This window comes from Janibacter cremeus (genome assembly GCF_029395675.1).
GTDB lineage: Bacteria > Actinomycetota > Actinomycetes > Actinomycetales > Dermatophilaceae > Janibacter > Janibacter cremeus_A.
Window position 1 is genome coordinate 2,494,586 of sequence record NZ_CP115184.1, and the last position, 53,955, is coordinate 2,548,540.

Sequence of the window (53,955 nt, forward strand, 5' to 3'; positions counted from 1 at the left end):
ACTCGAGCTCGTCGGAGAGGCCACGGCCGCACGAGGAGCCCGCGCCGTGGGCCGGCATCACGCGGGTGTCATCCGGCAGGGGGAGCAGCACGCTGTGCAGCGTGCTGTACATGGCCTCGGCCAGCGACTGCGGGGTGGACCCGTCGGAGACGACCAGATCGGGACGACCGACGCCGCCGATGAAGAGCGAGTCACCGGTCAGCACCGCGTGGGGGCTGCCCTGCTCGAGCACGAGCACGCTGATCGACTCCCAGGTGTGGCCTGGGGTCTCGAGGATCTCGAGGACGACCTCGTCGCCCAGCTCGATGCGGTCGCCACCGGTCAGGGTGCGCACGTCGAACTCGGCGCGCTCGGCCGCGGTGGGGCCGTACCCGATCCAGGCACCGGTCGCCGCGGCCAGCTCCAGGTGGCCCGCGACGAAGTCCGCGTGCACGTGGGTGTTGATGACACCCACGATGTCGAGGTCGTGCTCCTTGGCGTCGGCGAGGTAGTCGCTGATGTCGCGACGCGGGTCGACGACGACGGCCTTGCGGCTGCCCTCGTCGGCGATGAGGTACGAGCCGTGCGACAGGCAGCTCAGGTAGTACTGCGTGAGGATCATCGGGTTGCTCCTTCGGTGCGTGGGGGTCAGTTGCGGCCGTCGCGCAGCTGCGCGAAGACCGTCTCGGGGTCGGGCGTGTCGCGGCGGTTGTGGGGGAGCTTGGACAGCAGCATCCCCATGGCACAGGTGTCGGTCAGGGCCGCGCCGGTGAGGCCGGCGCCGATCCCGGCGGAGATCCACTTGGCCTGCGGGACGAGAGTGCTCGCGACGATTCCGGCGAGGACGACCGAGCCGGCGACGAGGCGGACCTGTCGTTCGAGGTCCCACGTGCCCTCACCGCGGACGACGTCTCCGCCGGCGTTCTCCCACGAGGTGATGCCACCGTCGAGGACGTGCAGGTTGGGCAGGCCGACCGAGGCGAGCGCGCCCTCGGCCCGGCAGGCGCGGCCACCGGAGCGGCAGACCAGGACGACGTCGTCGTCGAGGTGCTCGGCGAGCTCACGGCGGTGCTCCTCGAGGAGGTCCAGCGGCACGTTGTAGGAGCCGGGGATGTGCACGTCGGCGAACTCGCCGGGGGTGCGCACATCGATGAGTCGGGGGGCCGTCGGTCCGGCCATCCACTCGCGCACCTGGGCGGTGTCGAGGGTGGCGGGTCGGGTGGTCGTGTCGGTGGTCAAGGGGGGTCCTTCCGGTGGATCGGGGTTGTATGCGGGGCCGGCGGTCAGCCGCGCCCGAAGAGTCGGGTGAGCGGGCCGCGGGAGGCGGCGTCGCCCTTCGCCGGGGCGGAGTGGCCGGAGCAGCGCTGGCTGCCCGGCACCCCCTTCATCACCTGGTCGACGTGCTGGCCACAGCCGGCCCAGGTGGTCTTGCCGCACTGGCGGCAGGTCGCTTGACGGCACACGGGGAGCTCCTTGGGTTGGGGGAAGAGGTGTCCGGGGAACGAGGTCAGGATCAGGCCGATGTCGCCGGCGCTGTCGATGACCTCTTGTCCATGTGGGACGAATCTAATACCCCCCGGGGTATCGTGTCAACACGACGACATGCCCCCCTGTCGCGCGGGCGCTGGCAGGGATAGCCTCTAGACACCTGGAGAGAGGGGCGATACCCATGACCGCGACCAATGACGTCGAGCACCTCTCGGTGGACGAGTGCTGGTCCCTGTTGCGTACGGCCACGGTCGGCCGCCTGGCCGTGATCGTGGGCGACCACCCGGAGATCTTCCCGATCAACTACGTGGTCGACCACGGCACCGCGGTCTTCCGCACGGGCGAAGGGAGCAAGGTCCAGGGCGCGCTGTCCGGCACCTCCGTCGCCCTGGAGTCGGACGGCTACGACCCCGAGACCGGCCGGGTCTGGAGCGTGGTGGTCAAGGGGCGGGCGCGCACCATCGCCGAGATCGATGACGTGATGGACACCGTCGACCTCCCCCTCTCCCCCTGGCAGGCCGGCGACAAGGGCCGGTTCATCCGCATCACGCCCGGGGAGGTGACGGGGCGACGCTTCCCGATCGCCGACCCGAGCACGTGGCAGACCATGCCCGAGGGCTTCCGGCGCGCGTCGACGGAGTAGCCGCTCACTTCGACTCACGGCACCGATCCCGCGGCCCCCTCACTGCGCGCGCCGGCGACCACCTTGGCGCACATGTTCAGCCCTCGGACTTCTCCCAGTACCGCATCATCTGGCGGCGGCCGTGGGTGAGCTCCCGCAGGTCCACGTCGCTGTCGAAGCTCGAGCCGAGAGCCCCGGCGACGGTCCCCATGGAGGCGCTCAACCACGCGATGTTGAGGTAGTTGCGCACCGAGCTCTGCCTGCCGATGGTCTCCGTCATGAAGCTGGCGTCGATGACGACGAGGGCCGCGGTGAAGATGCCCAGGAAGAGCGCGAGGTACAGGAGGGAGACGGAGGCCGCCAGGGTCACCAGCGTGGAGGCGTTGTACATGCGCGCCTCCCTCAGCGAGTTGGTGCTGTGGCGGCTCTCCCACAGGCCGTTGCCCACGGTCAGCCACCCCACCATCACCACGATCGTCATGACCGAGATGAGTCCCAGCCGCCAGGTGGGCAACGCGTCGGCCATCTTCCAGATGGAGGAGAAGAAGATGCCGAACGCACCCGTGGCGCTGGCCGCGGCGAAGGCTCCCGAGAGCTTGGGGGCGGTGGCGAGGGGCTCGTTGGTGCGCACCATGCCGAGCACGAGACGCGCTCGCCCGGACCACCACCAGGGCGACGCGACGTAGTAGGACTCCTCCGACCCGGAGCCTTGGGTGTGGACCACGCCGCAGTCGAGGTCTGGAAGCTCGTCCTCGGTCCCGTCGCTCCGAACGGCCACGTCCAGAGACTGGAGGATGACGCCCCTCAGGCGTTTCGTGAGGTTGAACCAGCCCAGCGCGGGCAGCGAGATGATCACCAGCGAATCGGCCGGGTGCATGGCCGTCATCTTGGGCCGGTGGCCGGCGGTACGGGGGATCTCGGTGACGATCACCGTCGCATCCACACCGTGCTCCTGCGACCAGCCTCGTACCGACTCCAGATCGAGGGTGCCGTCGTCGCGCAGCGGGATCTGTTGCCGGTCGTGCCGGAAGGAGTAGCGACCGTCCTGCGCCACCCAGTCCAGGAACCGCTCGACCAGGCGGGAGGGCAGCCCGGGGTCGGCGAAGATGTCCACCTCGATTGGCTCGCTCATGTCACGCATTTCAGCACCGACCGACGTGGGGCACCAACGCGGGAATGCTCGCCGGCCTTCCGGGGTCGTGAGCCATGGCCACTGTCGACATCGCACACGTCCTCTTCTTCCTCTCCGTGTTGTGCGGGCATGGCAGGGTGGCGTGGATGAGCGATCCGGCGTACGTGACGGTGGTGGTGGACGCGGCCAACTGCGTCGGCAGCGTCCCGGACGGCTGGTGGCGCGACCGGGCGGGAGCCACGCGGTGGCTGCGTGACTCCATCGCGCCGGACGGGCTGCGCCAGACCCTGCACCTGACCGAGGCACCGGAGGTCGTCCTCGTGGTCGAGGGACGAGCCCGAGGCGTCGAGTCGACCGAGGCGGTGCATGTGGTCGACGCGCCCGGCAGCGGGGACGATGCGATCGTGGAGGTGGTCGAGCAGCTGACCGACCGGGGTGCGAGCGTCGTGGTCGTCACGGCGGATCGCGGACTCAGGGCGCGGGTGGCCGAGCTCGGGGCACGCACCGTGGGACCGAGGACGGTGCGCCCGGGCTGAGCCAGCCGACCCGACGGACACGGCCCCGCCGCGGTCGGTCCGTCGGGTCGCACTCGGCCCGCCGTCAGACGGGTGTGGCGGAGCGGACCGTCGGCGGCCCGGCGCTCTCGTCCTCCGCGACCGCGTCGATCTCCTTGACGAGGCGGTCGAACTCGCTCTCGTCGACTGTCACCCCGGCCGCGTCCAGCCCTTCACGGAGCTTGTCGGCGACCTTCGCGCGTCCCGCGCTGTAGTCCCACGACGTCGCGGTCTCCACCGCGGCCTGGGCGGCTTCGCGAGCAGCGTTCAGCTCTTCATCGGTGTACTGGGTCATGCCTGACCTTCCTGTCGGGTGCTCGTGATCTGCCCCCGGGCTTACCCCGCGGGCGTGACTCCCATGCACGCGCGGCCACCTGCCCGGCGAAGTCCCTTGTCAGACGACCACCCAGAGTGCTCCCGCGATCAGGAACGCGGCCACGCCCAAGGTCGTCTCCATGACGGTCCACGTCTTCAGTGTCGTGGGCACGTCCATGTCGAAGAACTTGCTCACGAGCCAGAAGCCGGAGTCGTTGACGTGCGACAGCACCGTCGCACCGGCCGCGATGGCGATGACCAGCAGGGTTAGCTGGACGTCGCCCAGCCCGGCTGCCTCGACGGGAGCCGCGATCAGGCCGGCGGTCGTCGTCAGGGCGACCGTGGCCGACCCCTGGGCCACACGCAGGAGCGTGGAGACGACGAACGCCTGCAGGATCAGCGACATCCCCACGTCGGACAGGGAGCTGCTCAGCGCCGAGCCGATCCCGCTGAGCTCCAGCACGCCACCGAACATGCCGCCGGCACCGGTGATGAGGATGATCGAGCAGATCGGTCCCAGTGAGGCGTCGAGGAGCGTGCTGACCTTGCCCATGGACATGTTGGGACGACCCAGCATGGCGATCGCGACCAGGACGGTGATCAGCAGCGCGATCGGTGTCTGACCCAGCAGGCTGAGGAGGTTGACCCATGTCGCGTCCTCGCTGATGGTCCCTGCCGCGCCCAAGGTCGCGAGCACCGTGTCGAAGGAGATGAGCACCAGCGGGATCAGCAGCAGGCCGATGACGGCACCGAACGACGGCGGGGTGGCTCCGACGCGGGTGTCGTCCTCGCCGTTCTCCCTCAGGTCGAGCGGTCCGTCGCGGACCTCACCGAAGGCCACCCCGGCCGGGTCGACGTAGACGCGGCGGCCGAGCGCGCGGGAGACCAGCATGACGCCCACGTACCAGGCCAGGACCGCCACGGGGATGCCGATGAGGAGGGTGACGCCGATGTCGGCACCGATCTGCTGTGCTGCCGCCACGGGCCCGGGGTGCGGAGGCACCATGGCGTGCATGGCGGCGAATGCGCCGGCGGCCGGCAGTGCGTAGTAGAGGAGCGAGCCGCCGAAGCGTCGCGCCACGGTGAGGATGATCGGCAGGAAGACGACCAGACCGGCGTCGAAGAAGATCGGGAAGCCGAAGATCAGCGAGGCCACACCAAGGGCCAGAGGGGCACGTTTCTCGCCGAAGCGACCGATGAGCGTGTCGGCCAGCACCTGCGCGCCGCCGGTGACCTCGAGCAGGCGACCGAGCATCACGCCGAAGGCGACCAGCAGGGCGACCGAGGCGAGAGTGTCGGCGAAGCCGAACATCAGTACGTCAGGTACCTGCGCGAGGTCGAAGCCGACTGCCAGAGCCGTCAGCACACTCACGAGGACGAGCGCGACGAAGGCGTGGAGCTTGACCTTCACGATCAGGAAGAGCAGCACCGCCACGGAGGCCGCTGCGATGAGGAGGAGGACCGTTGTGCCGTATACCGGTTCGATGGGTTCCACAGGCGTTCCTCTCGTCGTGCGCCCGGGTGGATCCGAGCGCCCTCCTCACGTTGCCCGACGAGACCGTCTGTGACAAGGACCACATGATGCGGGGACCGGCATGTTGGGACGTGGCACCGCCGCTCCCCTCTGCCCCGGTGGGGCGAGACCTCGCCCCACCGGTGAGTCCTCTTGGGTGACGTTTGGGCGCCACCACACCGGGAATGTCTATGACACGAGGGTCTTCCGGCACTCGGAGGAACCAACTTAGGAGAGATGGACATGCTCAGAGGAATTGTCAGCAGGGTCACCGGCATGGCGCGTCGGTCGGCCGGCGGGGCACCCGCCGGCGGGCGTCGACGTCGCGCAGGAGTCGGTGGTGGTGTCGGTGCCAACCGCGAGATCGAGCGGGGCGCCCGGTCGGTTCTGCGTGGTCTGCGCCGCAAGCGCATGCGCTGATCCCGCTGCCCTGTGGGTCGTTGGCGCGCGACGCGCATGACGATCTGACCAGAACTGATGGAGGCCCACATGAGCCATCACGACGTGGTGGTCATCGGGGGCGGCAACGCAGGACTCTCTCTCGCCGCCAAGTTGGTGCGCGACGGCGCCCAGGATGTCGCGGTCGTCGAGTCGGAGACCGTCCACCGATACCGGCCGATGCTCAACTACGTTGGCAGCGGTGAGGCGAGGATGCGTGATCTGGAGCGGCCCGCCGCCACGGTGATGCCCGGTGGGGCCACGTGGATCCAGGACCGGGTCGTCTCCTGCGACCCCGACGGGCCGAGCGTGACGACGCAGCGCGGCCAGACGATCGGCTGCAGGACCTTGGTCATCGCCACCGGACTCGAGGAGGACTGGGCCGCCACCCCCGGGCTCCGCGAGGGGTACGGCGCGGGCTGGGCCGGGTCAAGCTTCCTCGTCGAGAGCGCCCCGAGGGTGTGGCCCGCGCTGCGGGACCTGACCAGCGGCCGCGTGGTGTTCTCGGTGCCTCCCGAGCCGGCCCCCTGTGCGGCGACCGCTCTCAAGCCGCTGTTCATGGCGTGCGACCACTGGCGACGGCAGGGTGTTCTGCAGGACCTCGACGTCCACCTCGCGCTTCCCGGGCCCACACCCGTGGGCGTGCCCACGGCGGACCCGCACCTCGAGGAAGCGCTCACGGCATACGGCGTGCACGTGGTGCGCGATGCGCGCGTGACCGCAGTGGGCGCGCGAGCCGTGACCGTGACGACTCGCCATGGCGAGGCGGTCCTCGATGACCTCGCCTACGCGCACCTCGTGCCCACCTATCGCGCCCCCGACTGGATCGCCCAAGCCGGGCTGGCCGACGGGGGCGGGGCCGGCCCGGTCGATGTCGACCACGCGACCCTGCGCCACCGCCGCCACCCGGCGATCTGGTCACTGGGTGATGTTGCCAGTCTGGGCATCAGGCCCTCGGGAGGTGCCCTGCGCAAGCAGGTGGGGGTGCTTGCGGCGAACATCCTCGCGAGCCGTGCCGAGGACTTCGAGCACTACGACGGCTACACCGTCATGCCGATCACCGTCGCCCGGCACACGCTCTCCCTCGTCGAGATCGATCGCGAAGGGAGATCCGCGCCGTCCGTCCCGGCGCTCGACCTCGTCAAGCCACGGCGGCTGACATGGGCCGTGGACCGGTACGCGCTTCCGGTGACCTACTTCAGACGGATCCTGCGAGGCAAGGTGTGATCGCCGCCGCTGCCCACCGCCAACTCCACCGCTGACTGACAGGGCAATCGGGATCAGTGGCGTTGGTTCCTCACTGTGCAGAAATCGCCTCGATGGCAGCGTTGGCCTTCGCCCGCGTGTCGTCGCTGATCGGGGCCGAACCGGCCGTCTCGGCGGAGGCCTGCTGACCCTCCTCGCTGACGACGTACGACAGCCACGCCTGCACGAGCGCGGCGGTCTCAGCGTCCTCGTACTGGGTGCAGGCCAGCTCGTAGGAGGCCAGGACGATCGGGTAGGTGCCCGCCTCTGTGGTCTCGCGCTCGATCTCGGTGGCGTAGTCGAACTGGCCACGCCCGTCGACCTGGGTCGAGGCGTCGAGGATCTTGGCGGCTGCCTCGGGGCTGGGCTCGACCCAGTCCTCGCCGACCTGGACCTTCGCGGCGTCGAGGTCGCCGATCTGGGAGACGTCCGCGTAGCCGATGGAGCCGTCGGCGGCCTCGATGGACTGGACGACACCGGTGTTGCCCTTGGCGGCGGTGCCACCGGAGACCGGCCAGTTACCGGAGACCTCGTGCGGCCAGGCGTCGTTCGCAGCCACGGAGAGGTAGTCGACGAAGTTCTCAGTGGTGCCCGACTCGTCGGAGCGGTTGACCACCGTGATCGGCGTCGAGGGCAAGTCGGCGTCCGGGTTCTCCTTGGCGATCGCCTCATGGTTCCAGGTCGTGATCTTCTGGTTGAAGATCTTGGCCATGGTCTCGGGAGAGAGTTGCAGGTCGTCTACGCCCGGGATGTTGTACGGCAGAGCGATCGGCGAGATGTAGGCGGGGATCTCGATGAGGTTGCCCTTGCCACCGCACCGCTCCTGCGCAGCCGCGAGCTCCTCGTCGGCGAGGTAGGCGTCCGAGCCCGCCCACGGCACGGCGCCGGAGGCGAACTGCTCGCGGCCACCGCCCGAGCCGATCGGATCGTAGTTGACCGTGGCGTCCGGGTTGGCCCGGAGGAAGCCCTGCTTCCACGCGTCCACGGCGGCGGCCTGCGCGGACGATCCCGCGCCGGAGAGCGAGCCGGAAACTCCGCCCCCACCGGAACTTCTCTCGTTGGGTGGGGTGCAGGAGGCGATCGAGAAGCAGACGGCCACGGCAGCGGTTGCGGTCAGCACCGTGCGACTACGGATGGAACGAATCACGTGGGTCAGAACTCTCGTGAGGGGGTGGAGGCAGCCGATGGCGAGCGGGTCGGAGGTGAAACCGCCGTTGGCCGTGCGCCCCATGCTAAGCGGCCAGGGTCCACCCCGCGTGGTAGGTCACGTCCGCTCGGCGGGAGCGCTGCTAGCTACCAAACTAAAAGCCGCCCGAGTCCTTCGCCATGTTCGAGAACCGCGCGTAGTGCCCCTGGAAGCCGAGCACGATGTCGGCCGTCGGGCCGTTGCGATGCTTGGCCACGATGATGTCGGCCTCGCCCTCACGCTCGGAGTCGGGATCGCGGTCGCGGTGCAACAAGATCACGAGGTCGGCGTCCTGCTCGATGCTTCCACTCTCACGCAGGTCGCTCATCGCCGGACGCTTGTCGGTGCGCTGCTCGGGTCCACGATTCAGCTGGCTGATCGCGATCACCGGGACCTCGAGTTCCTTGGCCAGGAGCTTGAGCGCACGGGAGAACTCCGAGACCTCCTGCTGGCGGGACTCGACCTTCTTGCCCGAGGTCATCAGCTGCAGGTAGTCGATGACGATGAGCTTGAGGTTGTGCTGCTGCTTCAGCCGTCGCGCCTTGGCCCGGATCTCCATCAGCGCGAGGTTGGGCGAGTCGTCGATGTAGAGCGGGCTGTCGCTGATCCGGCCGACGACGCGGGAGAGCTTGCGCCAGTCGGGGTCGCTCATCTTGCCGCGACGCAGGTGCTGCAGCTGGATGCTCGCCTCCGCGGCGAGCACACGCATCGTGATCTCGCTGCGGCTCATCTCCAGGGAGAAGATCGCGGTCGCCATGCCGTGGTGGATCGCCGCCGCGCGGGCGATGTCCACACCCAGCGTACTTTTTCCTACGGCCGGCCTGGCCGCGATGACGACCATCTGCCCCGGGTGCAGACCGTGGGTCAGCTCGTCGAGGTCGTGGAATCCGGTGGGCACACCGGTCATCTCGTCGGTGCGACCGGCGGCGACCTCGATCTCGGTCATCGTGTCGTTGAGGGTGTCCCACAGCGGGGCGTAGTCCTCGCCGCCACGCTTCTCCGCGACCGTGTAGACCTCGGCCTGGGCCTGGTTGACGATGTCCTCGACGTCACCGCCGCCCTGGGCGTAGCCCATCTGGACGATCTTGGTCCCCGCCTCCACGAGCCGGCGCAGCACGGCCCGCTCGGCGACGATCTGCGCGTAGTAGCCGGCGTTCGCCGCCGTCGGGACCGACTGGATGAGGTCGTGCAGGTAGGCCTGCCCACCCGCGCGCTGCAGGTCGCCGCGCTTGCTCAGCTCGTCGGCGACGGTGATCGCGTCGGCCGGCTCGCCGCGGGAGTACAGGTCGACGATCGCGTCGAAGATCAGCTCGTGGGCCGGCCGGTAGAAGTCCTTGCTGCGGACCGCCTCGTTGACGTCACCGATGGCGTCCTTGCTCAGCAGCATCCCGCCGAGCACCGACTGCTCCGCGCCGACGTCCTGCGGGGGGAGCCGGTCCGCGGGAGGCGAGGAGGAGTAGGAGGCGTCACCGTAGACGCTCGATTCCAACTCGCTCGTCGTCACTTGCCGGTCCCCTTCGTCAACGTCCCGGACCCCCGCCAAGGAGTCCCGCGCCCCACCAGGAGAGGGACGTCGAAGCAGCCTCGCACCCCCTGCCGACAACGCCAAATGGTCCTGTGGACAACCTGTGGACGGAGTGTGGACGACGCGCCATCGGCGTGTGCACAGCCCGTGGAGAACTCTGTGGATCTCTCCGCCCCGTTGTCCACGACACCCCGTCTGACCTGCGAAAACGCCATCCACCGAGTGTGGAGCGAGATTCTTTTCTCCAGAACTCATCCACAAGCACCGATGCGGCCCGAGTCACACTTCCCCCGAGAGCGCAACCCCTTCGTCGGCCAGCGGTCACCTCGCGGACACCCGGCTACCAAGCGGTCACAAACCCGGATCCGGGCGTATCATCCGGCGCGCTCGTACCGCTGCCGGGAGCGCTCCCTCGCCTTGGCCGCCTCGACCTCACGGTCCTTGGGCGCGGCACTCGTCACGAGGTGGTCGAGCAGGTGCTGGGTGGCGGCCGCGACCTCCTCCACCGCCTCGTCGAAGGCGGCCTGGTTGGCCTGGCTCGGCTTCGTCGATCCGCTGACCTTGCGCACGTACTGCAGCGCGGCGGCCCGGACCTCCTCGCTCGTCGCGGGGGGCTCGAAGTTGTGCAGCTGACGGATGTTTCGGCACATGGCCTCAAGTCTCCTCCTCGGCACGGTGCGGGGCACCCCCTTCGCCGCCATGCGTGCCGAAAGAACCTATTTGTCTGTTGCACACGTCTTGCCGGACCATGGACCCCATGTCCACGACCGCGCCGCAGGCGCAGCCCGTGACCACGCCTGCGCAGACGGCCCTCGTCCTGCGCGTGCTCACGGTCGCCACCTTCGTCGTGATCCTCAACGAGACGATCATGAACAACGCGATCCCGCGCCTGATGGACGACTTCGCGGTGCCCGCGACGTCCGCGCAGTGGCTGACGACCGCCTTCATGCTCACCATGGCCGTGGTCATCCCGATGACCGGCTGGATCATGCAGCGGCTGGCCGTCCGGCGCACCTTCGCCCTCGCGATGGGGCTGTTCTCCCTCGGCACGACGGCCGCCGCGCTCGCCCCGGCCTTCGAGGTGCTCGTGGCCGCACGGGTCGTGCAGGCGACCGGGACCGCCGTGATGATCCCGCTGCTGATGACCACGCTGATGAATCTCGTGCCCCTCGCCGACCGCGGCCGCACCATGGGCAACCTCTCCCTCGTCATCGCCGTCGCCCCCGCCATGGGCCCGGCCGTCTCCGGGCTGCTGCTGCGGGTCGGGTCGTGGCGACTGATCTTCCTCACCGTCCTGCCGATCGCCCTGGTCGCCCTGTGGGTCGGCCTGCGGCACCTCCCGGACGTCGGCGATCGCGAGGACAGCAGCCTCGACCTGCCGAGCGTCGTGCTCTCCGTCATCGGCTTCGGCGGGCTGGTCTACGGCCTCTCCAGCATCGGCGGCGGGACCCCGGGCGAAGGGGGCCCCGCCCCCGAGCCGGTCGTCGACCCGCTCGTGGCGGTCGGCCTCGCGACGCTCGCCGTGGCCGCCTTCGCCTGGCGCCAGCGGTCACTCGTGCGCTCGGGCGACCCGCTGATGGACCTGCGCACGCTGCGCTTCCGCAGCTTCACCGGTGCCTTCATCACGATGTGCATCGGCTTCGCCGCCCTGATCAGCTCGCTCATCCTGCTGCCGATCCACCTGCAGGACGGGCTGGGCATGACCACCCTCGAGGCGGGCCTGCTCCTCATCCCCGGCGGGCTGGCCATGGGCCTGCTCGGCCCGACGATCGGACGCCTCTACGACCGGCTCGGCGCGCGGCCGCTCGTCGTCCCCGGCAGCATCGGCCTCACCCTCTCGCTGGGTCTGCTGGCCCTGCTCGTCCCGAGCGCCGGCCCGTGGACGCTCCTGGTCCTGCACGTGCTGCTGTCGCTCTCGCTGGCGCTGCTCTTCACGCCGCTCTTCACCGCCGGCCTCGGGGCCCTCCCGAAGCACCTCTACGCACACGGGTCCGCGCTCCTCGGCTCCTCGCAGCAGGTCTTCGGCGCGGCCGGGACCGCGACGAGCATCGCCGTGCTGGCCCTGGTCGCCGGCTCGGACCCCACGGCCGCCGACCTGGCACGGGGAGCCCGGGGCGCCTTCGCGCTGCTCACCGGCCTCGCGGCGATCACCGTCGTCACCTGCCTCACCGTCTCCACGCCACCGGCCGAGGACGAGGTCGAGCAGACCGCCCCGTCACAGGACGTCGCCGCGGTCTGATCGCATCAGGTGGTCACCTGGTGCGGCAAGGACCGTCGCGAGACGCACGAGCTGACCACCTGATCGCGGCCCCGGTCACTCGTCGCGCCGCGGCGCCATCCGGGCGGGGATGTTGTGCCGTGTGACCACCTGCACCCCCGAGGCGAGGGACGTGGGTGCACCCGGCGCGAGGCGATGGTGCTGCAGCACCGCGCGGATCGCCGAGCGGGCGTCCTCGCGCAGGTCGTGGTGCAGGACGAGGTCGATCTCCCCGGTGCGCAGCAGCTCGAGGTTGTCCGGGTCGAGGTCGTGGCCGACGAAGACCGAGGGGGCCACCCCCTTCGCCCGCAGCGCAGCGAGGATCGCCCGGTTGGCGCCACCGACGGAGTAGACCCCGACGAGGTCGTCGCCCGACCCGAGCTCCGCGGTGACCACGTCCGCGGTGGCGGCGTCCAGCCCGTCGGCGTCGCTGACCCGGCGCACGACGAGCCCGGGCGCGTCCTCGCCGAGCTGGTCGACGAAGGCCTCCGCGCGGGTGCGCTCACCGACGAATGACGCGCGGCTGAGCGTGGCGAGGACGGTGCCGGTCTCCCGGCCGCTCCAGCGGTGGAGGACGTGGGCGGCGGTCCGCCCGGCCGACTCGTGGTCCGGGCCGGCGTAGGCGATCCGGCGCGAGCCGTGCACATCGGTGACGAGGGTGACCGCGGGGAGGCCCCGCTCGGCGAGGTCGTCGATGGCCGCCGCCACCCGGGGGTCGTCGGGGACCTTCAGCAGCACGCCGTGGCTGGTGCTCCCCCGCCGCCCGATGCCCTCGAGCGTGCCGACGACGTCCTCGACGGTGCCCGACTCCCGCAGGTGGAACCGGGCCCGCACCGCCGCCGGTCGCAACCCGGTCAGCTGCGACTCGAGCGCGTCGCGCACCTCCCCGGAGAAGCGGTTCGGCGCCTGCATCACCACGTCCAGCACGAGCGAGCGGGCGCCGAGGCGCAGGGCGCCGGCCTGGCGGTCGAGCTCGGCGATGGCCTGCTCGACGGCCCGGACCGCGCGGGGGCTGGCACCGGGCCGACCGTTGAGGACGCGGTCGACCGTTGCCGGGGACAGGCCGGCCTGCTCGGCCACGTCGGCGATCCGGTGGCTGCGCACTCAGGCCTGCCGGGCCGCCAGCGTGCGGTCCCGGTGGGAGACCGCGAGGGTGATCAGGGTCTGACCGAGCACGTAGGTGAGCATCACCCAGAAGCCGTGCAGCGGCAGCTCGAGTGCGGCGAAGGCGCCGAGCGCGATGAGGCCGTCGGAGACGAGGAAGAGCACCGCGCCGATCGTCGCGACGGCGTCGATGCCGGTGGCCAGCACCGCCATCCCGACGATGACCAGCCCGTAGAGCAGCACGGCGGGGAAGAGCGCGCCGGCGCCCTGCGCGCTCACCGCGACGACCACCCCGAGGAGGATCACGTAGGGGGCCAGCAGTGCCGGTCGGCGCCGGATGATCGACCGGGAGGCGAAGGGGAGGAAGGCGGCCACGTAGGCCAGCTGCGCGAGGAAGAACGCGCCGAGCATCAGGCCGAAGCCGAGGTCACTCCCGTCCGCGGTGAAGCGCGGCAACGTGTCCCCCAGCCAGGACAGGACGAGCGCCACACCGACGAGTCGGACGAGGAGGGACTTGGGGTTGGGGGTGCCCGCGAGCAGCACCCACAGCAGCGCCGGCATGAGCAGGATCTGGGTCAGGTCGGCCAGCACGCCGTCGGGCGCGACCACCTGTGCGCCGAGGTGGACGACGGTGACGACCACGAGGGCGAGGAGGGCGAACGGCATGGCGCGCAGCCTAGTCAGGCCGGAGACGAGACGAAGCAGTTCGCGTAGTGCCATCCGTCCTCCTCCAGGCCCACCGGGTCCAGACCCCGGGCCCGTACCGCACGCAGCGTCGCGTCCCGCTCCTGCTCGTCGGCGAACCGCCGTTGCCGCACCGGCTCTGCGAGGCCGCTCCCGGTGACGAGCCCATGACCGGCAAGGACCGCCTCGACCGGCCCGTAGTCGATGCTGCGCAGCACGAAGGAGACGACCCGGGTGTGCGCGCGGATGGTCATCGCGGAGAGGATGCGGTCGAAGGTGGCCGTCCCGACATAGCCGACCCCGCCGGTGCAGACCACGACGTCGACATCGTGCAGACCGGCCAGGAGCTGCGGGGAGGGGTCGTCGCGCTCGAGGTCGTCGCACCAGCCCGCATCGAGCAGCCCGACCCGCAGCGCGTAGTCGATTGCCGGTCGCGAGGCGTCGAGGCCGAGCAGCCGTAGTCGTCGCTGCCGGGCATGCCGGTCGAAGAATTTGCGGTCGCGGGCGATCTTGACCTCCGCGGGCACGTCCGCGACCTCGTCGGCGAGGTGGTGTGCACCGAGCTGTTCCAGTGACAGCGTGCTGCGCATCAGGGCGGCGTTGATGCCGTACGAGCAGCACACGTCCAGCACCGTCGTCGGCTCCTCGTGGGACGGCAGTGCCGCGAGCACCGACTCGACGAAGCGGGTGCCGTGCTCGGGGATCTCGTAGCCCAGCGGCATCAGCGCCTCGAAGTAGGCGCGCGGGTCCGGGCTCGTGTACATCGAGCTGAAGTCGGCCTTGTACAGCTCGTCGTCCCCGCTCACACCGCCAGCTCCGAAGGTTCGTTCCTACGAGTTCATCCACCAGCCATGCTACGGGCGCCCGCCACACGTCCACGGTGCCATCGATCCGATACGGTAGGGGGGTATAGAGTGACACCACTCCCCGATGGAAGGAACTCCCATGAGCGCCACCAGCACCTACACCGTGACCGGCATGACCTGCGGCCACTGCGTCGCCTCCGTCACCGAGGAGGTCCAGGAGATCGACGGCGTCGAGGACGTGGACGTCCAGCTCGAGTCGGGCGCGGTCACCATCACCAGCGCCGAGCCGATCGACGAGTCGGCCGTGCGCTCCGCCGTCGAGGAGGCCGGCTACCAGCTGGCCTGAGCCGGATCCGGTGGGGCCGGGTCCGGCTGACCCAGCTCCGCTCGCGCCACCGCGACGAGGTAGCGCACCCCCTCGCCGAGGATGTCGTCGTTGACGTCGTAGTCACTGCTGTGCAGCGGGGTGCCACCGCGGCCCGGCTCGACCCCGTTGCCGAGGAAGGCGAAGCACGCCGGCACGTGCTCGGCGAAGACCCCGAAGTCCTCGCTCGGCATGGCCGGCGGGCACTGGCCGTCGACCCGCTCGGCGCCGAGGGTGGCCACGGCCGCTGACACCGCACGCCGGGTCGCCTCGGGGTGGTTGACCGTGGGGGCGAACTCGTGCGTGTAGGTCACCTCGCAGCTCGCCCCGTGGGCTGCGGCGATCCCGGTCGAGATCTCCCGGATGCGCCGCTCGAGCAGTTCCTGCACCCCGGGAGCGAAGCTGCGCGTGTCCCCGGTGATCCGCACCTGCGTCGGGATGGCATTGCGCGCGCCGTCGGTCTCGAAGCCGGTGCAGGAGAGGACCGCCGGGTCGACGGGGTCGAGGCTCCGGGCGACGACAGTCTGCAGGGCCAGGACGATCTCGGCCCCGATCACGAGCGGATCGACCACCACCTGCGGCCGGGCCGCGTGACCACCCCGGCCGGTCACGACGATCTCGAAATTGTCCTCGCTGGCCATGAACCCACCGACCCGGGTGTGCAGGTGTCCCGTGGGGATGCCGGGCATGTTGTGGATGCCGTGCATCGCGTCGACGGGGAAACGCTCGAAGAGGCCGTCCGCGACCATCGCCTGCGCACCGCGACCCGGCTCCTCCGCCGGCTGGAAGACCATCCGCACGGTCCCGTCGAAGCCCTCCTCGGCGAGGACCGTGGCCGCTCCCAGCGCCATCGCCATGTGCCCGTCGTGGCCGCACGCGTGCATCCGCCCCGGGCTGGTCGAGCCGTGGGCACGCCCCTCGACCTCGGTGAGCGGCAGGCCGTCCATGTCGGCCCGCAGGCCGACCGACCGGGGGGAGACCCCCTCCGTCAGGGAGGCGACGAGTCCGGTGCCACCGACGCCGCGGACCACCTCGTAGCCGGCCTCCCGGAGCACCGAGGCGACGAAGTCCGCGGTCGCGTGCTCCGCGAAGGCCGTCTCCGGGTGGCGGTGCAGGTGGTGGCGCCAGGCGCGCAGTCGCGCGTCGAGGTCACTCATCGTCCTGCCGGCCCTCCGTGCTCAGCAGGACGACCGCCGCGTCGGCGGGCAGGTCGAGATCAGCCCGCAGCCCGGCATGGCGAAGGGCGGCGCGCACCCCCGCGTAGGTGGCGGCGCCACTCGGACCGGAGGCGACCCCGTGCGCCAGGAGGTCCGCCGATGCCTGCAGCGCCTCCTCGTCGGTGACGGTGATCGCGGCGTCGCACCCCTCCCGCAGGACGGGCCACGCGAGCGTGGAGACGGTGCCGCAGTTCAGGCCCGCCATGACGCTGGCCCCGGTCTCGACGGCGACCGGCTCCCCCTTCGTCAGGCTGGCGACGATGCAGTCGGCGGAGTCCGGCTCGACGGACAGGATGCGGGTGCCGGTGGACCGGTCACCCTGGCGGTAGTGGGCGATGACGGCCTGGGCGAGCGAGCCCACACCGGAGGGGACGACGACGAGGTCCGGCGCCGCGCCGAGCTGCTCGTCGATCTCCTGCAGGAGGGTGTCGTACCCCTCGACGACCCAGGTCGGGACCTGCTCGTAACCCTCCCAGGCGGTGTCCTGCACGAGCTCGCGCGACGGATCGGCCGCCGCGTACTCGGTGGCGGCGTGGACCGCGTCGTCGTAGTGCCCCTCCACCCGGACCAGCGTCGCCCCCTCCGCCTCGATGCGCGCGGCAGCCTTCTCCCGCAAGGCGGCTGCGATGAAGACCGTGGCGCGCGTCCCGAGGTGCGTGGCCATCCGCGCGACCGCCCGACCGTGGTTGCCGTCGGTCGCGGTGACCAGCTCGGCACCGGGATGGCGCTCGACCACCTGGTGGCAGGCCCACGACGCACCGAGCATCTTGAAGGCCGGCAGCCCGAGCCGCGCCGACTCGTCCTTCACGAGCACCCGACCGACCCCGAGCTCCTCGGCGAGAGCCGGCAGGGCGACCAGGGGCGTCGCCTCGTACCCCGGCAGGCCACGGTGGAAGTCGCGGACGCTCGGGGCCGCCGAGCCCGAGCTCCAGGTGCGCGCGGAGGGGTTGCTGTACCAGGTCGTCATCCACCCAGTCTTGGGCCGCCGGGGTGCCCCGTCCAGCACCCCACAGTGGACAGGTACCCCTAGGGGGTATAAGTTGGACGGAGATGGACGCGCCCGGGCGCCTGCTCGACGACCGGACCCCCTCCCTTCGTCACGCACAGGAGTGAGCAGATGAGTTCCGCAACCGACACACCGGCACCGGGGACACAGGCGGAGGTGGAGCTGGCCATTACCGGCATGACCTGCGCCTCCTGCGCCAACCGCATCGAGCGCAAGCTGAACAAGCTCGACGGCGTCACCGCCTCGGTCAACTACGCGACGGAGAAGGCGAAGGTCACCTACGCCGGCGACGTCGCGCCGGAGCTGCTCCTCGAGACCGTCGAGCAGGCCGGCTACGGCGCAGCGCTCCCCCGCACCGAGGAGGATGCGAAGGGGGAGAGCCCGGACGTCCCCGACGAGACCGACCGGCTGCGCCAGCGGCTGATCATCTCTGCGGTACTGACGGTCCCGGTCATCACGATGGCGATGATCCCGCCGCTGCAGTTCACGAACTGGCAGTGGCTGTCGCTCACCCTGGCCGCCCCGGTCGTGGTCTGGGGCGCGCTGCCCTTCCACCGGGCGGCCTGGACCAACCTCCGGCACGGCACGACGACCATGGACACGCTCGTGTCGATGGGCACGCTCGCCGCCCTGGCGTGGTCGCTGTACGCGCTGTTCTTCGGGACCGCGGGCATGCCCGGCATGACCCACCCCTTCACGCTGACCGTGGAGCGCGGCGACGGCTCGGGCAACATCTACCTCGAGGCCGCCGCGGGCGTGACGACCTTCATCCTGGCCGGGCGCTACTTCGAGAAGCGGTCCAAGCGCCAGGCCGGCGCCGCCCTGCGCGCCCTGCTCGAGATGGGCGCCAAGGAGGTCACCGTCCTCGACGCGGACGGCACCACCGAGCGCACGATCCCGGTCGACCGGCTCGCGGTCGGGATGCGGTTCGTCGTCCGCCCGGGCGAGAAGGTCGCGACCGACGGGGTCATCGAGCACGGCACCTCCGCCGTCGACACCTCGATGCTCACCGGCGAGTCCGTGCCCGTCGAGGTCGCCCCCGGCGACGAGGTCGTCGGTGCGACCGTCAACGCCGGCGGTCGTCTCGTCGTGCGTGCCACCCGCGTCGGTGGCGACACCCAGCTGGCCCAGATGGCCCGGATGGTCGAGGACGCACAGAACGGCAAGGCCGAGGCCCAGCGCCTGGCCGACCGCATCTCCGGGATCTTCGTCCCGATCGTCCTCGTGCTGGCCCTCGCGACGCTGGCCTTCTGGATCGTCGTCGGCGCCGGCCTGTCGATGGCCTTCACCGCCGCGGTCGCCGTGCTCATCATCGCCTGCCCCTGCGCCCTCGGCCTGGCCACCCCGACCGCGCTCATGGTCGGCACCGGCCGCGGCGCGCAGCTGGGCATCCTCATCAAGGGCCCCGAGGTCCTGGAGTCCACCCGCACGGTCGACACGATCGTCCTGGACAAGACCGGGACCGTCACGACCGGGCAGATGACGCTGCGCGAGGTCGTCGCCGCCGAGGGCGAGGATGAGGCGGCGGTCCTGCGCTACGCCGGCGCCCTCGAGGCCGCGTCCGAGCACCCGATCGCCCGGGCCATCGCAGTGGGCGCCCGCGAGCGCGGGGAGGAGCTGCCGCAGGTCGACGGTTTCGCCAACGTCGAGGGTCTCGGCGTCCAGGGCGTCGTCGACGGGCAGGCGGTGGTCGTGGGCCGACCGGCCCTGCTCACCGACTCCGGCCAGATGCGCTGCACCGAGCTCGATGCCACCACCACGGCCCGGCAGCGGGAGGGCGGCACCGTCGTCCAGGTCGCCTGGGGTGGCCGCGCCCGCGGCATCGTCGTCGTCGCCGACGCCATCAAGGAGACGTCGACGCAGGCGATCACCGAGCTGCGCGACCTGGGGCTGCGGCCGATCCTGCTCACGGGTGACAACGAGGTCGTCGCCCGCTCCGTCGCAGCCGAGGTCGGGATCGCGCCGGAGGACGTCTTCGCCGACGTCATGCCCGCCGACAAGGTCGCCGTCGTCGAGCGGCTGCAGGGCGAGGGCAGGGTCGTCGCCATGGTCGGCGACGGCGTCAACGACGCCGCGGCCCTGGCCACCGCCGACCTCGGTCTGGCGATGGGCACCGGCACCGACGTGGCCATCGAGGCCAGTGACCTGACCCTCGTGCGCGGCGACCTGCGGGTCGCGGTCGACGCGATCCGCCTCGCCCGGCGCACCCTGGGCACGATCAAGGGCAATCTCTTCTGGGCCTTCGCCTACAACGTCGCCGCGATCCCGCTCGCGATGGCCGGCATGCTCAACCCGATGATCGCCGGTGCCGCGATGGCCTTCTCCTCGGTCTTCGTCGTGAGCAACAGCCTGCGGCTGCGGGGCTTCAAGGCGCACTGAGGTCAGCCGCAGTGGCAGGCGTCCCCGCGCCACGCCTCGAGGCCCTCGCGCAGGGCGACGCCGGCGACGACGAGGGCAGCGAGCGGGTCGGCCCACCACCAGCCGAGCAGGCTGTTGGCGAGCAGGCCCACGAGGACCACCGCGGAGAGGTAGGTGCACAGGAGCGTCTGCTTGGAGTCGGCGACGACCGACCCGGAGCCGAGCTCCCGTCCGGTGCGGCGCTGGGCCCACGACAGCAACGGCATGACCACGAGCGAGACCCCGGCGATGACGACGCCGGCCGTGGAGTGGTCGGCTCCGTCGCCGCTGACCAGGCTGCGGACGGACTCGACGCCGACGTACCCCGCGAGCGCGAAGAAGGAGATCGCGATCAGCCGCAGCGCCTGCCGCTCGCGCGACTCCGGCAGCGCGGCGCGGAACTGCCACAGGATCACCAGGCCGCTGGCCATCTCGACGAGCGAGTCCAGCCCGAAGCCGACGAGGGCGATCGACGACGCGATCGCCCCGACGGTGATGGCCACGGCCGCTTCGATGAGGTTGTAGAGGACCGAGGCGCCGGCGAGGAGCTGGGCCCGGCGACCGAGGACGGCGCGCCGCTCCGTGGTGGGCGAAGGGAGGTGCAGTCCCGTGTTCATCGGGCGCCGGTGCCGTACGTCGGGCACAGGGTGACCGCGTCACCGGTGAGCGCCAGCAGCTGCTCGGCGGCCGCGAGCAGCTGGATCGTCGCGTCGGGGTGGGCGAGGGAGTACACCGAGGCCCGTCCCCGGGGACGGACGGTCACGAGGCCGCAGTCGAGCAGGCAGGCCAGGTGCTTGCTCACCGTCGACTGGGCCAGCCCGAGGTGCTCGGTCAGGTCGACCACGCGGTGCTCGCCGAGCGCCAGGTGCTGCACGATCGTCAGCCGTGAGGTGTCGGCGAGGCCGTTGAGGAGGCAGGCGGCCGCTGTCACGGCGGCGCGCTCGGGCACCGGCGCAGGATCGCCATTGGTGGCTGTCATCGTCATACGACGATGATCGCATGGACGCGCGCTGCTCCGCGTCGCCCACGCGCATGCCTCCCCGCCTGATGAAGGGCGCACCGCTGCCGTGAGCGCACGCCGCCCCCTTCGTCCGAGGGGGGTGGGCCCTCCGGCGGCCCGAATGGACGGCGGACCACGGGGTATGTCCCGGGATGTCACCACGACGAAGGGAGCTGCCATGCGACGCCACGAGCACGACCGGGCCGACCCCCGCGACGACCACTCGGACGCCCGGTACCGACGCGACGCCGTCGTCGACCACGAGGCCCGTGAGTTCGGCGGCATCAAGTGGGGCGCTGCCTTCTTCGGGTGGCTGACGGCCGTGGGGATGGCCGTCCTGCTCACGGCACTGCTGTCGGCCGTCGGTGCCGCCGTCGGTCTGGGGGGTGGTGTCGACGCCGAGCAGGTGCAGGAGAACGCCGGGACGATCGGGATCACGGGCGGGATCGTGCTGCTCGTGATCCTCTTCCTCGCCTACTTCGCGGGCGGGTACGTCGCCGGTCGGATGGCCCGGTTCGACGGCTTCAAGCAGGGCCTGGCCGTGTGGCTGTGGGCGATCATCATCGCCGTCCTCGTCGCGATCCTCGCCGCGATCGGCGGGGCGCAGTACAACGTCCTCGGCCGGGTCGACGGCTTCCCGCGCATCCCGGTCAACGAGGGTGACCTGACGACCGGGGGCATCATCGCCGCCGTCATCGCCTTCGCCATCACCCTGCTGGGCGCACTGCTCGGCGGCCGCACCGGGATGCGGTACCACCGCAGGATCGACGACGTCGGTCTTCTGCGCTGAGACCCGGCGCCGAGCCGGGGCTAGGGTCGGGCCATGAGCATCCTGGACACACCCATCGCCCGGCTCGACGGCACGCCCGGCACGGTGCGCGACCTCACCGGCGGCCAGCCGGCCCTCCTGGTCAACGTCGCCTCCAAGTGCGGCCTGACTCCGCAGTACACGGCCCTGGAGGAGCTGCACGCGGAGTACTCCCCGCAGGGATTCACGGTCGTCGGCCTGCCGTGCAACCAGTTCGGCGGGCAGGAGCCCGGCACCGCCGACGAGATCGGTGAGTTCTGCTCCGCGACCTACGGCGTGACCTTCCCCATGACGGAGAAGGTCGAGGTCAACGGCCCCGGGCGCCACCCGGTCTACGCGGCACTGACCGACACCGAGGACGAAGGGGGCGAGAGCGGCGACGTCCGGTGGAACTTCGAGAAGTTCGTCATCGACGGCGATGGCACCCCGGTCGCGCGCTTCAGCCCGCGGGTCGCGCCCGACGACGAGCGCGTGGTCGCGACGGTGCGCAGCACCATCGCCTGAGGACCGTCCGCGCGTCGCGGGCGGTCGTCAGGCGGGTGACTGTCGCGGGCGCGCCCGCGGCGCGGATCAGGCCCGACCGGCGCCCAACTGGGCGAAGACCGTCTCCGGCTTCGGGTCGTTGCGACGGTTGTGTGGCATCCGCGACAGGAGCATGCCCATGGCGCAGGTGTCGGTCAGGGCGGCTCCGGTCAGGCCGGCGCCGATCCCGGCGGAGAGCCACTTGGCCTGCGGGACCAGGGTGCTGGCCAGGATGCCGGTGAGGACGAGGGAGCCGGCGACGAGACGGACCTGACGCTCCAGGTCCCATCCCTGCTCACCCTGCACGACGTCACCGCCGGAGTTCTCCCACGCGTTCATGCCGCCGTCGAGGATGTGCAGGTTCGCCAGCCCGGTCTCCGCGAGGACACCCTCGGCCCGGCCGGCCCGGGCGCCGGAGCGGCACACGAGGACGACGTCGTCGTCGAGGTGGTCGGCCAGCTCGCGCCGGTGCTCCTCGAGCAGCCCGAGGGGCACGTTGTAGGAGCCGGGGATGTGGGAGCCGGCGAACTCGGTCGGCGTGCGCACGTCGATGATGCGGGGCCCTGCGGGCTCGGCCATCCAGGCACGCACCTGCGTGGCGTCGAGCGTGGTGGGACGGGTGGTGGTGGGGGTGGTCATGTGGATCCCTTTCGTGTGGGGGTGTGGTGGTTCGTTGGTTCGTGAGGTGTCAGGCCACGAGGTCGGGCACGTACTGCACGGCGGTGATGCCGGCGATGACCAGCACGAGGACCGCGAAGGCCTGGGACAGCCGGTGCTCCGGCAGCCGGTCGGCCACCTTGCTACCGACCAGGCTTCCGACCACGGCAGCAGCCGAGAACCCGACGATGAGCGGCCAGTCGAGGTCACCGATGCCGTGCTGCACGCGGGCGGCGAGCGCGGTGGCGCTGTTGATGGCGATGACGAGCAGGGAGGTCCCCACCGCCACCGGCATGGTGAAGCCCAGGACGAGCACGAGCGCCGGGACCAGGACGAAGCCGCCGCCGACCCCGAGGAAGCCGGTGAGCAGCCCCACGACCGTGGCGGCGACGACGAGCTTGACCAGCCGCGGGCAGGCACAGGCCAGCGGGCGCAGCGTGATGATCGGCTCGCTGGTGCCGGCCTCGGCGCTCTCGCTCTCGCCGCGCAGGCTCTGCCGGAGCATGAGTGTCGCCACGACGAGCATGAGGACGGCGAAGGCGGTCATGAGCACCGCGGCAGGCACCGCTCGTGCGGCCGCGGAGCCGGCGAAGGACCCGGCCGTGCCGAGCAGACCGAAGGTCACACCCTGGCCGAGGCGCACCCGCCCCGCGCGCTGATGGGCGGGGATCGACAGGAGCGAGGTGATGCCCACGATGACGAGCGAGCTCGTCGTGGCAGCAACCGGGTCCTGGCCCAGGAGGTGCACCAGGGCGGGGACGGCGAGGATGGACCCTCCACCGCCGAGGGTACCGAGCGCGAGGCCGATGACGAGGCCGAGGGGGATGACAGCAAGGGGCACGTGATGCTCCTGGGTGGGCCGTCGGGGGCGAGACGGGGGGGTGGCTCGCCCCCGACGGGGTCACGGGCTCAGCCGCGGCCGAAGAGCCGGGAGAGCAGCGGGCGGCGCTGTGCGGCGCCCTTCTCGGACGTGCTGTGTCCCGGGCAGCGGTCGCCGGCCGGCACCCCGGCCATCACCTGGTCGACGTGCTGGCCGCACCCGGCCCACGTGGTCTTGCCGCAGACGCGGCAGGTGGCTCGACGGCACATGTCGGTCTCCTTTGAGTGGTGGCGGGTCAGGCGGCGCTGGTCATCGGCAGCGGGGCGTCCGGCGCGTTGTCGAACGCATCGTCGACAGTGACGACCGTTCGCCCGCGGGCGGCAAGGACCGAGGCGGCGATGGAGGCGCGGTAGCCACTGCCGCAGTGCACCCAGATCTCTCCCTGCGGGATCTCGTCGAAGCGGTCGAGCAGCTCGCCGATCGGCACGTTCTGCGCGCCCTCGATGTGGCTGTCGGCGAACTCGCCGGCCAGTCGGACGTCGAGGATGTGCACCTGCCGGTGGTGACGCACCTGGGAGAGGTCGGCGAAGAGAGCCCGCTCGATCGTCCCGAGCGGACGGTCGGTCCAGTCGTCGGGGCCGCCGGTGGCCGCTCCCGCGATCCGGTCGATACCGATGCGCACCAGCTCGCGCTGGGCCTCGTCCACCTGCTCAGAGCTCTCCCCGAGGAGGGTGATGGGCGTCCCCCAGGGGATGAGCCAGCCCAGATAGGTCGAGAACTGCCCGTCGAGCCCGAAGTTCAGCGTGCCGCTGACGTGGCCGGCGGAGAAGGCGGTGCGGGTGCGCAGGTCGACGACCCACTCCCCTGCCTCGATGCGCTCGGCGAGGGTCTGCTTGTCCGCCCGCTCGGGGGTCCGGAGGTCGGCCGCGCTGGGGCCCTCGGCATTGGCCGGCATCATGTGGACGTAGTACGCGGGGTACGCGTCGAGGCCGGCGAGGGTGTCGGCCACCCACTGCTCCTCCTCCTGCGTCAGCGCGGTGTTGTTCCGCTTCTCCTCACCGATCGTGGACTCGGTGGCTCCGCCCGTGGAGCCGGCGGAGCAGAAGGAGCCGAAGCCGTGGGTGGGCAGCACCTCGGCGTGCTCCGGCAGCTCCTCGGCGAGCCGGTGCGCGGAGGCGTACTGGTGGTGGACCAACGTGTCCGTGTGCTCCTCGCCCAGCAGGTCCGGCCGTCCGGTGGCCCCGAAGAGGAGGGAGCCGCCGGTGAAGACCGCCGAGGCGGTCACCTCGGACCCGTCCATCGACTCGAGGGCGTAGGAGAGGTGGGTGAAGGTGTGACCCGGGGTGCCGATGGCGCGCACCCGCATGGTCGGGGAGATCTCGACGATGTCCCCGTCGCGGATGGGCTGGCGGTCGAAGGAGACCTCGTCCTCGCCGTTGACGTGGTAGCGCGCACCGAGGCGCTCGGCCAGCGCCAGTCCACCGGTGACGTAGTCGTTGTGGATGTGCGTCTCGAAGACGTCGGTGATGCGCACACCGGCCCCGTCGGCGGCCTCGAGGACGCGGTCGATGTCCCGCTGCGGGTCGACGACGACAGCGACCTCGCCGTCGTGGGCGAGGTAGGAGCGGTCACCCAGGCTCGGGGTCTCGATGGTCACGATCGTGGGCTGCATTGGCACGTCTCGTCCTTTCTGCGACTGCATGTGGCTGTGATTCACAGGTGACAAACTAATACCCCCTAGGGTATGGTGTCAACTGTGACCGCGATTTGCGGCCCCACAAGTGCATCCGCGGCAGCACGCGGAGGGAGGAGATCAGACACATGACTACCCAGCCCCTGACCATCGACACCTTCGAGAGCACCATCACCGACGGAGGGATCGTGCTCGTCGACTTCTGGGCGAGCTGGTGCGGCCCGTGCCGCCAGTTCGCGCCCGTGTACGCCGCCGCGTCCGAGGAGCACCAGGACATCGTCTTCGGCAGCGTCGACACCGAGGCCGAGCAGGAGCTTGCCGGAGCGGTCGGCATCACCTCGATCCCCACGCTCATGGCATTCCGTGACGGGATCCTCGTCTTCTCGCAGCCGGGCGCCCTGCCGGCCTCCGGGCTCGAGCAGGTCATCTCGGCCGTGCGTGAGCTGGACATGGACCGGGTACGGTCCGAGATCGAGCAGCAGAAGCAGGACGCCCCGACCGGGGCCTGAGCGGAAGGGAGCACGACATGCAGTACGCACTGACCACGACGGTGGAGGCGCCGTTCACCGAGGCCCTCGAGGCCACCCGCGAGGCCCTCTCCGAGCAGGGGTTCGGGGTACTCACCGAGATCGACCTGGCCGCGACGCTGAAGGCCAAGGTCGACGCGGACATCGAGCCGCACGTTATCCTCGGCGCCTGCCGACCCCAGCTGGCGGAGCAGGCGGTGGCCCGCGAGGCCTCGATCGGCCTGCTCCTGCCCTGCAACGTCGTCGTCAGGGCCGAGGGGGAGAATCGAACCGTCGTCGAGACGGTCGACCCCGAGGTCCTGGTGAGCGTCACCGAGAACAAGGAGTTGAGCGAGGTCGCGCAGGATGCGCGCACCCGGCTCGACGCCGCCCTGGCGGCCGTACCGGCCCGCCTGGGCTGAGCCACCCACACACGAAGGACACAGGACAATGGTCAGCTTGGACATGGAAGACATGGGGCCGGTCATCAACCGACTGCGCCGCGCCCAGGGCCAGATCAGTGGGGTGATCCGCCTCATCGAGGAGGGTCGCGACTGCAAGGACGTCGTCACCCAGCTCGCGGCAGCGAGCCGGGCGCTCGACCGGGCCGGCTTCGCCATCGTCTCCTCCGGCCTGCAGGAGTGCCTGACCTCGCCGGACGGCGTGAACGAGGACGACAAGGCCGCGATGGAGAAGCTCTTCCTCACCCTCGCCTGAGACCACGCGCACCCACGCGCCGGCCCGGACGGCGGACGATCACCGTCCGGGCCGGCCCAGTGCGTTCCCGGTCAGGCAGGTGGGTACACGGTGGGCGCGTACTCCACGACCTGGATCCGCCCGTCGAGCAGTCGGCTGTCTGTCATCTCGAGGGCGACATCCGGGTAGCCGTCGTAGATCCGCTCGCTGCCCGTGGCACCGGTGATGACCGGGAAGATCCCGACCCGGAACCGGTCCACGAGCCCTGCCCGAAGCAGCGACCGGCACATGCTCAGGCTGCCGATGGTGCGGAAGGAGCGGTCCCCCTTCGCCTTGAGCCGGCGCACTGCCTCGACCGCATCACCCCTGATGAGCTCGGTGTTGGGCCAGGTCAGGGGCTCCTCCAGGGTGTTCGAGACGACGACCTTGTCCGCGCGGGCGAGACCGTCGACCGACTCGTTCTCGTCCGCACCGAGTTCGTCACGCACCTCCGTGAAGCCCGACATCACCCGGTAGGTCGTGGCTCCCATGAGGATCGTGTGGTGGCGCTCCGGCTGGGTCCCTAGCCACCGGAGGTACTCGGGGCCCTCGAGCCCCCACCACCCCGGCCAACCCTCGCCCGACGCGTAGCCGTCCAGCGTGGTGATGAAGTCGACGACGAGCTCGGACATGACGCCTCCTCAGGCCGCCAGCAGCGCGTCGAGCTGGCCGATCGCGGAGGACGAGCCCTCCACGACCCCCATGTCGAGGACATTCTGCATGTCCTCGGCGGACTCCCACGTCGAGGTGTTGACCATCCGCGAGCCACCCTCGGTCGCGGTGATCTCGATGAGCATCCGGGACTGCGGTGCCGTGTCGACGGGGTTACCGTCCGCGTCGGCGAAGAAGTCGCGCGCCTCCAGGCGGTGGGGTGGGTCGACGGCGATGACCTCCCAGCCGCCGGGGTAGATCTCCCCGTCCGGGCCGGTCATGTGGTACTTCACGAGTCCGCCGGGGGTCAGGTCGTGCTCGGTGACCCTGGCCGGGTGCGACTCGGGCCCCCACCACTTCTCGAGCTGGCGCGGGTCGGCCCACACCTGCCAGAGGCGCTCGGGGGTGACGGGGAAGTCGCAGGTCATCGTGAGGGTGCGGTTGTCGATGTCGGTGGTGACGTCGGTGAGTGGCATGGCAGTGCTTCCTTCTGGGATCAGTCCGTCGACGTGGTGTCGGCTGGTGTCTCATGGGCCAGCAGGGAGTCGATCCCCGCCACCCGGCCGCGCCAGACGTCCTCGAACTCCCGGAGCAGCGACGCGACCGTCCGCACGGCCTCGACGTCGCCGCTCGCGAGGGACTCGCGTCCGCTGCGGCGTTTGGTGACCAGGCCGGCGCGCTCGAGCACCGCCACGTGCTTCTGCACGGCGGCGAAGCTCATGGGGTAATGCTCGGCCAACGCGGTCACCGAGTGCTCACCGGCGAGGACTCGCCGCAGGATGTCGCGGCGCGTGCCGTCGGAGAGCGCGTGGAAGAAGGCGTCCGCCCTCTTCTCGTCCATCGGTGTCACGAGACCAACGTACAACCAGAAGGTTGTACGTTGTCAAGGGTTTTCATGGCACCAGTGACGCGGGGGGTCACTGGGTCGCAACTGCCTAGGCTCTTGCGATCCGCTCTGCACGAGAAACCCCTGGTTCGCAAGGGTCTGAAACTCGTGCGAACCAGGGGTTCATCGGGTGACCCGAGAATCCCGTGACAGGTCAGCCCTCGACCAACTCGGCGAAGACGATGATGTTGTCCAGGTGCCGTCGGGCGTCCTCGTCGTAGGTGCCGCCGCAGGTGATGACCCGCAGCTCGGGACCCCTCGTCGCGCCGTACACGTCGATGCGGGGGAAGTCGTCCTTGGGGCTCTTCTTGACCTCGGTGACCTCGAAGGTCGCGGTCGTGCCGTCGGCGCGGTCGACCTCGACCACGTCCCCCGCGCGCACGTCGCCGAGCTCGAAGAAGACCGACGGGTCGTGCCCGCTGCCGGTGACGTGTCCCTCGAGCACCGCCGGCCCGACCTCGCCGGGCGTGGGCGAGCCGTCGTACCAGGCGACCTCGTCGTACCGCTCCCCCGACGGGACCTTGAGCTGCCCCTGCGCATCAAGGCCGAGTCCGTGGATCGGCGAGCTCACATCGATCGCGGGGATGCGCACGGCCGCCGGCTCGGACGCGGACATCGCCTCCGCGACGTCGGGCGAAGGGGGCGCCTCCCGCGCCTCCTCGGACGCCGCCTCGCGATCGGTCGGGGCGGACGGCGAGGGAGAGGGGGTGGCCCCCTTCGCCGTGGTGGTGGCCGGCGGTGCCGGCGGGGGCCCGACCTGGTGGGTGGCTGCCCAGCCGATCGTGCCCCCACCGGCGAGGAGCAGCCCGACACTGACCGCGACGAGCCGGTTGCGCCCGCGGGTGGTGTGTGCGTGCGTGCTCCTCATCGTGATCAGCGGTTGGTGCGCAGGCGGTTGGCGGCGAAGCCGGCGCCACCCAGACCGAGGGCCAGGCCACCGAGTGCGAGGGCGCCCGCGTACTCGAAGCCGGCGGTGCTCGTGCCACCGGTCTCGACGCCACCCTGCGGCATCGCCATCTGGGCCGGGGCGAGCTCACCGCAGGCGGCCGGGGCGGTGGCCTCGAGCGGCAGGCTCTCGTCGAGCGAGGACTTGGCGTCACCGTCGTACTTGCCGGAGCCGTCCGCGTCGATCCCGTGGACGACGACGACGCCGTCACCGTTGGCGATCTGCTGCGCGAGGTCGTCCCCGACCGTGATCGTGCGCTCGTAGCTGTTCGTCGCACCCGTGGGGAAGTTGGCGACGTCCAGGGCGGCGCCGGCGTCGGTCTTGCCGGGCTCCTGGGTGAGCGAGACCTTGACACCGCCGTAGGCGGGAGCGCCCTCCATGGTGGAGAGGATGCCGTCCTCGCCGGCCATGTCGTCGGTCGGGCAGGTGCCCTGGCCGCCGATGTGGATGTGCTGCGCGTGCGGGGAGCCCGCGAGCAGGCCCTGGGTGTCGACCTTGATGTGGACCTGGTCGCCGTCGACCTGCGCCCACGCGGTGCCCGAGGCGCCGGAGTCGTTGAGCTGGGTGAGCTGGCCGGTCAGCTCGTGACCGTCGGCGCTGGCCGGTCCTGCGGCCAGGGGCAGGCCGACGAGGGCGGCGATGGCGGCGGTGCTGGCGAGTCGTCGTGTCGTACGCATGACATTCCTCCTGTGGGTCGGCGACGCGGGGCCGCCGGGGTGTGGACAGGGGGGCTTCGCGACGGGGGGTCCGTGCGGATTGGACCGGAACAAATCTCCTCGCGGCGCGTTGTCACACTCATGCCCGCCCTGCCTCCCGTTGTCCGTCTGATCGAGGTCGGCGTCCCCGCGCTGGCCGGGCTCTCGGAGTCGGAGTTCACCGACCTCGTCCCACCCGCGCCGACGGGCACCGGCGTCCTCGTCGTCTCCCCGTCGCTCGTCCCCGCCGCCGACCTCGCTGCGCTGCTGCGTCACGACGGCAAGCCGGGCTTCGTCGTCGAGGACATGACCGACCTGGCCGACTTCGTGCCCATCGACGGCGAGCAGGTCCCGGTGTCCTCCCTCTACTGGATCACTGACGTCGAGCGTGGTGACGAGATGGCGATCTGGTCACCGGCAGAGGCGCTCCCGGCCATCCGCGAGCGCGGCCGCGTCCCGCTCACCTTGAGCGAGGGCATCAGCTGGCTGCTGCAGCAGCCGGAGCAGCTCGAGCGCGGCAGGTGCTTCATGACCATCGGCTCGCGCAAACCGAAGGCCCGCGGTGGCCTCGACTCGCGCACCCCTGCGCTGTGGATCAGCAACGGCACCGGGCGTGACGGCCGCGAGCGCAAGGACGCCCCCAAGGTCGGCTGGTGCTGGGCCAACAACCGGCACACCTGGCTGGGTTTCGCCTCGGCGGCCCGGCGCGTCTGACCCCCTCCGATGGCGCAGGCGCGGAGGCCGTCCGCGGCCGCTGGCGCTCGTCACGCCTCAGCCGCCGTGGCCCTGGCCTCGAACCACAGGGCGCGAAGGGGGGTCACCCCCACCGGAGGTCGGGTGACCGCATGATGGTGGTCGGGTCGTCGTGATCCATAGCGTCGATGACATGGCCACGCCCGTCCTCGCCCACCCACCGACGCGTCCATCGGCAGCCCACCTCCTCACCCTGTGGACGTTCCGCATGGTGGCGTTGCTGCAGGCGGCCCTCTTCGTGCTGCAACCGATCTCGATCGGGTCCTTCCTCCAGGGCAGCTGGGCGGCCTTCGACCTGCACTCGGTGATCGGCGGGCTGCTCGTGCCGCTGACGATGCTCACCGGTCTCGTCGGTCTGGTCCTCGCGGTCCTCGCGCGCCGGGTCGGGCCGGGTGTCGGCGTCGCCGTCCTCGCGGTCCTGACGACGGTCCAGGTCGGGTTGGGCCACACCCGGCAGCTCGCCGTGCACGTCCCGCTCGGGGTGGCCCTCGTGGCCCTCGCGGCCTGGCTGTGCGTGTGGTCGTGGTCGGGCGCAGCGAAGGGAGCACGGCGATGAGCCTGTCCCGCCGTCAGCTGCTCTCCCTCTCAGGCGGGGTCGTCGCCGGTGTGGGCCTGTCGGCCTGCGGACTCGGCCTGACCTCGCCGGGCGGCTCGACCGGGGCACTGCTGCGCAGCCGGGTGCCGCTCCCTTCGCCCTTTGCCGCGGAGCTGCCACCGCTCACCCGGCTCACGCCCCACGACGGCCGTGCCACCGTGACCGCGCGGCGCCGCAGCGTCGAGATCCTGCCCGGGCGGATGACCGAGATCCTCGGGTACGACGGGCGCTTCCCCGGCCCCACCATCGAGGCGACGAAGGGGGAACCGCTGCACCTGCGCGTGCGCAACGCCGTCGACCACGCGGTCGTCAACCACCTGCACGGCGGCGTGACGCCGGCCGAGCACGACGGGTACCCGACCGACCTCGTGCGCCCGGGTGCCTCCCGAGTCCACGAGTACCCGCTCGACCAGCGCGCCGCGACGCTCTGGTACCACGACCACACGATGGACCTCACCGGTCCGAACGTCTACGCGGGGATGGCGGGGGCCTTCGTGCTGCGCGACCCGGCCGAGGATGACCTCGGGCTGCCCGACGGCGACCGGGAGCTGACGCTCGTGCTCACCGACCGGTCCTTCGGGGAGGACGCGGAGCTGGTCTACCCCGTGAGCGAGGGCACCTTCGACCGCCGGTTCCACGGCGGCCTGCTCGGCGACTGCATGCTCGTCAACGGCGCCCCGTGGCCCCGCACCGACGTCGACGCCGCCCGCTACCGCGTGCGGATCCTCAATGCCTGCAACGCCCGTCGCCTCGAGCTGGCGCTCGACCCGGGCGGTGACCTCGTCCAGGTCGGCACCGACCAGGGGCTGCTCACCCGACCCCATCGCCGCTCGACCCTCACGCTCGCACCCGCCGAGCGCGCGGACCTCGTCATCGACTTCGCGGAGCACGCCCCCGGCTCGCCGGTCACGCTGGTCAACCGGCTCGGCGAGGGCGACATGGGACTGGTCATGCGCTTCGACGTCGCTCGCAGGGCCACGGACGACTCCCGCGTGCCCGACCGGTTGTCGACGATCGACCCGATCGACCCCTCACGGGTGGTGCGCACCCGGGACTTCCACCTCGCCCTGGGTCAGCCGGTGCGCGGCGGGCACGGATCGCACTCCGGCGGCACCCGGTCCCTGCCGATGTGGTCGATCAACGGCCGGCCCTACCGCCCCGGGCACGACCTCTTCCGCGCAGAGCTGGGGACGGTCGAGCGGTGGCGCTTCACCACCGACGTGCACCACCCGGTCCACGCGCACCTCGTGCCCTTCCAGGTCGAGCAGGACGGCGCCCCGGCATGGAAGGACACCGTCGACATCGGCCCGGCCTCCCGCGCCGAGGTGCTCGTACCGATCGAGGGGTACCGCGGGCGCTACGTCCTGCACTGCCACAACCTCGAGCACGAGGACCGGATGATGATGGCGGACTGGTCGGTGGTGTGACCAGCGGCGTCACACCACCGGCACCACATCGGTGTGGCCGAAGTCGTCGCCCTTGAAGAGGAGCGGGTCCCCGGTCGTGATCGCCAGCGCATAGGCGAAGCAGTCGCCGAAGTTCAGCTGCGCCGGGTGACCTGACCCCTTGCCGAAATCCCTGTAGGCAGTGCGTGCCACGGCGACCTGGGCCTCGCCGACCGGAACCACCTCGAGGTCCAGGTCGGCGATGAGGCGGTCCAGCCGTCTGGACGAGCGCAGGCGCTGTCGGGCGTCGAGGACCAGCGAGGTCTCCAACAGGGTCCCTGCGGAGATCCTCAGGACATCGGCGTCCATCATCAGCTCGAGGTACCGGCGGGCCTCGGGCTCACCCTCGTGGACACAGACGATCGCGGAGGTGTCGACGATCATGCAGGGAGGCCGTTGTCGTCATACATCTCGTCCTGGACCTGCCGGGTGGCCGCCCGCTGCTCATCCGTCGTCGTGGCGTCGATCTCGTCCATCAGGCGCATCAGGCGCCGTCGACGCGCAGCCTCACGATCATGAGCATCCAAGTCATGGAGTCGACGCTCAAGGGCCTCCTCGATGGCGCTCGTCTGCGTCGCACCCGTGCGCTGCGCCACCTGACGGGCAAGCGCGTGCACACGCTCGTTCTTGATGTTCAAACCCACCGGATCCACCCTTCTACCCTGGTGGGCTCCATTCTACCCTCGCGATGCCGAGGCTCGAGGGGCGCGCTGCCCGCGGACACTCCTCCCCCAACGACATGAGGGGTTTTTGAGGTCTTCTCGACCTCACCACAGCCGCGCGAAGGGGGAGGCTGGAGGCATGACGACGACGTCCGCCCCCTTCGCCGGTCGCCTGCGCACGGCCGACTGCCGCGTCGCGGACCTCCGCGCCCTCCTCGAGCAGCAGGTCGACGCGGTCCCCGCGCACGCCGACCGCATCGAGCAGCAGGTGCCGATCTACACGGCCACCTCTCTGCGAGAGGCGATCTCGAGCGACGCAGGAGCCACCGAGGTCGAGGCCGAACTCGCCGACGTCCTCGCGGGCGGGGCCGGGATCTTCGTCATCACCGGCGCGCTCGGGCACGAGGTGATCGACCGGGTCTCGGCGGACCTCGAGGAGATCATCGCCGCGGAGAAGGCGAGCGGCGCCGAGGTCGGCGACCACTTCGCCGCGGCCGGCGCCAACGACCGGATCTGGAACGCCCTGGAGAAGCTCGCCGTCGACCACCCCGAGGACTTCGTCGACTACTACGCCGACGACGTCATCGCCCTCGCCGCCCGCGCCTGGCTCGGACCGGGCTACCAGGTCACCAGCCAGGTCAACGTCGTCAACCCCGGCGGCAAGGGCCAGACCGTCCACCGCGACTACCACCTCGGCTTCACCTCGCCGGAGGTCACCGAGCGCTACCCGCGCCACGTGCACGACCTCTCCCCCGTGCTCACCCTCCAGGGCGCGATCGCCCACTGCGACATGCCCGTCGAGACCGGCCCGACGCTCTACCTGCCGCACTCGCAGAAGTACTCGCACGGCTACCTCGCCTACTGGTTGGCGGAGTTCCAGGAGTACTTCGGGCAGCACCACGTGCAGCTGCCACTGAGGAAGGGGGACGCGGTCTTCTTCAACCCCGCCCTCTTCCACGCGGCCGGGTCGAACGCGACGAGCGACGTGCGCCGGATGGCGAACCTGCTGCAGATCTCCTCGGCCTTCGGCCGGTCGATGGAGGCCACCGACCGGCACCGGATCGTCACCGCGATCTACCCGGCGCTCCTCTCCCGCACAGCTGCCGGTGTCGACGTCGAGCACGCGGTCGCCGCGAGCGCCGAGGGCTACGCCTTCCCGACCAACCTCGACCTCGACCAACCGGTCGACGGCATGTCGCCGCCCACCCAGGCCGACATCGTCCGGCAGGCCCTCGCCGAGGGCGCCTCCCCCGAGGAGCTGGCCCAGCGCCTCGACGGGTACGCCGCGGCCCGCCGCACCAGCTGACCGTCCCCCTTCCTGCACACCCCCTCCCCTACGGACAGGACCCCCATGGAGCAGCTCCTCACCGACAAGGTCGTCCTCGTCGTCGGCGGCACCTCCGGTGTCGGCGCCGGCATCGCGCGCGCCGCCACACGCGAGGGCGCGCACGTCGTCGTCACCGGCCGACGCCCCGAGCCGGGACAGGCCCTCGCCGACGAGCTCGGCGAGCGCGTCACGAGCGTCACCGGCGACGTCTCCGACCCGGAGGCGGCGAAGGGGGTCGTCACCACGACGATCGAGCGGCACGGACGCATCGACTGCCTCGTCAACTGCGCCGGGCTCACCGACCGCGGGTCGATCCTCGACACGACACCGGAGCTGTTCGACGCGCACGTCGCGACGAACCTGCGCGGCCCCTTCTTCACCATGCAGGCCGCCGTCGCGGACATGGTCGGCCGCGAGGCGCCCGGGACGATCGTCAACATCTCCAGCATCAGCGCGCGCGGCGGCCAGCCGTACCTCGCGCCGTACGTCGCGGCGAAGGCCGGGCTGGCCGGGCTGACGAAGAACGTCGCCCACGCCCACCGCTTCGACCGGATCCGGGTCAACGCGCTGAACATCGGGTGGACGCAGACCGAGGGTGAGGACTCGACGCAGCGGCGCTTCCACGACGCCGGCGACGACTGGGTCGAGCAGGCCAACGCGAAGCTGCCCATGGGCAAGCTCGGCCAGGTCGACGAGATCGCCGACGCCGTCGTCTTCCTGCTCTCGGACCGCTCCGGGGTCGTCACCGGCTCGGTCATCGACTGGGACCAGCAGGTCATCGGCGGCTCCGACTAGGCCTGTCCGGCCACCGGCACGAGCCCCACCCACCCCCTTCGCCCTCTCCCGACCAAAGGATCCCCATGCGCATCGGACTCATCGGCCTCGGCCGGATCGGTTCCTTCCACGCCGACACCCTCGCCGCCCTCGACGGTGTCGACGAGCTCGTCGTCACCGACCCGGTCACCGCAGCGGTCGACGCCGTCACCGCACGGCTGCCCGCCGTCCGCACCGTCGACTCCCCCGAGGCGCTGCTCGCCTCCGGGGTCGACGGCGTGGTCATCGCCGCGGCGACCAACCCCCACGCCGCACTGATCCACGCGGCGGTGGCGAAGGGGGTCCCCACCTTCTGCGAGAAGCCCGTCGCCGGGAGCATCGCGGAGTCGATCGCCGTGCAGGAGGCCGTCGCCGGCAGCGACGTGCCGGTGCAGATCGGCTACCCGCGCCGCTTCGACCCGGCCTTCGTCGCGGCGCGGGACGCGGTGCGCTCGGGCGAGCTCGGCCGCATCACCACGGTCCGCTCGACGACGCTCGACCCGGCTCCCCCGCCCGCGGCCTATCTCGCCGTCAGCGGCGGCATCTTCCGCGACTGCTCCGTCCATGACTTCGACGCGGTGCGCTGGGTGACCGGTCAGGAGGTCGTCGAGGTCCACGCCGTCGGCTCGGTCGACCCGGACGCGCCCGCCGAGATGTACGCCGACCACGGCGACCACTCGAGCGCCTCCGTGCTCCTGACCCTCTCCGACGGCACCATCGGCGTCGTGTCCAACACCCGCACCAACGGCCGCGGGTACGACGTGCGGCTCGAGGTGCACGGGGTCCGTGACGCGGTGGCCGCCGGCCTGGACGAGGGGCTGCCGCTGCGCGCCACCCAACCGGGGATCACCTGGCCGGCCGGGCCGCCGCACGCGTTCTTCATGGACCGGCTCGCCGACGCGTTCCGCGCCGAGCTGACGACCTTCACCCAGGTGGCCGCCGGCACGGTCGACAACCCGTGCACCGTCACCGACGCCATGGGCACGGCGTGGGCCGCCGAGGCCGCGACCCTCTCGGCCGCGGAGCGCCGGCCCGTGACGCTCGAGGAGGTCCGGACGCTCGCTCGCAGCAGCTGATCCTCTAGGTGGACGCCATCGGCTCGTCGGACCGCGTCAGGGCAGCCCGCTCGCGCTCGGCCCGCAGCGCCGGCAGGTAGAGCAGGACGCCGACACCGGCCACCACGCCGAGCACCACGACGCTGAGGGACAGCGAGGTGGCCTCCGCGAGCAGACCGGCAAGCGGTGCCGTCGCAGCGAAGACGGCGAAGCTGACCATCGAGCCGAGCGACAGGACCGACGCCCTGTTGGCGGCCTCGGCCTCGCGGTGCACGAGGGTGGCGTGCAGTGGTCCACTGCCCCCGAAGATGCCGTACGCCGCGAGGTAACCCACGATGACGCCGACGGGCCCCGTGGCCAGGCCGATGGCGACGACGCCCACCGCCATGGCCACGTGGGTGACCATGGCCGCCCGGCCGACGCCGATCCGGGCCGAGAGCCAGCCACCGACGGCGGCGCCCCCCGCGTAGACCGCCCACCCTGCAGCGGCGAACGGGCTCATCAGTGCCCCGGCCTGCTCCTCGCTGCCCAGGAGGTCGGCGAGCCGCAGCGGCACGAGGCTCTCGAAGCCGATCATCGCCAACGCGATGGCGGCCTCGGCGCCGAGCAGGGCTCGCAGCACGACGTTGGCGCTCGCGAGTCGCAGCCCGGACCGGACCACGCGCGGCGCCTCCCGCACGCTGTCGAGCACCGAGCCACGATGCGCCCGAGGCGGCTCGCGCAACAGGACCACGACGGCAACCAGGTGCACGACGGTGAGGACCAGGCACACGAGGAACGGGAGCCGCAGCGCGCTCCCGGGGAGGGGGTCCCAGAGAATCAGCCCGCCCGAGACCAGAGCACCCAGGGCGATCGAGGCGCCGAGCACCGCGCCGGCGCGCGAGAGCTCCTGGTCGACGTCGGCTCCGGGGCGGTGCGCGTGCACGGTGTCGACGTACCAGGCCTCCAGCGGGCCGGAGTCGAGTGCACGAAACACCCCCTGGACCACCATCGCCAGCGCGAACGCCCAGAAGGAGGCGGCGAGCAGATAGATCGCCATGGACACCACCTCGGCCACGGCTGCCGCGAGCACCACCGGACGACGTCCGAAGGCGTCGGCGAAACCGCTGGTCGGCAGCTCCAGGAGCAGGATCACGACCCCCATCACCGAGCCGAGGGTGAGCACCTGGGTGACGGTCAGGCCGTGCTCGAGCGGCCACAGCGAGAACAGGGCGATCGTGAGGCCCACGGGCAGCCACCGGGTGGCGGTGAGCAGCCAGTAGACGCGGCGAGCGGCCGGGGGCGAGAGCGCGGTCACCGGTCGCGACCGTGTGTGGGCATGCTGCGGACGATAGCCGTGGCACAGGAGCATGCGCACGCGACTTTCGGGCGGCCCCCGCTCAGGTCTGCGCGGGGGCGGAGGACGAGCGGGCCCTCAGGCGCGGAGCCACGAGGTGCTCGCGGGCCTCGCGGTCGGGGGCGGTGATGCGCTGGACCAGAAGGTCCGCCGCCACCGATCCCACCGTGTGCGGTTGGATGTCGACGCTCGTCAGACCCACCCAGCGCATGCGCGCGATGCTGCTGTCGTCGAAGCCCACGACGGACACGTCGCCCGGCACGGACAGGCCCGCATCCGTTGCCGCGGCCATGGCCCCCGCGCACACGAGGTCGTTGACGGTGAAGACGGCGGTCGGCGGATCGGATGCGAAGAGCGCTGCGCCGCAGGTGAACCCGTCGTCCTCGGTGATGTCCGACGGTACGACCCGGATGTGCTCGTCCAGCCCTGCGGCGCGCATCGCCTCCTCGTAGCCGATCCGGCGCTGGCGGAACACCTCGCCCGCCGGCCCGGCGATGTGGGCGATCCGCTCGTGCCCGAGGGCGACGAGGTGCTCCACGGCCAGCCGGGCGCCCGCGGCGTCGTCCTCGGCGATGACGTCGACCGTCGGCAGCCGCAGGTCGCGCATGCCGGCGACGACGGTGGGCAGCCGCTGGGCGGCCTCCCGGATCGCATCCGTGACCGGCATCGTCCCGGCCAGCACGAGCCCGTCGACGCGCATGTCGAGGAAGGCGTTGAGCAGCCGGTCGTCGAGGTCCCGGTCGAGCCGCCCGTCGGCGACGAACGCGTGCAGGTCGTGCTCGGCGAGCCGCTCCCCCAGGCCCGCGAGGAAGTCGACGAACCACGGTTGCCGCAGGTCGTTGACGAGCACGCCGATGGTCTTGGTGCGGCGTGCGCCCAGGCTCTGCGCGACCGAGTTGGGTCGGTAGCCCAGCTCCGCCATGGCCGCCTCCACCGCCGCACGGGCCTGCTCGGAGACCTTGGGCGAGCCCTGCAGCACGCGGGAGACGGAGGACTTCGAGACACCGGCGCGCTCGGCGACGGTGCGGAGGGTGACCGGGCGGTCGCCCCCGTGCGGACTCACGCGGTGGCCGCCTTGAGGATCGAGCGAAGGGGGACGCCCGGGTCCTCCAGCTGCGCCGCCTCCAGCGGCACGGCCGCGGCGATGAGCTTCTCCGCGATCCTGATGTCCTTGGCCACGCTGGGTCCCGGACCGACGGCCGCGGCGTGGACGAGCCGGTCCCGGCCGTCGAGTCCGAGGTGCACGAGGACCCCGTCCTCCCGGCGCCGCAGGACGGTGCGCTCCCCCGTCCCGGGCAGCCCGGCCACGGAGAGCATCTGGTCGTACTGGTCGGACCAGAACCACGGGACGGCGGCGTGGGCCTCGTCCTCACCGAGCATGGACGCGGCCGCGGTCAGGGCCTGGTCGTGGGCATTGCGCCAGGACTCCAGGCGGACCCGGTTGCCCGAGCGTGCGTCGGGGAAGGCCGCACAGTCCCCCGCGGCGAAGACCCGCGGGTCGGAGGTGCGCAGCGCCTCGTCGACGACGATTCCGTTGTCGACGAGCAGACCGGCCTCCTCGGCGAGCGCGGTCGACGGAGTGGCCCCGACGCCGACGACGACGGCATCGGCGACGAGCTCGTCGCCGTCGGAGAGCACCGCCCGCAACCGGCCCCCTTCGCGGTGCATCCCGGTCACGGTCGTGTCGGTGCGCAGGGTGACACCCCGCTCCTCGTGCCGGGCGACCACCTGCGCGGCGACCTCCCCGGGCACGATCCGGCCGAGCGCTCGCGGCCCGGCCTCGACGACCGTCACCTCCATGCCGCGCTCCCGGGCGCCGGCCGCGATCTCGAGGCCGATGAAGCCGGCCCCGACCACGAGCAGGTGCCCCTCGGGGCGCAGAACGGTGCGCAGCGCGGCGGCGTCCTCGTGGGTCCGCAGGTACGTGGCCCCCTCGAGCTCGAGGCGACGCGCGTCCGACCCGAGGGCGAGCAGCAGGCGGTCCCAGGGGACCTCCCCCTCGCTCGTCGTGACGGTGCCGGCGTCGAGGTCCAGCCCGGTGACCTCGACCCCGAGGCGCAGCTCGATGCCGGCCTCCTCCAGCTGCTCCGGGGACCACGGGTGGACCAGCGCCAGCTCCTCGTCGGCGAGGGCACGCTTCGACAGGGGCGGGCGCTCGTAGGCGTGCACGGACTCGCGGCCGATGACGGTGATGTCGCCGTCAAAGCCCTTGTCCCGCAGGGCCATCGCCGCATGGGTGCCGCACTCACCGGCACCGACGACGACGATCCGCTGCACGTCGCTCGAGAGGTCAGGCGAGGTCGACATGGACCTCCCCGTCCTCGACCCGCACCGGGTACGTGCGCAGGTCGATGGTGACCGGCGCTCCCATCGCCGCGCCGTCCGTGATGCGGAACCGCCCGTTGTGCTTCGGGCACTCGATGATGCCGTCCATGACGAGACCATCGCACAGGAGCATCCGCTCGTGCGTGCAGTGCCCGTCGCTGGCGTAGAACTCACCGTCCTCGTCGCGGTAGACCGCGACATCGCGCCCCTCGACGCTCACGCCGATGACGTCCTCCTCCTCGACGTCGTCGACGTCGCAGACCCGGGTCCAGCCCATGGTGACTCCTCTCAGGCCGCGGTCGCGGCGCTCGTGGTGGTGGTGTCCCCGGCCGGCGGGAGCAACCCGTCGACGGGTCCGTGGAAGGGCGCGGCCGTCCCGGGCAGCTCGCGGCGCACGAACCAGGACGGGTCGCGCAGCTGGTGCAGCACGGCCGGGATGATCTCGCGGTAGGCGGCGAGGAGTCCCGGGTACGGCTCGGGGGTGTCGTGCCGCATCTCCTCGTGCAGCTCGGGCAGCCGGTGGTACGGGACCATCGGGAACATGTGGTGCTCGATGTGGAAGTTCATGTTCCAGTAGAGGAAGCGGTTGACCGGCCCCATGAGGACGGTGCGGGTGTTGAGCCGGTGGTCGATGACGTTCTCCCCCATGCCGGAGTGCTGGGTCAGCCCGTAGACGATGTGCATGAAGCACCCGTAGAGCCGCGGGCCGCCCACGAGGACCAGGGGCAGCCAGGAGGTCGTGACGACGGCGAGCGCGATGACGACGGTGTAGATCGCCAGCCAGGTGCGCGCGATGCGGATCGCCGTGCCGTGCTCCTGCTCGGGCACGTAGTCGCGCTCGTCCCGGGAGAGCCGGCCGACCGACAGGCGCAGCATCGTGGCGATCGCCTGCGGGACGTCGACCAGCCCGACGAGGTTGAGCAGGATCCGCCCGAGACGCGCTGGGCGCATGGCGATGATCTCGGGGTCCCTGCCGACGACGAGGGTGTCGCTGTGGTGCCGCGCGTGGGAGTAGCGCCAGGTGACCGGGTTGCGCATCATGAAGAAGCACGCGATCTGGTAGACCGCCTGGTCCATCCAGCGCGTCCGGAAGGCCGTCCCGTGGCCGGCCTCGTGCCACCGCGAGTCGCCGGCGGAGCCGTAGAGGACGCCGTAGACGAGGGCGAAGGGGAGGACCCACCACGATCCCCACGTCGCCACGATCCCGGCACCGCTGAGCACGATGAGCCCGAGCCAGATGGCGGTGTCCCGGATCGCGGGGGCGTCCGAGCGCTTCATCAGCTCCTTCATCCGCTTGCGGGGAAGGGCGGTGCGGTACCAATCGGCGGCGCTGAGGCCGTTGGCCACCGCGAAGTCGGTGGCCTCGCCCTGCAGCGAGTACCAGGAGAGGCGGTCGCGGAATGTCATGTCGGCTCCTTTGCCGTGGGACCGGTCCCACAAGTGTGGTGGGCCGCCCTGCCCGGCGTCAACCCCCCTTCGCCTCGGGTCAACCTCCCTTTGCCTCGGGTGGAGGTGAACGCGCCGATCAATCGCCCGCGCGTCGGCGTCCATGCACGAAGGGAGTCGCCCGGGTGGAGGTGAACGCGCCGATCACTTCCCCGCGCGTCGGCGTCCACCCACGACACGGACGCCCCTCCCTTCGCCCCGCTCACGCTGACAGACTGGGCCGGACACCGACGTCACCCAGGAGGAACCCGTGAGCTCCATCCCGCCCGAGGACATCGACACCCCCGGCCACGCCGGACTGCTCATCGGCTCGCGGTGGAGCCCACCCGCGAACCCGACCTGGGTCGCCGTCATCGCCCACGGCTACGGGGAGCACATCGGCCGTTACCGGTGGGTCGCCGACCGCCTCACCTCCGACGGCGCGGTCGTCTACGCGCACGACCACGTCGGGCACGGCCGCAGCGAGGGTGAGCGGGTCCTGATCGAGGACTTCGAGCCGGTCGTCGACGACCTCCACCTGCTCGTGGAGCGCGCGCGGGAGGAGAACCCCGGCCTTCCCGTCGTGCTCATCGGCCACTCGATGGGCGGGATGATCGCGGCCCGCTACACCCAACGCCACCCCGGGGCGCTGACCGCCACGGTGCTCTCCGGACCGGTGCTCGGGTCCTGGGAGGCGACCACCCTGGCCGACCTGGACGAGATCCCCTCGACCCCGATCGACGTCACGACACTCAGCCGGGACGAGGACGTCGGGGCCGACTACGAGGCGGACGAGCTCGTGTGGCACGGCGACTTCAAGCGCCCGACGCTCCGCGCCCTGCGGAGCACCCTGGAGACGATCTCCGAGGGCGGTCGGCTGCAGGTCCCCACGATCTGGCTGCACGGTGAGGACGACCAGCTCGTCCCCATCGAGCCCTCCCGCCGGGGATGGGAGCGCATCGCCCCCGAGGGAGCACCGGCGAGGTCCTACCCGGGCGCCCGGCACGAGATCTTCAACGAGATCAACCGCGAGGACGTCCTCGACGACGTGCTCGCCTTCGTCCACGAGCACGTGGGCCGCTGACCGCCTCCCTCCCCTTCGCAGGAGCCCAGGCACCTGCGAAGGGAGGGGGCCGGATCTTCGCAGGAGCCTAAGAGGTTGCGCCAGTAGGTGGCTGGCCGGCGGGCGCGTGTCGGTGACGTAGGGCAGGCACAAGCACCGGTACAGGAAGAGGTGTCTAACGCCGTCTTCCGTTCCGAGGTGCTTGTGCCTGCCCTGCCATCTTCTGTCATCGAACCCCTGTGGGACCAGTTCGCCGCGCTGATCCCCGACCACGTCGACACCCACCCGCTGGGATGTCACAACCCCCGTATCGATGACCGGGTCGTCTTCGACAAGCTCGTGCAGAGCCTCGTGCTGGGTGCTGCCTACGAACGGATCGCGGACTCGGCCTGTTCGGCCACGACGATCCGCCGACGTCGCGATGCGTGGATCCACGCCGGGCTCTTTCAGCGGCTGGAGCAGATCTGTTTGGAAGCCTACGACCGGATCGTGGGCCTGGACCTGGCAGACATCACCGTCGACGGGTGCATCGTCAAAGCTCCCTGCGGTGGCCACGCCGCAGGAAGATCCCCGGTAGACCGCGGCAAACAAGGCACCAAGCGGTCGGTGATGACCGATGGGGCCGGGATCCCGATCGGCTGCATGGTCGCCCCGGCCAACCGCAACGACTCACCCTTCCTGCGGCCCACGCTGGAACAGCTGGGCAGGTTCGAGATCCGCTTCGGGGTCGGGCTGCCCGAGCAGATCACGGTGCACCTGGACGCCGGCTACGACAGCGCCATCACCCGAGAGCTGCTGGAGGAACTGGGCTGCACGCCCGTGATCAGCGCCAAGGGCTTCCCCCTGCAGGCCGGCGCCCGCTGGGTCGTTGAGCGCACCAACTCCTGGCACAACCGCGGCTTCAAGAAGCTGGCCATCTGCACCGAACGCCGCACCCACGTCATCACCGCATTCATCGCCCTGGCCAACGCCGCGATCATCGTCCGCCGACTCCTGCGCCAAGCCTGGACCACCCACCGCTGGGACAAACGACCGGACAAGCGACCATGACCTACTGGCGGGACCTCTAAGCAGTTGCGAAGGGAGGGGGCCGGGTCTTCGCAGGAGCCTAAGCAGTTGCGAAGGGAGGGGCGATCAGTCGTTCTGCGGGAAGCCCAGGTCGAGCCCGCCGTGGCTCGGGTCGAGCCAGCGCTGGGTGACCGCCTTCGTGCGGGTGAAGAAGTGCACGCCCTCGATGCCGTGGGCGTGGGTGTCGCCGAAGAGCGAGTTCTTCCACCCGCCGAAGGAGTAGTACGACATCGGCGTCGGGATCGGGACGTTGATGCCGACCATCCCCACCTGCACCTCGTGCTGGAAGCGCCGCGCGGCACCGCCGTCGTTGGTGAAGATCGTCGTGCCGTTGCCGTACGGGTTGTCGTTGATCAGCGTCAGGCCCTCGTCGTAGGACGGGACCCGGACGACGCAGAGCACCGGGCCGAAGATCTCGTCGGTGTAGATCGACATGTCCGAGGTGACCTTGTCGAAGAGCGTCGGCTTGAGGAAGAACCCCGAGCCGAGGTCACCGGCGCCCTCGCGCCCGTCGATGACCAGCTCCGCACCGGAGGTGACTCCGGCCTCGACGTAGCCGGTGACCTTCTCCAGGTGGGCGCCCGTGACGAGCGGGCCCATGTCGGAGTCACCCATCCCGTCGCCGGTGCGCAGGGTGTGCGTGCGCTCGGCGATCTTGGCCACGAGCTCGTCGGCGATCGTCTCTGTCGCCAGCACGACGGAGATCGCCATGCACCGCTCACCCGCCGCGCCGTATCCCGCCGAGACCGCGGCGTCGGCCGCGAGGTCGAGGTCGGCGTCGGGTAGGACGAGCATGTGGTTCTTGGCCCCACCGAGAGCCTGGACGCGCTTCCCGGCGGCGACACCGCGCTCGTAGACGTACCGCGCGATCGGCGTCGACCCGACGAAGGAGATCGCCTTGACGTCGGTGTTGTCGAGCAGTGCGTCGACGGCCTCCTTGTCGCCGTGCACGACGTTCATGACCCCGTCGGGCAGGCCGGCCTCGCGCCACAGGTCCGCGATGAGGTTGACCGCGGTCGGGTCCTTCTCGCTGGGCTTGATGACGACGGCATTACCCGTCGCGACGGCCACGGGGACGAACCACAGCGGCACCATCGCCGGGAAGTTGAAGGGAGAGATGACCCCGACGACCCCGAGCGGCTGCAGGATGGAGTACGCATCGATGTTCGTCGAGACGTTCTCCGAGAAGCCGCCCTTGGCCAGGTGCGGGATGCCGCAGGCGAACTCGACGACCTCCTGGCCGCGCGAGACCTCGGCGACCGCGTCGTCGTAGGTCTTGCCGTGCTCGGCGGTGATGACCTTCGCGATCTCACCCTTGCGCTCCTCGAGCAGCTGGCGGAAGGCGAAGAGGATCCGCACCCGCTTGGCGAGGGAGGTGTTGCCCCACTCCCGGGCCGCCGCGTTCGCCTTGGCCACGACGTCGTCGACGACCGCCTTGCTCGCGAGGTCGAGGGTGCCGGTGACCTCGCCGGTCGCCGGGTTGAAGACCTCGCTCGTGCGCTCGGCCTCCCCATCCCAGGACGAGTGCCCGACGAGGTGGGTGATGCGGGTGGGGGTGGTCATGTCTGCTCCTTGGACGCGGCTTTGTAAGGACATACTATCAATAGTCAGGTGCGGACGACAGGCGCCGGGAGGACCACGTCGACGGGTGCTCCGGTGGCCAGTGACTCCATGCCCGCGGTGCACACGACGGTCGAGGCGTACCCGTCCCAGCTCGTGGGACCCACGAGCTCGCCCCGCCGGGAGGCATCGACCCAGGCCTGGACCTCGATGTCGTAGGCCCGCTCGAAGCGCGTGCGGTAGTCGGGGTCGATCCCGCCACCCCAGGTGCCCTCGCCGCCGTCGGGGCCGACATCGGTGGTGTAGATCCCCGAGGACGGCCGGCCGATGATCGCGCTGCCGGTCTCGGCGACCGCCTCGCAACGCACCTCGTAGCCGGTGCGGCTGTTGACGAAGACCTCGTTGGTCACGACCGCCCCGGAGGCCATCCGGAAGATCGAGACCTGGGGGTCGACCACGCCCTCGAGCGCATGGCGGGTCGGCGTCGGCGCGATCACCTGCACCGAGGCGATCTCCTCACCGAGCAGGAATCGGGCGCAGTCGACCTCGTGGACGAGGCTGTCGCGCACGATCATCTCCGAGCGGAAGTGCGGGTTCGGCACGCTCCGGTTGCGGTGGACCTGGTGCAGCAGCAGCGTGCGGCCCCAGCGTCCCGAGTCGAGCAGCTGTTTCAGCCGCATGTACTCCGGGTCGAAGCGCCGCATGAACCCGACCTGGATCAGCGGGCGACCGGCCGCCCGCTCCGCCTCGATCACCTGCAGCGAGGACTCGCTGTCCATGGTCAGCGGCTTCTCGCACAGCACCGGCGTCCCGCGCTCGATGCACGCGAGCAGCTGCTCGGTGTGCACGGACCCGGGAGAGGCCAGCAGCACCGCGTCGACACCGTCGTCGCCGATGAGCTCGAGCGGGTCGGCGTGGACACGCACCCCGCCCAGCTCTGCGGCCAGCTCCTCCGCCCGCTCGCGGTCGGGATCGGCGATCGCCGCGAGGGTCGCATTCGCGATCCTCCCCGCCAGCCTCCGGGCGTGGTCGGCGCCCATGACACCGACGCCGACCACCCCGACCCGCAGCGGTGCAGCGGGTGCGGGGGCGGCCGAGGTGGCGGACGAAGGGAGGGTCACACCTCTCCCTTCGCCCCGTCGTCGTGGACCCTGGGCTTGCCCGGGCCGGCCAGCTCGGTCTCCGGGTGGTCCGGGTCGACCGTCTTGCCGGGCTCGGTGCTGCCGAGCTCGTGCTCGATCTCCGCGAGCTCCTGCCCACCGGCCATCTCCGCCGTCAGCTCACCGAGCGAGATCTCCTCCCGGTGATTGTCCAACGTGAGGCGACCCAGCTTGAGGACGATGAAGCGGTTGCCCACGAGGTAGGCGTGGTGCGGGTTGTGGGTGATGAAGACGACGCCCAGGCCGGCGTCACGGGCCTTGGCGATGTACTTCAGGACGACGCCCGACTGCTTGACGCCCAGCGCTGCGGTCGGCTCGTCGAGGATGATCACCTTCGCGCCGAAGTAGATGGCCCGCGCGATGGCGATGCACTGCTTCTGGCCGCCGGAGAGCCCGCCGACCGGCCGGTCGAGGTCGCCGATGTAGATCCCCATCTTCGTCAGCTCGCCCTCGGCGATCTTCTTCATCTTCGCCGAGTCGAGGAAGGGACCCTTGCGGACCTCGTTGCCCATGAAGAAGTTGCGCCACACCGACATCAGCGGCGCCAGGGCGAGGTCCTGGTACACCGTCGCGATGCCCAGGGACTGGGCCGCGCGGGGCGACGACAGGTTCCGCTGGATGCCGTTGACGGTGAAGGTGCCGGAGGTGTGCTCGTGCAGCCCGGCGATGATCTTGATCAGCGTCGACTTGCCGGCGCCGTTGTCGCCGAGCACGCAGGTCACCTCACCGGGGTAGACCTCGAGGTTGACCCCGCGCAGGGCGTGGACGTTCCCGTAGGACTTGCCGACGTCCTCCATCTGCACCAGCGGTGCTGCCTTGGGCGCCTCGGAGACGGTCTCGGTTGCGGTGCTCATCATCCATCCGCCTTCTTCTTCACGTACATGTTGACCAGGGTGGCCAGCAGGAGCATCACGCCGAGGAAGGTGTAGAACCAGTCGACGTTCCAGCCGGCGTAGTTGATGCCCATCTGGGTCATCCCGAAGATCAGCGCACCGAGGGCGGCACCGATGACCGAGCCGAAGCCACCGGTGAGCAGACAGCCCCCGACGACCGCGGCGATGATGTAGATGAACTCGTTGCCGACTCCCTCCGCCGACTGCATGACGTTGAAGGTGAAGAGCAGGTGCATGCCCAGCACCCAGGCGCAGAACCCGACGAAGACGAAGAGCCCGATCTTGACGGCCTTGACCGGGACACCGACGGCTCGGGCGGCCGCGGCGTCGCCACCGACGGCGAAGATCCAGTTGCCGATCCGGGTCTTCTGCAGCACGAGTGCCCCGGCGAGGACCAGCAGCAGCCAGTAGACGACGAGTGCCCTGATGTTCACCGAGCCGATCGACACCTGCCACGCGAAGACCTTCTCCGCCGAGGCGAAGCCGGCCATGTCCGAGATCGGCGGGGTCGACACCGTGCCACCCACGAGACGGGTCACCGCCAGGTTGGCGCCCTGGAGGATGAAGAACGTCCCGAGCGTGACGAGGAAGCTGGGTAACCCCGTGCGCATGAGCAGCCATCCGTTGAAGGCTCCGACGAGCAGGGAGAAGACCAGGGCGGCCACCACCCCGACCCAGACGTTGAGCCCGAAGTTCCACGCCGTCAGTGCCGCCGTGATCCCCGACGCGGTCGCGGCCACGCCGGTGGACAGGTCGAACTCTCCGCCCACCATGAGCAGGGAGACCCCGACGGCCATCACCCCGATGGCCGCGGCCGCGTAGAGGATCGTGCCGATGTTGCCCACGCTGCGGAAGGAGGGTGCCACCGCGATGAAGAGGATCGCCACGACGATCGCTCCGATGAGCGCGCCGACCTCGGGTCGGGCGAAGAGGAGGTTGAGGCTGCTCCGCTTCGCGACCCTGTCATCGGCGCCCGTGGTCGCCTGTGCAGCAGTCATCGGTGATCACTTCTCCATGAGCGCGTCGACGTTGCTCTTGTCGACGAAGGCGGGACCGGTGAGGACCGGCTCGCCGCCACCCATCGTGATGCCCTCGTTGACGTCCAGCCACAGCGAGTCGACGGCGAGGTAGCCCTGCAGCCAGGGCTGCTGGTCGACCGCCCAACCGATGTCGCCGTCCTTGATCGCCTGCATCGCCTCGTCGTTGAGGTCGAAGGTGACGACCTGCGCGTCACTGCCGGCCTGCTCGGCGGACTGCAGGGCGAGCATCGCGTAGGGAGCGCCCAGGGTGAGCACGTGGGTGATGCTGTCGTCCTCCTGCAGCTTCGCGGTGAGAGTGGACACGACGTTGGAGGAGTCGGTGCCCTTGACGTAGATCTTCTCCGACTTCGGGAAGGTCTCCTTCACGCCCGCACAGCGGTCCTCGAGGCCGACGTGGCCCTGCTCCTGGATGACGCAGAGCGTCTTGCCCGCGCCGTCCTCCTTCAGCCGATCACCGGCGGCCTGACCGGCGATCTTCTCGTCCTGGCCGAAGTAGGACTGCACGCCCATGTCCTTCCACTCGTCCAGGCCGGCGTTGAGCGCGACGACCGGGATGTCGGCCTCGACGGCCTTGGAGACGTTGCCCTGCATGGCACCGGGCTTCGCGAGGGTCACGGCGATGCCGTCGACCTTCTTGTCCACGGCCTGCTGCACGAGTCGGGCCTGGTTGCCGCCCTCCGGGTCGGCGGTGTACTGCAGCTCGACGTTGTCCTTCTTGGCGGCGGCCTCGGCACCTGCCCGGACCTGGTCCCAGAAGGTGTCGCCCGGAGCGGCGTGGGTGATGAGGGCGACGGTCATCTGCTCGGTGTCGGCCCCGCCGCCGCCTCCTCCTTCCTCGGCGGGCTGCTTGCCGCCCGAGGAGGAGCAGGCGGCCAGGGTGAGTGCCGCCACCGAGGAGGTCGCGACGACGCTGACGCGGGAGAAACGTGACATGGGGATCTGCCTTTCTCTTACCCACCGCGACGGTGCGGTGGTCGAGGGGATCGGTGCCCTGGTGGGCATCCGGGTTTCAGTTGTGCGTGCTGCTCGACGGGTCGGTGGGGGTCAGGTGCGTACGTTGCTCTGCCTTGTGCCGGGTGTAGTCGACGTGGGCCTCCTGGGTGCTCTCCAGCTCGCTGACCTCGCTGACCGGGACGTCCCACCACGAGGCGGAGTCCGGCGCGAAGACGTGGGGGTCGGTCTCGACGTGGATGACGACGGGCCCGCCGTCGGCCGGCGCACCCTTCGCCTCCGTGATGGCTGCGGCGAGGCCCTCGCGGTCGTGGACCTCGATGACCCGGCACCCGAGCGACCGGGCGTTGGCCGCCAGGTCCACGGGCAGTCGCTCGCCCTCGAGCCGGCCGGTCGCGGCGTCCCGGGCCCGGTAGGCGGTGCCGAAGCGCTGCGACCCGAGCGACTCCGACAGCGAGCCGATCGAGTGGAACCCGTGGTTCTGCACGAGGACGACGATGACCTTGGTGCGCTCCTGCACGGCGGTGACGAGCTCGGTCGGCATCATCAGGTACCCGCCGTCGCCGACCATCGCGAAGACGTCCCGGGTCGGGTCGGCCCAGCGGATGCCGAGGGATGCAGGGACCTCGTAGCCCATGCAGGAGTAGCCGTACTCGACGTGGTAGGCCCGGCGGTCGCGCACCCGCCACGTCTTGTGCAGGTCACCCGGCATCGAGCCGGCGGCACAGAGGACGACGTCGCGCGGGTCGCTCAGCTCGTTGACCAGGCCGAGCACGGTGCCCTGGGTGAGCAGCCCGTCGGCGAGCGCGTCGGTGACCTCGGGCGAAGGGAGGTGGCTCGCCTCGACCTGTGCGTCCCACTCCTGCCACAGCCGCTCCTGCTCGTCGCGGTAGTCCTCCGCGACGGACCAGCCGTCGAGGGCCGCGGTCAGCGCGGTGAGCGACTCGCGCGCGTCGCCGACCACGGTCAGGCCGGAGTGCTTGACCGCGTCGAAGGACCCGATGTTGAGGTTGACGAAGCGCACGCCCTCGGCGGCGAAGGCCGTGCGGGAGGCGGTGGTGAAGTCCTGGTAGCGGGTGCCGACGCCGATGACGACGTCCGCCTGCGCCGCAACCATGTTGGCCGCCGTGGTGCCGGTGGACCCGACGGCGCCGAGGAGGCGGGGATTGCCGTGCAGCAGCGATCCCTTGCCCGCCTGGGTCTCGCCGACGGGGATGCCGGTCGCGGCGCAGAACTCCTCGAGCGCCTCCTCCGCACCGGAGTAGTGCACGCCGCCCCCGGCGACGACCATCGGGCGCTGCGCGGACCGGATGGTCTCGGCGGCGGCAGCGATCCGGGAGGGCTCGGCCGGAGGACGGGCGACGTGGTGGGTGCGCTCGGCGAAGAGCTCGACGGGCCAGTCGTGGGCCTCGGCCTGCACGTCCTGGGGAAGGGAGATGGTCACCGCCCCCGTCTCGGCCGGGTCGGTGAGCACCCGCATCGCGGACAGCAGGATGCTCGGCAGCTGCTCCGGCCGGCGTACCTCGTCGTAGAAGCGCGAGAGCGGGCGGAAGGCGTCGTTGACGGTCAGGTCACCGGCGTGCGGGGTCTCGAGCTCCTGCAGCAGCGGGCCGGCGGCACGGGTGGCGAAGACCGAGCTGGGCAGCAGCAGGACGGGAAGTCGGTTGATCGTCGCGAGGGCGGCGCCGGTGAGCATGTTGGTGCTGCCGGGGCCGACGGAGGCGGTGCACGCCCACGTCTGCAGGCGGTCGCGCTGCTTGGCGTAGGCGACGGCGGTGTGCACCATCGCCTGCTCGTTGCGGGCGAGGACGTAAGGCATGTGATCGGGGCCGTCGGCTTGTTCGTCCACGCTGAGCTCCGCCTGGAGCAGCGCCTGCCCGATGCCCGCGACGTTGCCGTGGCCGAAGATGCCCAGGCACCCGGCGAAGAGGGGCTGCCGCTCGCCGTCGCGCTCGCTGAACTGGTTGGCGAGGAAGCGCACGACGGCCTGGCCGACGGTGAGGCGGACGGTCGGAGGTGACGAGGGGCTCTGCGCGGTCATCGCGGTGGTCACTGCACGCCTCCCATGGGCAGTCGGTCGTTGATGTCCTGGCCGGTCCAGGTCGCACGGATCGCCCCGTGGGCCGGGTCGTCGCAGATGAGCCAGACCCGCTCGGGGCCGGGCCCGGCCATGACGTTCAGGTAGTACAGGTCGGCGTCGGGGGCGGCCATGGCCGGCCCGTGCCACCCGTGGGGGACGAGGACCGTGTCCCCCGTCGCGACCTCCACGAGCACGTCGATGTCGCGCCCCCCGGCGCCGTACACCTGCTGGTAGCCGACGGGCTCGAGACCGTCATCGCGCTCGGCGCCGCGGGTCAGCGGCGGACGTCCCGCCTCGGCGTCGCCGACGGCCTGCGTCTCGAAGTAGTAGATCTCCTCGAGCCGGCTCTCCTCCCCGGGACGGTCGGTGTCGTGCTTGTGCGGCGGGTAGGAGCTCCAGCCACCGGCGGGGGTGATGACCTCGCAGGCGAGGATCTGCTCCGCCTCGGGGAGCGTGCCGGGCATCCCGAAGCCGCGCACCTCGCGGCTGCACGTGCCTGCACCGCGCAGCTCGACGGGGACGTCGGCGACGGGGACGTGGATGACGTGGCGGTCACCGCCGGTACCGTCCTGGACCCGCGCACCGCACAGTGCGATCCGGACGGGACGGTCCCCGTCGTTGGTCAGGGTCAGCTCGGTGCCGGCCGGCACGTAGAGCGTGTCGCTCGGCCCGGCGAAGACGCTCGTGCGCCCGGTCAGCACGGTCCGTGACCGGCCGCGCTCGCGCACGGTCTCGACGACGGCACCGCCGGTGAGGGGCACGACGATGCCCTCCTCGCCGGTGAGGACATGGCCGACGGAGGCTCCGGGCGCCAGCTCGGCCACGCGGAGGGAGGTGTACTGCCATCCGTCGACGGCGTCGGTGATCTCGACGACCCAGCCCTCCCCCTTCGCGGCGAAGGGGTGGAACCAGCGGTCGTTGTCGGCACCGGTGCGGGGTGCGTGGCTCACTGGGCACCTCCGTGGACGAGGTCTGCGGCGATGTCGACGGCGGCGGCGACGTCGCCGTCCGGCGGGTAGAGCAGGGCGCGACCGACGACGAGGCCGCGGACCTGCGGGATGGTGAGGGAGCGGCCCCATGCGGCGTAGGTGTCGCGGGGGTCGCCCGTGGGGTCGCCGCCGAGCAGCAGGGTCGGCAGCGTCGTGGCGTCCATGACCCGCTCGAGGTCGTCGACGACCGGCAGCTTGAGCCAGGTGTGGGCACTGCTCGTGCCTAGGGCGGAGGCGACACCGATCGACTTGATCGTGCTCTCGGGGTCGAGGAGGTTGACGACCTTGCCGTCACGACGCTGCGACCAGAACGGCTCGACCATGGCCATGATCCCCTGGTCGGCGAGCTCGGAGACCGCGTGGCCGCTCGCCTCGAGGGTGGCCACGCTGCCCGGGTCGTCGAGGGCGATGCGGGTGAGCATCTTGCCACCGTCGATGCCGCAGCGGGCGATCTCCGCGGCGCTGTACCCGGTGAAGCGGTCGTCGAGCTCGAAGGCGGCGCCCTGGAGGCCACCACGGTTCATCGAGCCGATGACGACCTTGTCCTCGAGGGCTCCCATGAGCAGCAGGTCGTCGAGCACGTCCGGCGTCCCGAGGACACCGTCGACGCCCGGGCGGGAGAGCGCGGTCGCGAGCCGTTCGAGCAGGTCCGTGCGCGAGCCCATCGCCATCGCCTCGCCACGGATCCCGAGGGCGCCGCGGGCCGGGTGGTCGGCGGCGACGAGCAGCATCCGGCCGTCCTCGCCGAGGAGCGACCGTCGCGAGCGCCGCGCCCAGGCACGGGCGAAGGCACCCGGATCGCTCGCCCGCACCGCGGTGAGGTGGGCGACGTCGACCGATCGCCGGGCGCCCGTCGTGGCGCTCACGTCCTCGCCCCCTTCGTCGCCCAGTCCGCGAGGCCGGCCTCGACCTCGTCGGCAGTCGGCATCGCCGTGCTGCACTCGAGGCGGGAGGCGACGATCGCGCCGGCGACGTTGGCGAACTCCACGAGACGCCGCAGGTCCCAGCCCTCGAGGAGTCCGTGGACGAGGGCCCCGCCGAAGGCATCGCCCGCGCCGAGTCCGTTGACGACCTCGACGAAGTACGGGGGGACCTCGATCCGCTCGTCCGCGGTGGCCGCCAGCACGCCCTTGGGTCCCTGCTTGACGACGGCGAGCTCCAGGCCGCGCTCCAGGAGCGCGTCGGCTGCCCGGTGCGCGTCGCTCTCACCGACGGCCACCTCGCACTCCTGTGAGTTGCCCACCGCGATGGTCACGTGCTCCAGGGCCCGGCCGACCTCGGCGGAGGCCTCGCTCGGGTCGGCCCAGAACATGGGGCGGTAGTCGAGGTCGAGGACCGTGTGCGGGCGACGGTCGCGGGCGGCGAAGGCGGTGTGGTGCGCTGACCGGGAGGGCTCCCGGCACAGGCCGGTCACCGTGGTCCAGAAGACCCGGGCGGAGCGGATCTCCTCCAGCGGCAGGTCCGCATCGGTGAGCATGAGGTCCGGCGCCGTCGGGTACCGGTAGAAGTACAGCGGGAAGTCGTCCGGCGGGTGCACCTCGCAGAAGGTCACCGGCGTCGGCGGGCCCTCTCCCTCGATGGGGGTGATGTGCTCACCCCGGACCCCGAGCCGCTCGGCCTCGGACCGCACGTAGCGCCCGAAGGCGTCCGCCCCGGTCTTGGTC

The 53,955-nt window shown here is 71.1% G+C and carries 61 protein-coding genes (2 of these 61 only partly in view); 20 read left to right on the plus strand and 41 right to left on the minus strand.

All coding sequences use genetic code 11. The annotated features are described in order from the left end of the window. The 3 genes in view from O9K63_RS11795 to O9K63_RS11805 are tightly spaced (at most 44 nt apart) and all read right to left on the minus strand, a layout consistent with a single transcriptional unit that may run on beyond the window. Window positions 1-601 carry the 5' end (the start) of an MBL fold metallo-hydrolase gene (locus tag O9K63_RS11795; protein WP_277238066.1) on the minus strand. The gene continues 776 nt to the left of window position 1, outside the view, so only the first 601 of its 1,377 coding nucleotides appear in the window; the start codon lies at window positions 599-601; its stop codon lies beyond the left edge, outside the window. A 26-nt stretch (window positions 602-627) separates the two neighbouring features. Beyond that, window positions 628-1,218, minus strand: a complete 591-nt coding sequence (locus O9K63_RS11800; protein WP_277238067.1) for a rhodanese-like domain-containing protein — start codon at window positions 1,216-1,218, stop codon at window positions 628-630. 44 nt (window positions 1,219-1,262) lie between these two features. After that, complete coding sequence (locus O9K63_RS11805) at window positions 1,263-1,442, minus strand: hypothetical protein (RefSeq protein WP_277238069.1); 180 nt, start codon at window positions 1,440-1,442, stop codon at window positions 1,263-1,265. Window positions 1,443-1,648: 206 nt separating this feature from the next. On the opposite strand from O9K63_RS11805, the gene O9K63_RS11810 reads away from it, so the two are divergent. Then, the gene (locus tag O9K63_RS11810; protein WP_277238071.1) at window positions 1,649-2,110 is read left to right on the plus strand and encodes a pyridoxamine 5'-phosphate oxidase family protein; all 462 of its coding nucleotides are present in this window, start codon (window positions 1,649-1,651) and stop codon (window positions 2,108-2,110) included. Window positions 2,111-2,186: 76 nt separating this feature from the next. Here the strand turns inward: O9K63_RS11810 and O9K63_RS11815 are convergent, their stop codons facing one another. Then, on the minus strand, window positions 2,187-3,221 hold the full coding sequence (locus O9K63_RS11815; RefSeq protein ID WP_277238073.1) for a hypothetical protein: 1,035 nt from the start codon (window positions 3,219-3,221) through the stop codon (window positions 2,187-2,189). Window positions 3,222-3,367: 146 nt separating this feature from the next. Here O9K63_RS11815 and O9K63_RS11820 point away from each other — a divergent pair, with 146 nt between their 5' ends. After that, complete coding sequence (locus tag O9K63_RS11820) at window positions 3,368-3,757, plus strand: hypothetical protein (protein ID WP_277238075.1); 390 nt, start codon at window positions 3,368-3,370, stop codon at window positions 3,755-3,757. A 64-nt stretch (window positions 3,758-3,821) separates the two neighbouring features. On the opposite strand, the gene O9K63_RS11825 is transcribed toward O9K63_RS11820, so the two are convergent. Together O9K63_RS11825 and O9K63_RS11830 are read right to left on the minus strand one after the other, a co-directional pair. Then, window positions 3,822-4,070: a hypothetical protein gene (locus O9K63_RS11825; protein ID WP_277238077.1), complete on the minus strand. Its 249-nt coding sequence runs from the start codon at window positions 4,068-4,070 to the stop codon at window positions 3,822-3,824. 99 nt (window positions 4,071-4,169) lie between these two features. Then, window positions 4,170-5,585: a GntP family permease gene (locus O9K63_RS11830; RefSeq protein ID WP_277238079.1), complete on the minus strand. Its 1,416-nt coding sequence runs from the start codon at window positions 5,583-5,585 to the stop codon at window positions 4,170-4,172. A 294-nt stretch (window positions 5,586-5,879) separates the two neighbouring features. On the opposite strand from O9K63_RS11830, the gene O9K63_RS11835 reads away from it, so the two are divergent. Continuing rightward, a complete protein-coding gene (locus O9K63_RS11835; protein WP_277238081.1) occupies window positions 5,880-6,023 on the plus strand; it encodes a hypothetical protein in 144 nt (47 codons plus the stop codon). A 69-nt stretch (window positions 6,024-6,092) separates the two neighbouring features. Beyond that, entirely contained in the window at window positions 6,093-7,268 is a 1,176-nt protein-coding gene (locus O9K63_RS11840; protein ID WP_277238084.1) for an NAD(P)/FAD-dependent oxidoreductase, read from the plus strand. Window positions 7,269-7,338: 70 nt separating this feature from the next. On the opposite strand, the gene pstS is transcribed toward O9K63_RS11840, so the two are convergent. From pstS to O9K63_RS11855, 3 genes are all read right to left on the minus strand, one after another. After that, entirely contained in the window at window positions 7,339-8,406 is a 1,068-nt protein-coding gene (gene pstS / locus O9K63_RS11845) for a phosphate ABC transporter substrate-binding protein PstS (RefSeq protein WP_277238086.1), read from the minus strand. A 181-nt stretch (window positions 8,407-8,587) separates the two neighbouring features. Beyond that, complete coding sequence (gene dnaB / locus O9K63_RS11850; RefSeq protein ID WP_277242316.1) at window positions 8,588-9,961, minus strand: replicative DNA helicase; 1,374 nt, start codon at window positions 9,959-9,961, stop codon at window positions 8,588-8,590. A gap of 410 nt (window positions 9,962-10,371) precedes the next feature. Next, entirely contained in the window at window positions 10,372-10,647 is a 276-nt protein-coding gene (locus tag O9K63_RS11855; RefSeq protein ID WP_277238088.1) for a DUF2277 domain-containing protein, read from the minus strand. Window positions 10,648-10,754: 107 nt separating this feature from the next. Here O9K63_RS11855 and O9K63_RS11860 point away from each other — a divergent pair, with 107 nt between their 5' ends. Next, window positions 10,755-12,236 (plus strand): DHA2 family efflux MFS transporter permease subunit, encoded by a 1,482-nt coding sequence (locus O9K63_RS11860; RefSeq protein WP_277238090.1) that lies wholly within the window; start codon window positions 10,755-10,757, stop codon window positions 12,234-12,236. 75 nt (window positions 12,237-12,311) lie between these two features. Here the strand turns inward: O9K63_RS11860 and O9K63_RS11865 are convergent, their stop codons facing one another. The 3 genes from O9K63_RS11865 to O9K63_RS11875 are packed head-to-tail and all read right to left on the minus strand — an operon-like array spanning window position 12,312 to window position 14,848. Next, complete coding sequence (locus tag O9K63_RS11865; protein WP_277238092.1) at window positions 12,312-13,358, minus strand: LacI family DNA-binding transcriptional regulator; 1,047 nt, start codon at window positions 13,356-13,358, stop codon at window positions 12,312-12,314. Further along, window positions 13,359-14,078 carry a lysoplasmalogenase gene (locus O9K63_RS11870; protein WP_277238093.1) on the minus strand — a complete coding sequence of 240 codons (720 nt, stop codon included), beginning with the start codon at window positions 14,076-14,078 and terminating at the stop codon, window positions 13,359-13,361. Then, window positions 14,039-14,848 (minus strand): hypothetical protein, encoded by an 810-nt coding sequence (locus tag O9K63_RS11875; RefSeq protein ID WP_277238094.1) that lies wholly within the window; start codon window positions 14,846-14,848, stop codon window positions 14,039-14,041. Before O9K63_RS11875 ends, O9K63_RS11870 begins: the two co-directional genes overlap by 40 nt. 139 nt (window positions 14,849-14,987) lie before the next feature. On the opposite strand from O9K63_RS11875, the gene O9K63_RS11880 reads away from it, so the two are divergent. Then, entirely contained in the window at window positions 14,988-15,194 is a 207-nt protein-coding gene (locus tag O9K63_RS11880; protein ID WP_277238096.1) for a heavy-metal-associated domain-containing protein, read from the plus strand. On the opposite strand, the gene O9K63_RS11885 is transcribed toward O9K63_RS11880, so the two are convergent. Together O9K63_RS11885 and O9K63_RS11890 are read right to left on the minus strand one after the other, a co-directional pair. Beyond that, window positions 15,179-16,369: a M20 aminoacylase family protein gene (locus tag O9K63_RS11885; RefSeq protein WP_277238098.1), complete on the minus strand. Its 1,191-nt coding sequence runs from the start codon at window positions 16,367-16,369 to the stop codon at window positions 15,179-15,181. The genes O9K63_RS11880 and O9K63_RS11885 overlap by 16 nt on opposite strands. After that, entirely contained in the window at window positions 16,362-17,396 is a 1,035-nt protein-coding gene (locus O9K63_RS11890; protein ID WP_277238100.1) for a pyridoxal-phosphate dependent enzyme, read from the minus strand. The genes O9K63_RS11885 and O9K63_RS11890 overlap by 8 nt, the downstream gene beginning before the upstream one ends. Window positions 17,397-17,546: 150 nt before the next feature. On the opposite strand from O9K63_RS11890, the gene O9K63_RS11895 reads away from it, so the two are divergent. Beyond that, window positions 17,547-19,814 (plus strand): heavy metal translocating P-type ATPase, encoded by a 2,268-nt coding sequence (locus O9K63_RS11895; protein ID WP_277238102.1) that lies wholly within the window; start codon window positions 17,547-17,549, stop codon window positions 19,812-19,814. A 2-nt stretch (window positions 19,815-19,816) separates the two neighbouring features. Here the strand turns inward: O9K63_RS11895 and O9K63_RS11900 are convergent, their stop codons facing one another. Both O9K63_RS11900 and O9K63_RS11905 read right to left on the minus strand, forming a co-directional pair. Next, complete coding sequence (locus O9K63_RS11900; protein ID WP_277238104.1) at window positions 19,817-20,449, minus strand: cation diffusion facilitator family transporter; 633 nt, start codon at window positions 20,447-20,449, stop codon at window positions 19,817-19,819. After that, window positions 20,446-20,817 carry an ArsR/SmtB family transcription factor gene (locus O9K63_RS11905; protein WP_277238107.1) on the minus strand — a complete coding sequence of 124 codons (372 nt, stop codon included), beginning with the start codon at window positions 20,815-20,817 and terminating at the stop codon, window positions 20,446-20,448. The genes O9K63_RS11900 and O9K63_RS11905 overlap by 4 nt, the downstream gene beginning before the upstream one ends. A 193-nt stretch (window positions 20,818-21,010) precedes the next feature. Between O9K63_RS11905 and O9K63_RS11910 the strand changes: the two genes are divergently transcribed. Together O9K63_RS11910 and O9K63_RS11915 are read left to right on the plus strand one after the other, a co-directional pair. Then, the gene (locus O9K63_RS11910; RefSeq protein WP_277238109.1) at window positions 21,011-21,622 is read left to right on the plus strand and encodes a hypothetical protein; all 612 of its coding nucleotides are present in this window, start codon (window positions 21,011-21,013) and stop codon (window positions 21,620-21,622) included. A 33-nt stretch (window positions 21,623-21,655) separates the two neighbouring features. Continuing rightward, window positions 21,656-22,144, plus strand: a complete 489-nt coding sequence (locus tag O9K63_RS11915) for a glutathione peroxidase (RefSeq protein WP_277238111.1) — start codon at window positions 21,656-21,658, stop codon at window positions 22,142-22,144. Between the two features lie 66 nt (window positions 22,145-22,210). Here O9K63_RS11915 and O9K63_RS11920 read toward each other — a convergent pair whose 3' ends face one another. The 4 genes from O9K63_RS11920 to O9K63_RS11935 form a co-directional block, all read right to left on the minus strand. Then, window positions 22,211-22,801: a rhodanese-like domain-containing protein gene (locus O9K63_RS11920; RefSeq protein ID WP_277238113.1), complete on the minus strand. Its 591-nt coding sequence runs from the start codon at window positions 22,799-22,801 to the stop codon at window positions 22,211-22,213. Between the two features lie 49 nt (window positions 22,802-22,850). After that, entirely contained in the window at window positions 22,851-23,660 is an 810-nt protein-coding gene (locus tag O9K63_RS11925; protein WP_277238114.1) for a sulfite exporter TauE/SafE family protein, read from the minus strand. Window positions 23,661-23,728: 68 nt separating this feature from the next. Continuing rightward, window positions 23,729-23,908 carry a hypothetical protein gene (locus O9K63_RS11930; protein WP_277238116.1) on the minus strand — a complete coding sequence of 60 codons (180 nt, stop codon included), beginning with the start codon at window positions 23,906-23,908 and terminating at the stop codon, window positions 23,729-23,731. Between the two features lie 26 nt (window positions 23,909-23,934). Next, a complete protein-coding gene (locus O9K63_RS11935; RefSeq protein ID WP_277242317.1) occupies window positions 23,935-25,311 on the minus strand; it encodes an MBL fold metallo-hydrolase in 1,377 nt (458 codons plus the stop codon). A 149-nt stretch (window positions 25,312-25,460) separates the two neighbouring features. On the opposite strand from O9K63_RS11935, the gene O9K63_RS11940 reads away from it, so the two are divergent. From O9K63_RS11940 to O9K63_RS11950, 3 genes are read left to right on the plus strand one after another with little or no spacing between them, the layout of a single operon-like run. Beyond that, window positions 25,461-25,841, plus strand: coding sequence for a thioredoxin family protein (locus tag O9K63_RS11940; protein ID WP_277238117.1), 381 nt, complete (start codon window positions 25,461-25,463; stop codon window positions 25,839-25,841). 17 nt (window positions 25,842-25,858) lie between these two features. After that, window positions 25,859-26,260, plus strand: coding sequence for a DUF302 domain-containing protein (locus tag O9K63_RS11945; protein ID WP_277238118.1), 402 nt, complete (start codon window positions 25,859-25,861; stop codon window positions 26,258-26,260). A 28-nt stretch (window positions 26,261-26,288) separates the two neighbouring features. Further along, on the plus strand, window positions 26,289-26,555 hold the full coding sequence (locus tag O9K63_RS11950; protein WP_277238119.1) for a metal-sensitive transcriptional regulator: 267 nt from the start codon (window positions 26,289-26,291) through the stop codon (window positions 26,553-26,555). A gap of 71 nt (window positions 26,556-26,626) precedes the next feature. Here O9K63_RS11950 and O9K63_RS11955 read toward each other — a convergent pair whose 3' ends face one another. The 5 genes from O9K63_RS11955 to O9K63_RS11975 form a co-directional block, all read right to left on the minus strand. Beyond that, complete coding sequence (locus O9K63_RS11955) at window positions 26,627-27,205, minus strand: dihydrofolate reductase family protein (protein ID WP_277238121.1); 579 nt, start codon at window positions 27,203-27,205, stop codon at window positions 26,627-26,629. A gap of 9 nt (window positions 27,206-27,214) precedes the next feature. After that, window positions 27,215-27,700, minus strand: coding sequence for an SRPBCC family protein (locus O9K63_RS11960; protein ID WP_277238123.1), 486 nt, complete (start codon window positions 27,698-27,700; stop codon window positions 27,215-27,217). A gap of 20 nt (window positions 27,701-27,720) precedes the next feature. Next, a complete protein-coding gene (locus O9K63_RS11965) occupies window positions 27,721-28,065 on the minus strand; it encodes an ArsR/SmtB family transcription factor (RefSeq protein ID WP_277238124.1) in 345 nt (114 codons plus the stop codon). Between the two features lie 199 nt (window positions 28,066-28,264). Next, window positions 28,265-28,978 carry a class F sortase gene (locus O9K63_RS11970; RefSeq protein WP_277238126.1) on the minus strand — a complete coding sequence of 238 codons (714 nt, stop codon included), beginning with the start codon at window positions 28,976-28,978 and terminating at the stop codon, window positions 28,265-28,267. Window positions 28,979-28,983: 5 nt separating this feature from the next. Then, entirely contained in the window at window positions 28,984-29,733 is a 750-nt protein-coding gene (locus O9K63_RS11975) for a CHRD domain-containing protein (protein WP_277238128.1), read from the minus strand. 120 nt (window positions 29,734-29,853) lie between these two features. Here O9K63_RS11975 and O9K63_RS11980 point away from each other — a divergent pair, with 120 nt between their 5' ends. From O9K63_RS11980 to O9K63_RS11990, 3 genes are all read left to right on the plus strand, one after another. Next, window positions 29,854-30,465, plus strand: coding sequence for a DUF5701 family protein (locus O9K63_RS11980; protein WP_277238129.1), 612 nt, complete (start codon window positions 29,854-29,856; stop codon window positions 30,463-30,465). A 172-nt stretch (window positions 30,466-30,637) separates the two neighbouring features. Beyond that, complete coding sequence (locus tag O9K63_RS11985) at window positions 30,638-31,060, plus strand: hypothetical protein (RefSeq protein WP_277238131.1); 423 nt, start codon at window positions 30,638-30,640, stop codon at window positions 31,058-31,060. Next, window positions 31,057-32,526, plus strand: coding sequence for a multicopper oxidase family protein (locus tag O9K63_RS11990; protein ID WP_277238134.1), 1,470 nt, complete (start codon window positions 31,057-31,059; stop codon window positions 32,524-32,526). The genes O9K63_RS11985 and O9K63_RS11990 overlap by 4 nt, the downstream gene beginning before the upstream one ends. A 9-nt stretch (window positions 32,527-32,535) precedes the next feature. Here O9K63_RS11990 and O9K63_RS11995 read toward each other — a convergent pair whose 3' ends face one another. Next, the gene (locus O9K63_RS11995; RefSeq protein ID WP_277238136.1) at window positions 32,536-32,928 is read right to left on the minus strand and encodes a type II toxin-antitoxin system VapC family toxin; all 393 of its coding nucleotides are present in this window, start codon (window positions 32,926-32,928) and stop codon (window positions 32,536-32,538) included. After that, window positions 32,925-33,188, minus strand: coding sequence for a type II toxin-antitoxin system VapB family antitoxin (locus O9K63_RS12000; protein WP_277238137.1), 264 nt, complete (start codon window positions 33,186-33,188; stop codon window positions 32,925-32,927). The genes O9K63_RS11995 and O9K63_RS12000 overlap by 4 nt, the downstream gene beginning before the upstream one ends. Before the next feature lie 157 nt (window positions 33,189-33,345). On the opposite strand from O9K63_RS12000, the gene O9K63_RS12005 reads away from it, so the two are divergent. From O9K63_RS12005 to O9K63_RS12015, 3 genes are all read left to right on the plus strand, one after another. Next, the gene (locus O9K63_RS12005) at window positions 33,346-34,512 is read left to right on the plus strand and encodes a phytanoyl-CoA dioxygenase family protein (RefSeq protein WP_277238139.1); all 1,167 of its coding nucleotides are present in this window, start codon (window positions 33,346-33,348) and stop codon (window positions 34,510-34,512) included. 45 nt (window positions 34,513-34,557) lie between these two features. After that, window positions 34,558-35,328: an SDR family oxidoreductase gene (locus O9K63_RS12010; RefSeq protein WP_277238141.1), complete on the plus strand. Its 771-nt coding sequence runs from the start codon at window positions 34,558-34,560 to the stop codon at window positions 35,326-35,328. Window positions 35,329-35,393: 65 nt separating this feature from the next. Beyond that, window positions 35,394-36,422: a Gfo/Idh/MocA family protein gene (locus O9K63_RS12015; protein WP_277238143.1), complete on the plus strand. Its 1,029-nt coding sequence runs from the start codon at window positions 35,394-35,396 to the stop codon at window positions 36,420-36,422. A gap of 4 nt (window positions 36,423-36,426) precedes the next feature. Here the strand turns inward: O9K63_RS12015 and O9K63_RS12020 are convergent, their stop codons facing one another. The 5 genes from O9K63_RS12020 to O9K63_RS12040 all read right to left on the minus strand — a co-directional run bounded on the left by O9K63_RS12020 (window position 36,427) and on the right by O9K63_RS12040 (window position 41,469). Beyond that, window positions 36,427-37,698, minus strand: coding sequence for an MFS transporter (locus O9K63_RS12020; protein WP_277238145.1), 1,272 nt, complete (start codon window positions 37,696-37,698; stop codon window positions 36,427-36,429). An 82-nt stretch (window positions 37,699-37,780) separates the two neighbouring features. After that, window positions 37,781-38,800 carry a LacI family DNA-binding transcriptional regulator gene (locus O9K63_RS12025; protein WP_277238147.1) on the minus strand — a complete coding sequence of 340 codons (1,020 nt, stop codon included), beginning with the start codon at window positions 38,798-38,800 and terminating at the stop codon, window positions 37,781-37,783. Next, entirely contained in the window at window positions 38,797-40,044 is a 1,248-nt protein-coding gene (locus tag O9K63_RS12030; RefSeq protein WP_277238148.1) for an NAD(P)/FAD-dependent oxidoreductase, read from the minus strand. The genes O9K63_RS12025 and O9K63_RS12030 overlap by 4 nt, the downstream gene beginning before the upstream one ends. Beyond that, window positions 40,028-40,339, minus strand: coding sequence for a non-heme iron oxygenase ferredoxin subunit (locus O9K63_RS12035; RefSeq protein WP_277238151.1), 312 nt, complete (start codon window positions 40,337-40,339; stop codon window positions 40,028-40,030). The genes O9K63_RS12030 and O9K63_RS12035 overlap by 17 nt, the downstream gene beginning before the upstream one ends. Before the next feature lie 11 nt (window positions 40,340-40,350). Continuing rightward, the gene (locus O9K63_RS12040; protein WP_277238153.1) at window positions 40,351-41,469 is read right to left on the minus strand and encodes a fatty acid desaturase family protein; all 1,119 of its coding nucleotides are present in this window, start codon (window positions 41,467-41,469) and stop codon (window positions 40,351-40,353) included. A 289-nt stretch (window positions 41,470-41,758) separates the two neighbouring features. Here O9K63_RS12040 and O9K63_RS12045 point away from each other — a divergent pair, with 289 nt between their 5' ends. Together O9K63_RS12045 and O9K63_RS12050 are read left to right on the plus strand one after the other, a co-directional pair. After that, on the plus strand, window positions 41,759-42,571 hold the full coding sequence (locus tag O9K63_RS12045; RefSeq protein WP_277238155.1) for an alpha/beta hydrolase: 813 nt from the start codon (window positions 41,759-41,761) through the stop codon (window positions 42,569-42,571). Between the two features lie 183 nt (window positions 42,572-42,754). Next, window positions 42,755-43,600 carry an IS5 family transposase gene (locus O9K63_RS12050; RefSeq protein ID WP_277242318.1) on the plus strand — a complete coding sequence of 282 codons (846 nt, stop codon included), beginning with the start codon at window positions 42,755-42,757 and terminating at the stop codon, window positions 43,598-43,600. Window positions 43,601-43,684: 84 nt separating this feature from the next. Here the strand turns inward: O9K63_RS12050 and O9K63_RS12055 are convergent, their stop codons facing one another. The 9 genes from O9K63_RS12055 to iolC form a co-directional block, all read right to left on the minus strand. Next, complete coding sequence (locus O9K63_RS12055; protein ID WP_277238158.1) at window positions 43,685-45,181, minus strand: CoA-acylating methylmalonate-semialdehyde dehydrogenase; 1,497 nt, start codon at window positions 45,179-45,181, stop codon at window positions 43,685-43,687. Window positions 45,182-45,225: 44 nt separating this feature from the next. Beyond that, complete coding sequence (locus O9K63_RS12060) at window positions 45,226-46,299, minus strand: Gfo/Idh/MocA family protein (protein ID WP_277238160.1); 1,074 nt, start codon at window positions 46,297-46,299, stop codon at window positions 45,226-45,228. Beyond that, complete coding sequence (locus O9K63_RS12065) at window positions 46,296-47,192, minus strand: ATP-binding cassette domain-containing protein (RefSeq protein ID WP_277238162.1); 897 nt, start codon at window positions 47,190-47,192, stop codon at window positions 46,296-46,298. Before O9K63_RS12065 ends, O9K63_RS12060 begins: the two co-directional genes overlap by 4 nt. Further along, entirely contained in the window at window positions 47,192-48,229 is a 1,038-nt protein-coding gene (locus O9K63_RS12070) for an ABC transporter permease (RefSeq protein WP_277238164.1), read from the minus strand. The genes O9K63_RS12065 and O9K63_RS12070 overlap by 1 nt, the downstream gene beginning before the upstream one ends. Window positions 48,230-48,235: 6 nt before the next feature. Continuing rightward, a complete protein-coding gene (locus O9K63_RS12075; protein ID WP_277238166.1) occupies window positions 48,236-49,204 on the minus strand; it encodes a substrate-binding domain-containing protein in 969 nt (322 codons plus the stop codon). 76 nt (window positions 49,205-49,280) lie between these two features. After that, on the minus strand, window positions 49,281-51,263 hold the full coding sequence (gene iolD, locus O9K63_RS12080) for a 3D-(3,5/4)-trihydroxycyclohexane-1,2-dione acylhydrolase (decyclizing) (protein ID WP_277242319.1): 1,983 nt from the start codon (window positions 51,261-51,263) through the stop codon (window positions 49,281-49,283). Window positions 51,264-51,271: 8 nt separating this feature from the next. Continuing rightward, complete coding sequence (gene iolB / locus O9K63_RS12085) at window positions 51,272-52,252, minus strand: 5-deoxy-glucuronate isomerase (RefSeq protein WP_277238168.1); 981 nt, start codon at window positions 52,250-52,252, stop codon at window positions 51,272-51,274. Next, a complete protein-coding gene (locus O9K63_RS12090) occupies window positions 52,249-53,157 on the minus strand; it encodes a Cgl0159 family (beta/alpha)8-fold protein (RefSeq protein ID WP_277238170.1) in 909 nt (302 codons plus the stop codon). The genes iolB and O9K63_RS12090 overlap by 4 nt, the downstream gene beginning before the upstream one ends. Then, window positions 53,154-53,955, minus strand: partial view of a 5-dehydro-2-deoxygluconokinase gene (gene iolC, locus O9K63_RS12095; protein ID WP_277238173.1) — the 3' portion only. 161 nt of this gene lie beyond the right edge of the window; the window shows 802 of its 963 coding nt (coding positions 162-963); its start codon lies beyond the right edge, outside the window — the gene reads right to left on this strand; the stop codon is at window positions 53,154-53,156. The genes O9K63_RS12090 and iolC overlap by 4 nt, the downstream gene beginning before the upstream one ends.

Excerpts from the sequence above, each read along its gene's own strand:
- O9K63_RS11975 (WP_277238128.1), bottom strand. The coding sequence starts at position 29,733 with ATGCGTACGACACGACGACTCGCCAGCACCGCCGCCATCGCCGCCCTC.
- iolD (WP_277242319.1), bottom strand. The coding sequence starts at position 51,263 with ATGACCGCGCAGAGCCCCTCGTCACCTCCGACCGTCCGCCTCACCGTC.
- O9K63_RS11905 (WP_277238107.1), bottom strand. The coding sequence starts at position 20,817 with ATGACGATGACAGCCACCAATGGCGATCCTGCGCCGGTGCCCGAGCGC.
- O9K63_RS11935 (WP_277242317.1), bottom strand. The coding sequence starts at position 25,311 with ATGCAGCCCACGATCGTGACCATCGAGACCCCGAGCCTGGGTGACCGC.
- O9K63_RS11835 (WP_277238081.1), top strand. The coding sequence starts at position 5,880 with ATGGCGCGTCGGTCGGCCGGCGGGGCACCCGCCGGCGGGCGTCGACGT.
- O9K63_RS12030 (WP_277238148.1), bottom strand. The coding sequence starts at position 40,044 with ATGTCGACCTCGCCTGACCTCTCGAGCGACGTGCAGCGGATCGTCGTC.
- O9K63_RS11860 (WP_277238090.1), top strand. The coding sequence starts at position 10,755 with ATGTCCACGACCGCGCCGCAGGCGCAGCCCGTGACCACGCCTGCGCAG.
- O9K63_RS11890 (WP_277238100.1), bottom strand. The coding sequence starts at position 17,396 with ATGACGACCTGGTACAGCAACCCCTCCGCGCGCACCTGGAGCTCGGGC.
- O9K63_RS11885 (WP_277238098.1), bottom strand. The coding sequence starts at position 16,369 with ATGAGTGACCTCGACGCGCGACTGCGCGCCTGGCGCCACCACCTGCAC.
- O9K63_RS11855 (WP_277238088.1), bottom strand. The coding sequence starts at position 10,647 with ATGTGCCGAAACATCCGTCAGCTGCACAACTTCGAGCCCCCCGCGACG.
- O9K63_RS12075 (WP_277238166.1), bottom strand. The coding sequence starts at position 49,204 with ATGTCACGTTTCTCCCGCGTCAGCGTCGTCGCGACCTCCTCGGTGGCG.
- O9K63_RS11920 (WP_277238113.1), bottom strand. The coding sequence starts at position 22,801 with ATGACCACCCCCACCACCACCCGTCCCACCACGCTCGACGCCACGCAG.
- O9K63_RS12065 (WP_277238162.1), bottom strand. The coding sequence starts at position 47,192 with ATGAGCACCGCAACCGAGACCGTCTCCGAGGCGCCCAAGGCAGCACCG.
- O9K63_RS12040 (WP_277238153.1), bottom strand. The coding sequence starts at position 41,469 with ATGACATTCCGCGACCGCCTCTCCTGGTACTCGCTGCAGGGCGAGGCC.
- O9K63_RS12010 (WP_277238141.1), top strand. The coding sequence starts at position 34,558 with ATGGAGCAGCTCCTCACCGACAAGGTCGTCCTCGTCGTCGGCGGCACC.
- O9K63_RS11965 (WP_277238124.1), bottom strand. The coding sequence starts at position 28,065 with ATGGACGAGAAGAGGGCGGACGCCTTCTTCCACGCGCTCTCCGACGGC.
- O9K63_RS11940 (WP_277238117.1), top strand. The coding sequence starts at position 25,461 with ATGACTACCCAGCCCCTGACCATCGACACCTTCGAGAGCACCATCACC.
- O9K63_RS11970 (WP_277238126.1), bottom strand. The coding sequence starts at position 28,978 with ATGAGGAGCACGCACGCACACACCACCCGCGGGCGCAACCGGCTCGTC.
- O9K63_RS11880 (WP_277238096.1), top strand. The coding sequence starts at position 14,988 with ATGAGCGCCACCAGCACCTACACCGTGACCGGCATGACCTGCGGCCAC.
- O9K63_RS11820 (WP_277238075.1), top strand. The coding sequence starts at position 3,368 with ATGAGCGATCCGGCGTACGTGACGGTGGTGGTGGACGCGGCCAACTGC.
- O9K63_RS12055 (WP_277238158.1), bottom strand. The coding sequence starts at position 45,181 with ATGACCACCCCCACCCGCATCACCCACCTCGTCGGGCACTCGTCCTGG.
- O9K63_RS11825 (WP_277238077.1), bottom strand. The coding sequence starts at position 4,070 with ATGACCCAGTACACCGATGAAGAGCTGAACGCTGCTCGCGAAGCCGCC.
- O9K63_RS11870 (WP_277238093.1), bottom strand. The coding sequence starts at position 14,078 with ATGGCACTACGCGAACTGCTTCGTCTCGTCTCCGGCCTGACTAGGCTG.
- O9K63_RS11910 (WP_277238109.1), top strand. The coding sequence starts at position 21,011 with ATGCGACGCCACGAGCACGACCGGGCCGACCCCCGCGACGACCACTCG.
- O9K63_RS11995 (WP_277238136.1), bottom strand. The coding sequence starts at position 32,928 with ATGATCGTCGACACCTCCGCGATCGTCTGTGTCCACGAGGGTGAGCCC.
- O9K63_RS11980 (WP_277238129.1), top strand. The coding sequence starts at position 29,854 with ATGCCCGCCCTGCCTCCCGTTGTCCGTCTGATCGAGGTCGGCGTCCCC.
- O9K63_RS11945 (WP_277238118.1), top strand. The coding sequence starts at position 25,859 with ATGCAGTACGCACTGACCACGACGGTGGAGGCGCCGTTCACCGAGGCC.
- O9K63_RS11960 (WP_277238123.1), bottom strand. The coding sequence starts at position 27,700 with ATGCCACTCACCGACGTCACCACCGACATCGACAACCGCACCCTCACG.
- O9K63_RS12015 (WP_277238143.1), top strand. The coding sequence starts at position 35,394 with ATGCGCATCGGACTCATCGGCCTCGGCCGGATCGGTTCCTTCCACGCC.
- O9K63_RS11930 (WP_277238116.1), bottom strand. The coding sequence starts at position 23,908 with ATGTGCCGTCGAGCCACCTGCCGCGTCTGCGGCAAGACCACGTGGGCC.
- O9K63_RS11915 (WP_277238111.1), top strand. The coding sequence starts at position 21,656 with ATGAGCATCCTGGACACACCCATCGCCCGGCTCGACGGCACGCCCGGC.
- O9K63_RS11815 (WP_277238073.1), bottom strand. The coding sequence starts at position 3,221 with ATGAGCGAGCCAATCGAGGTGGACATCTTCGCCGACCCCGGGCTGCCC.
- O9K63_RS11985 (WP_277238131.1), top strand. The coding sequence starts at position 30,638 with ATGGCCACGCCCGTCCTCGCCCACCCACCGACGCGTCCATCGGCAGCC.
- O9K63_RS12005 (WP_277238139.1), top strand. The coding sequence starts at position 33,346 with ATGACGACGACGTCCGCCCCCTTCGCCGGTCGCCTGCGCACGGCCGAC.
- O9K63_RS11990 (WP_277238134.1), top strand. The coding sequence starts at position 31,057 with ATGAGCCTGTCCCGCCGTCAGCTGCTCTCCCTCTCAGGCGGGGTCGTC.
- O9K63_RS11840 (WP_277238084.1), top strand. The coding sequence starts at position 6,093 with ATGAGCCATCACGACGTGGTGGTCATCGGGGGCGGCAACGCAGGACTC.
- O9K63_RS11810 (WP_277238071.1), top strand. The coding sequence starts at position 1,649 with ATGACCGCGACCAATGACGTCGAGCACCTCTCGGTGGACGAGTGCTGG.
- O9K63_RS11900 (WP_277238104.1), bottom strand. The coding sequence starts at position 20,449 with ATGAACACGGGACTGCACCTCCCTTCGCCCACCACGGAGCGGCGCGCC.
- O9K63_RS11955 (WP_277238121.1), bottom strand. The coding sequence starts at position 27,205 with ATGTCCGAGCTCGTCGTCGACTTCATCACCACGCTGGACGGCTACGCG.
- O9K63_RS12070 (WP_277238164.1), bottom strand. The coding sequence starts at position 48,229 with ATGACTGCTGCACAGGCGACCACGGGCGCCGATGACAGGGTCGCGAAG.
- O9K63_RS11895 (WP_277238102.1), top strand. The coding sequence starts at position 17,547 with ATGAGTTCCGCAACCGACACACCGGCACCGGGGACACAGGCGGAGGTG.
- O9K63_RS12035 (WP_277238151.1), bottom strand. The coding sequence starts at position 40,339 with ATGGGCTGGACCCGGGTCTGCGACGTCGACGACGTCGAGGAGGAGGAC.
- O9K63_RS11950 (WP_277238119.1), top strand. The coding sequence starts at position 26,289 with ATGGTCAGCTTGGACATGGAAGACATGGGGCCGGTCATCAACCGACTG.